42 protein-coding genes and 1 pseudogene (2 of these 43 only partly in view) are annotated in these 57671 nt (G+C 72.9%); 22 read left to right on the top strand and 21 right to left on the bottom strand.

Translation table 11 applies throughout. From position 1 onward, the window contains the following. From OG798_RS11120 to OG798_RS11105, 4 genes are all read left to right on the top strand, one after another. Positions 1-341 carry the 3' portion of an FAD binding domain-containing protein gene (locus OG798_RS11120; protein WP_328756888.1) on the top strand. It extends 652 nt beyond the left edge of the window, so only the last 341 of its 993 coding nucleotides appear in the window; its start codon lies beyond the left edge, outside the window; its stop codon occupies positions 339-341. After that, positions 338-2488 carry a xanthine dehydrogenase family protein molybdopterin-binding subunit gene (locus OG798_RS11115; protein WP_328756887.1) on the top strand — a complete coding sequence of 717 codons (2151 nt, stop codon included), beginning with the start codon at positions 338-340 and terminating at the stop codon, positions 2486-2488. The genes OG798_RS11120 and OG798_RS11115 overlap by 4 nt, the downstream gene beginning before the upstream one ends. Further along, the gene (locus tag OG798_RS11110) at positions 2481-3725 is read left to right on the top strand and encodes an XdhC family protein (protein ID WP_267061080.1); all 1245 of its coding nucleotides are present in this window, start codon (positions 2481-2483) and stop codon (positions 3723-3725) included. Before OG798_RS11115 ends, OG798_RS11110 begins: the two co-directional genes overlap by 8 nt. Before the next feature lie 99 nt (positions 3726-3824). Further along, positions 3825-4235: a hypothetical protein gene (locus OG798_RS11105; protein WP_328756886.1), complete on the top strand. Its 411-nt coding sequence runs from the start codon at positions 3825-3827 to the stop codon at positions 4233-4235. Here the strand turns inward: OG798_RS11105 and OG798_RS11100 are convergent. Further along, complete coding sequence (locus tag OG798_RS11100; protein WP_121416917.1) at positions 4210-4905, bottom strand: HAD family hydrolase; 696 nt, start codon at positions 4903-4905, stop codon at positions 4210-4212. The two genes, OG798_RS11105 and OG798_RS11100, sit on opposite strands and share 26 nt — an antisense overlap. Positions 4906-4961: 56 nt before the next feature. After that, complete coding sequence (locus tag OG798_RS11095) at positions 4962-5438, bottom strand: Lrp/AsnC family transcriptional regulator (protein ID WP_121416918.1); 477 nt, start codon at positions 5436-5438, stop codon at positions 4962-4964. Positions 5439-5628: 190 nt separating this feature from the next. On the opposite strand from OG798_RS11095, the gene OG798_RS11090 reads away from it, so the two are divergent. The 4 genes from OG798_RS11090 to OG798_RS11075 all read left to right on the top strand — a co-directional run bounded on the left by OG798_RS11090 (position 5629) and on the right by OG798_RS11075 (position 11099). Further along, positions 5629-6780: a baeRF10 domain-containing protein gene (locus OG798_RS11090; protein WP_121416919.1), complete on the top strand. Its 1152-nt coding sequence runs from the start codon at positions 5629-5631 to the stop codon at positions 6778-6780. A 184-nt stretch (positions 6781-6964) separates the two neighbouring features. Continuing rightward, positions 6965-8461, top strand: coding sequence for an FUSC family protein (locus OG798_RS11085; RefSeq protein WP_121416920.1), 1497 nt, complete (start codon positions 6965-6967; stop codon positions 8459-8461). A gap of 137 nt (positions 8462-8598) precedes the next feature. After that, positions 8599-9990 (top strand): nitric oxide synthase oxygenase, encoded by a 1392-nt coding sequence (locus OG798_RS11080; protein ID WP_328756885.1) that lies wholly within the window; start codon positions 8599-8601, stop codon positions 9988-9990. A gap of 62 nt (positions 9991-10052) precedes the next feature. Continuing rightward, entirely contained in the window at positions 10053-11099 is a 1047-nt protein-coding gene (locus tag OG798_RS11075) for a lactonase family protein (protein ID WP_121416922.1), read from the top strand. 124 nt (positions 11100-11223) lie between these two features. Here OG798_RS11075 and OG798_RS11070 read toward each other — a convergent pair whose 3' ends face one another. After that, positions 11224-12147 carry a sirohydrochlorin chelatase gene (locus OG798_RS11070; protein ID WP_095856132.1) on the bottom strand — a complete coding sequence of 308 codons (924 nt, stop codon included), beginning with the start codon at positions 12145-12147 and terminating at the stop codon, positions 11224-11226. Between the two features lie 167 nt (positions 12148-12314). Further along, positions 12315-13361 carry an N-acetylglucosamine kinase gene (locus tag OG798_RS11065; protein WP_328756884.1) on the bottom strand — a complete coding sequence of 349 codons (1047 nt, stop codon included), beginning with the start codon at positions 13359-13361 and terminating at the stop codon, positions 12315-12317. Positions 13362-13540: 179 nt separating this feature from the next. Here OG798_RS11065 and OG798_RS11060 point away from each other — a divergent pair, with 179 nt between their 5' ends. From OG798_RS11060 to OG798_RS11045, 4 genes are all read left to right on the top strand, one after another. Further along, a complete protein-coding gene (locus tag OG798_RS11060; protein ID WP_067372796.1) occupies positions 13541-14218 on the top strand; it encodes a uracil-DNA glycosylase in 678 nt (225 codons plus the stop codon). Positions 14219-14575: 357 nt separating this feature from the next. Further along, on the top strand, positions 14576-14872 hold the full coding sequence (locus tag OG798_RS11055) for a zinc-ribbon domain-containing protein (RefSeq protein WP_095858264.1): 297 nt from the start codon (positions 14576-14578) through the stop codon (positions 14870-14872). 190 nt (positions 14873-15062) lie between these two features. Beyond that, entirely contained in the window at positions 15063-15968 is a 906-nt protein-coding gene (locus OG798_RS11050; protein WP_095856133.1) for an NAD(+)/NADH kinase, read from the top strand. A gap of 95 nt (positions 15969-16063) precedes the next feature. Continuing rightward, positions 16064-16939, top strand: coding sequence for a PIG-L family deacetylase (locus OG798_RS11045; RefSeq protein ID WP_095856134.1), 876 nt, complete (start codon positions 16064-16066; stop codon positions 16937-16939). Positions 16940-16966: 27 nt separating this feature from the next. On the opposite strand, the gene nhaA is transcribed toward OG798_RS11045, so the two are convergent. Together nhaA and OG798_RS11035 are read right to left on the bottom strand one after the other, a co-directional pair. After that, positions 16967-18865 carry a Na+/H+ antiporter NhaA gene (nhaA, locus tag OG798_RS11040; protein ID WP_121418594.1) on the bottom strand — a complete coding sequence of 633 codons (1899 nt, stop codon included), beginning with the start codon at positions 18863-18865 and terminating at the stop codon, positions 16967-16969. A 95-nt stretch (positions 18866-18960) separates the two neighbouring features. Then, positions 18961-19848 (bottom strand): alpha/beta fold hydrolase, encoded by an 888-nt coding sequence (locus OG798_RS11035; protein WP_121416925.1) that lies wholly within the window; start codon positions 19846-19848, stop codon positions 18961-18963. A 151-nt stretch (positions 19849-19999) separates the two neighbouring features. Between OG798_RS11035 and OG798_RS11030 the strand changes: the two genes are divergently transcribed. Next, positions 20000-22009, top strand: coding sequence for a BTAD domain-containing putative transcriptional regulator (locus OG798_RS11030; protein WP_267063774.1), 2010 nt, complete (start codon positions 20000-20002; stop codon positions 22007-22009). Here OG798_RS11030 and OG798_RS11025 read toward each other — a convergent pair. Both OG798_RS11025 and OG798_RS11020 read right to left on the bottom strand, forming a co-directional pair. Further along, entirely contained in the window at positions 21963-24443 is a 2481-nt protein-coding gene (locus OG798_RS11025) for a SpoIIE family protein phosphatase (protein WP_095856137.1), read from the bottom strand. The genes OG798_RS11030 and OG798_RS11025 overlap by 47 nt on opposite strands. A 161-nt stretch (positions 24444-24604) precedes the next feature. Then, complete coding sequence (locus tag OG798_RS11020) at positions 24605-25690, bottom strand: WD40/YVTN/BNR-like repeat-containing protein (RefSeq protein WP_121416927.1); 1086 nt, start codon at positions 25688-25690, stop codon at positions 24605-24607. 271 nt (positions 25691-25961) lie between these two features. Here OG798_RS11020 and OG798_RS11015 point away from each other — a divergent pair, with 271 nt between their 5' ends. Beyond that, positions 25962-26549 (top strand): Rv1733c family protein, encoded by a 588-nt coding sequence (locus OG798_RS11015; protein ID WP_097226596.1) that lies wholly within the window; start codon positions 25962-25964, stop codon positions 26547-26549. A gap of 57 nt (positions 26550-26606) precedes the next feature. Here OG798_RS11015 and OG798_RS11010 read toward each other — a convergent pair whose 3' ends face one another. The 8 genes from OG798_RS11010 to OG798_RS10975 all read right to left on the bottom strand — a co-directional run bounded on the left by OG798_RS11010 (position 26607) and on the right by OG798_RS10975 (position 42473). Then, on the bottom strand, positions 26607-28355 hold the full coding sequence (locus tag OG798_RS11010; RefSeq protein ID WP_121416928.1) for a hypothetical protein: 1749 nt from the start codon (positions 28353-28355) through the stop codon (positions 26607-26609). Beyond that, entirely contained in the window at positions 28352-32029 is a 3678-nt protein-coding gene (locus tag OG798_RS11005; RefSeq protein WP_328756882.1) for a vWA domain-containing protein, read from the bottom strand. The genes OG798_RS11010 and OG798_RS11005 overlap by 4 nt, the downstream gene beginning before the upstream one ends. After that, a complete protein-coding gene (locus tag OG798_RS11000; RefSeq protein ID WP_267063773.1) occupies positions 32016-33188 on the bottom strand; it encodes an ATP-binding protein in 1173 nt (390 codons plus the stop codon). Before OG798_RS11000 ends, OG798_RS11005 begins: the two co-directional genes overlap by 14 nt. Before the next feature lie 71 nt (positions 33189-33259). Continuing rightward, positions 33260-38152: a hypothetical protein gene (locus OG798_RS10995; protein ID WP_328756881.1), complete on the bottom strand. Its 4893-nt coding sequence runs from the start codon at positions 38150-38152 to the stop codon at positions 33260-33262. Beyond that, positions 38149-39030: a DUF4132 domain-containing protein gene (locus OG798_RS10990; RefSeq protein ID WP_267061073.1), complete on the bottom strand. Its 882-nt coding sequence runs from the start codon at positions 39028-39030 to the stop codon at positions 38149-38151. Before OG798_RS10990 ends, OG798_RS10995 begins: the two co-directional genes overlap by 4 nt. A 106-nt stretch (positions 39031-39136) precedes the next feature. Next, positions 39137-41164 (bottom strand): HEAT repeat domain-containing protein, encoded by a 2028-nt coding sequence (locus OG798_RS10985; protein ID WP_328756880.1) that lies wholly within the window; start codon positions 41162-41164, stop codon positions 39137-39139. A gap of 167 nt (positions 41165-41331) precedes the next feature. Then, a complete protein-coding gene (locus tag OG798_RS10980; RefSeq protein WP_075025505.1) occupies positions 41332-41907 on the bottom strand; it encodes a TerD family protein in 576 nt (191 codons plus the stop codon). A gap of 122 nt (positions 41908-42029) precedes the next feature. Further along, a complete protein-coding gene (locus OG798_RS10975) occupies positions 42030-42473 on the bottom strand; it encodes a response regulator (RefSeq protein ID WP_443053740.1) in 444 nt (147 codons plus the stop codon). Between OG798_RS10975 and OG798_RS10970 the strand changes: the two genes are divergently transcribed. After that, a complete protein-coding gene (locus OG798_RS10970) occupies positions 42357-42731 on the top strand; it encodes an FtsX-like permease family protein (RefSeq protein WP_267061071.1) in 375 nt (124 codons plus the stop codon). The genes OG798_RS10975 and OG798_RS10970 overlap by 117 nt on opposite strands. A 239-nt stretch (positions 42732-42970) precedes the next feature. Next, on the top strand, positions 42971-43249 hold the full coding sequence (gene tatA, locus OG798_RS10965; protein WP_267061070.1) for a Sec-independent protein translocase subunit TatA: 279 nt from the start codon (positions 42971-42973) through the stop codon (positions 43247-43249). Between the two features lie 63 nt (positions 43250-43312). On the opposite strand, the gene OG798_RS10960 is transcribed toward tatA, so the two are convergent. From OG798_RS10960 to OG798_RS10950, 3 genes and pseudogenes are all read right to left on the bottom strand, one after another. Continuing rightward, on the bottom strand, positions 43313-44380 hold the full coding sequence (locus OG798_RS10960) for a sporulation protein (protein WP_328756879.1): 1068 nt from the start codon (positions 44378-44380) through the stop codon (positions 43313-43315). Positions 44381-44507: 127 nt separating this feature from the next. Then, positions 44508-45866 (bottom strand): annotated as a pseudogene (locus tag OG798_RS10955) (histidine-type phosphatase). Positions 45867-46004: 138 nt separating this feature from the next. After that, complete coding sequence (locus tag OG798_RS10950; RefSeq protein ID WP_435864084.1) at positions 46005-47888, bottom strand: phosphatidylglycerol lysyltransferase domain-containing protein; 1884 nt, start codon at positions 47886-47888, stop codon at positions 46005-46007. A 566-nt stretch (positions 47889-48454) separates the two neighbouring features. Between OG798_RS10950 and efeU the strand changes: the two genes are divergently transcribed. Both efeU and efeB read left to right on the top strand, forming a co-directional pair. Continuing rightward, a complete protein-coding gene (efeU, locus tag OG798_RS10945) occupies positions 48455-51013 on the top strand; it encodes an iron uptake transporter permease EfeU (RefSeq protein WP_328760011.1) in 2559 nt (852 codons plus the stop codon). Positions 51014-51174: 161 nt separating this feature from the next. Next, positions 51175-52458, top strand: a complete 1284-nt coding sequence (gene efeB / locus OG798_RS10940; RefSeq protein WP_267061066.1) for an iron uptake transporter deferrochelatase/peroxidase subunit — start codon at positions 51175-51177, stop codon at positions 52456-52458. On the opposite strand, the gene OG798_RS10935 is transcribed toward efeB, so the two are convergent. Both OG798_RS10935 and OG798_RS10930 read right to left on the bottom strand, forming a co-directional pair. Beyond that, the gene (locus OG798_RS10935; protein ID WP_328756877.1) at positions 52389-53096 is read right to left on the bottom strand and encodes a hypothetical protein; all 708 of its coding nucleotides are present in this window, start codon (positions 53094-53096) and stop codon (positions 52389-52391) included. The two genes, efeB and OG798_RS10935, sit on opposite strands and share 70 nt — an antisense overlap. 154 nt (positions 53097-53250) lie before the next feature. Then, positions 53251-53817: a class I SAM-dependent methyltransferase gene (locus OG798_RS10930; protein ID WP_097227707.1), complete on the bottom strand. Its 567-nt coding sequence runs from the start codon at positions 53815-53817 to the stop codon at positions 53251-53253. Positions 53818-53949: 132 nt separating this feature from the next. On the opposite strand from OG798_RS10930, the gene OG798_RS10925 reads away from it, so the two are divergent. From OG798_RS10925 to OG798_RS10910, 4 genes are all read left to right on the top strand, one after another. Continuing rightward, complete coding sequence (locus OG798_RS10925; RefSeq protein WP_328756876.1) at positions 53950-55245, top strand: sensor histidine kinase; 1296 nt, start codon at positions 53950-53952, stop codon at positions 55243-55245. Beyond that, entirely contained in the window at positions 55242-55952 is a 711-nt protein-coding gene (locus tag OG798_RS10920; protein ID WP_097226606.1) for a response regulator, read from the top strand. The genes OG798_RS10925 and OG798_RS10920 overlap by 4 nt, the downstream gene beginning before the upstream one ends. A 160-nt stretch (positions 55953-56112) precedes the next feature. Next, a complete protein-coding gene (locus OG798_RS10915) occupies positions 56113-57117 on the top strand; it encodes an alpha/beta hydrolase (RefSeq protein ID WP_267061065.1) in 1005 nt (334 codons plus the stop codon). A 106-nt stretch (positions 57118-57223) separates the two neighbouring features. After that, on the top strand, positions 57224-57671 hold the 5' portion of the coding sequence (locus OG798_RS10910) for a helix-turn-helix domain-containing protein (RefSeq protein ID WP_267061064.1). 572 nt of this gene lie beyond the right edge of the window; 448 of the gene's 1020 nt are visible here — the first part of the coding sequence; its start codon is at positions 57224-57226; its stop codon lies off the right edge, out of view.

The following is a 57671-nucleotide window of genomic DNA, read 5'->3' as shown; positions in this document are numbered from 1 at the left end:
CGGCCGCCCCGGTCGCCGCCCGCTCCCGCTACCGCAAGGTGCGCGAGCGCGCCTCGTACGCGTTCGCGATCGGTTCGATCGCCGCCGCCCTCGACATCCATGACGGTGTCGTACGCGAAGTGCGCCTCGCCTTCGGGGCGGTGGCCTCCCGGCCGTGGCGGGCCCGTGCGGCCGAACGGGCGCTGACCGGGGGACCGGCGAGCGCCGAGGCCTTCGCCGCCGCCGCGGACGCCGAGCTCGCGGCCGCCCGGACGCTGCCCCACAACGGATACAAGGTGCCCCTGATGCGCAATCTCGTCGTGGCGATGCTGACCGAACTCACCGAGGAGGCGGCCCGATGACCGGTACGACCGCGACCACGACCGCGACGACGGCGGCGACCGCGACGTTCGGGGCCGTCGGCGCCGCCCACACCCGCGTCGAGGGCGTGGCCAAGGTCACCGGGGCGGCGCGCTACGCGGGCGAGGTCCCGTATCCCGAACTCGCCCACGGCTGGCTGGTGTTGTCCACCGTGGCTCGTGGCCGGATCCGTGCGGTGGAGTCCGCGCCCGTCCTCGCCATGCCGGGCGTCGTCGCCGTCCTGCACCACGAGAACGCCCCGCGTCTCAACGGCGACTACACGAACGCCTTCGGGGCGCCCGACCCGATCGCCCAGATCTTCCAGCACGACCGGGTCCCGTTCGTCGGCTGGCCGGTGGCGCTGGTCGTCGCCGAGACGCCCGAGCAGGCCAGGGAGGCCGCCGAGGCCCTCGTCGTCGTGTACGACGAGGAGCCGCCCGACGTCGCGTTCGCCGCGGGCCTCCCCGGGGTGTACGCGCCGGAGAGCGCCCCCGCCGCGCAAAAGGGCGACCTGGAGGCCGAACTCGCCGCGTCCGCCGTCGTCGTGGACGCCGAGTACAGCACTCCGGAGGAGCACCACAACCCCATGGAGCCGCACGCGGCGATCGCACGTTGGGACGGCGGCCGGCTCGAGGTCGTCGACTCCAACCAGGGCAGCAGGTTCGTGGCGGACGAGCTCGCGAAGCTGTTCTCGCTCGACCCCCAGTCGGTGCGGGTGCGCTCGGAACACGTCGGCGGCGGCTTCGGCTCCAAGGGCACCCGCCCGCACTCGGTCGCCGCCGCGATGGCCGCGACCGTCCTGCAGCGCCCCGTGCGCGTCGTGCTGACCCGCCGCCAGATGTTCTCGCTCGTCGGCTACCGCAGCCCCACGGCCCAGCGGGTCAGGCTCGGCGCCGACGCGGACGGCCGACTGCGCGCGTTCGACCACCGGGCCGAGTGCCTCACCTCGACGGTGTACGAGTTCGTCGAGCGGGCCGCCGAGTACGGGCGCGCGATGTACGACTCCGACGCGCACTACTCGCAGACCCGTGTCGTACCGCTCGACGTGCCGACCCCGAGCTGGATGCGGGCGCCCGGCGAGGCCCCGGGCTCGTTCGCGCTGGAGTCCGCGCTCGACGAACTCGCCGAGAAGTGCGGACTCGACCCGATCGCGCTGCGCGCCCGCAACGAACCGGCCGTCGGCCCCGTCTCCGGGCTGCCGTTCAGCGGCCGCAACCTGCTCGCGTGCTTCGAGGAGGGGGCCCGCCGATTCCGCTGGGCGGACCGTGACCCGCGTCCCGGTGTCCGCCGCGAGGGCCGCTGGCTGCTCGGGACCGGCACGGCCGCGTCCACGTTCCCCGTGCTGTCCGCCCCGTCCACGGCGGCCGTGACGGCCGAGCCCGACGGCAGCTTCACCGTACGGATCACCGCGTCCGACATCGGGACCGGGGCCCGGACCGCGCTCACCCTGATCGCCGCGGACGCGCTGGAGGTGGCGCCGGAGCGCATCCGGATGCGCATCGCGGACAGCGACTTCGGCTTCGCGATGATCGCCGGCGGCTCGATGGGCACCCGCTCGTGGGCCTGGGCGATCAGGGTCGCGGCGGACGAGCTGCGCGAGCGGCTGGCCCTGGGCGGCGGCATTCCGCCGGAGGGGATCACGGCACGCTCGGACACCTCCCAGGCGGTCGGCGCGCTGGAGCAGAAGGAACGGCACTCCTTCGGGGCCCAGTTCGCCGAGGTCGCCGTCGATGTCACCAGCGGGGAGGTGCGGGTGCGGCGGATGCTCGGCATCTTCGCGGCCGGCCGGATCGTCAACCCGCTGACCGCGCGCGGGCAGTTCGTCGGAGGCATGGTCTGGGGCCTGTCCATGGCCCTGCACGAGGAGGCTCACCGGGACCGGGCCAGCGGCGGCCATGTCGGCGCCGACCTCGCCGGCTACCACTTCTCCGCGCACGCCGACGTACCCGACATCGAGGCGGACTGGGTGGACGACCCCGACCCCGGGGACCCGGTCGGCATCAAGGGCATCGGCGAGATCGGGGTCGTCGGAGCTGCGGCGGCGATCGCCAACGCGGTCTGGCACGCGACGGGTGTACGTCACCGGAATCTGCCGATCCGCCCGGACCGGGTGCTGCTGGCGGGCACGGGAGGGGACCGGGATGCTTGACATCGCCGACGAGCTGAACCGGTGGGCCGAGGAGGGCCGGGACTTCGCCGTCGCCACCGTCGTGAGCGTCGGCGGCAGCGCCCCGCGCGGCCCCGGCGCCGCCCTCGCGGTCGACAGCGGCGGCACGGCCATCGGCTCGGTCTCCGGCGGCTGTGTCGAAGGCGCCGTGTACGACCTGTGCGTCCAGGCCCTCCAGGACGGCCGCACGGTGCGGGAACGGTTCGGCTACAGCGACGAGGACGCCTTCGCGGTGGGGCTGACCTGCGGCGGGGTCATCGAGGTCCTGGTCACCCCGGTGCGCGCGGACGCGGCTGAGCGGCCGGTGTACGCGGCGGCGCTGGCGGCCGCGTCCCGGGGCGAGGCGGCGGCCGTCGCCCGGGTGGCCCGGGGACCGGCGGAACTGCTGGGGAGGGTGCTGTTCGTCCGCCCCGACGGCTCGTCCGACTCCTCCGGCTCGTCCGACTCCTCCGGCTCGTTCGACTCCTCCGGGACGTCCACGTCGTACGCGGGCGGCCCGGGCGTCTCCCACGAGGGGAGCCTCGGCGGTCGGCCGGAGCTGGACCGCACGGCGGTGGCCGAGGCTCGTGCCCTGCTGGCGGCGGGCCGCACCGGCACCCTCGAACTGTCGGAGGACGGCGCGCGCTGCCCGGGTGGCGTGACCCTGCTCGTCGAGTCGAGCGTGCCACCGCCCCGAATGATCGTCTTCGGCGCCGTGGACTTCGCGACGGCGCTGGTACGGGTGGGCAGGTTCCTCGGCTATCACGTGACCGTGTGCGACGCCCGCCCGGTCTTCGCCACCCGGGTCCGCTTCCCCGACGCCGACGAGATCGTGGTCGACTGGCCGCACCGCTACCTCCGACGCACCGTGACCGACGACCGCACGGTCCTGTGCGTGCTCACCCACGACGCCAAGTTCGACGTACCACTGCTGGAGGCGGCCCTGCGGTTGCCGGTGGCGTTCGTCGGCGCCATGGGGTCACGCCGCACGCACGAGGACCGTGAGCGGCGGCTGCGCGAAGTCGGCCTCGGTGAGCGGGAGTTGGCCCGCCTGAGATCTCCGATCGGGCTCGACCTCGGGGCCCGTACGCCGGAGGAGACCGCGCTGTCCATCGCGGCGGAGATCGTCGCGGCCCGGGAGGGCGGGACAGGCGCTCCACTGACCGGCTCCAGAACACCGATCCACCGTGACGGGGGCGGGCGGGGGACCGGTGCGGCGCGGGCGCGGGAGGCAGCCTGAGAAAGGCGCGTGCGGTCGAAGGACTCAAGCGCGAGGTGCGCGGGTCGACCACCCTGGAGGTACCGCCGGTGCCCGGCCGGCGCGACCTGGGAGGTTGGAATGGACACCATGCACGCGGTGCGCGGCCACCGACGGGGCGGCCCCGAGCAGCTGACGTACGAGATCGCCCCGCGTCCGGTGCCGGGCCGGGGAGAGGTCCTGGTCGGGGTGCGGTCCGCGTCCATCACGCCGGACGAACTGGACTGGGACGCGACCTGGACCGACAGCCTCGACGGCAGCGGCAGCGAGCGGGTGCCCATCGTCGCGTGGTCGTGGTCGAGCCGGGCCGGCTTGGCGGTGAACGGGATCAGCCCGTACACCTCGTCGCCGACGTCCCAGTCCGACACCTCGGGGCCGAGCTCGGCGACGACACCTGACACCTCCTTCGACGGACGTCTCCTGAGCCGACACCGGACACGGCAAGCAGTCGAGCCGTGGCCGCGGCTCAGGAAGCCGAGGCCGGGCGAGTGAGCCAGTCGCACGCGGTCTGTGCGGTGAACTCGCGCTGACCGCCGCGCAGGAGCAGCCCTGCCGTGGCGAACTCCGGGTCGTCGGCCTGTGCGGCGACGTACGGGACGGCGATGCAGCGCATCCCGGCCGCGTGTGCGGCGGCGGCGCCCGGAGCGGCGTCCTCCAGGACCACGCAGTCCGCCGGGTCGGCCTCCAGACGGCGCGCCGCCTCGAGGAAGACGTCCGGGGCGGGCTTGCCGTGCGCGACCTCGTCGGCCGAGACGACGGTCGTCAGATGGGCGGCCAGGCCGGTGCCCGTCAGGATCGCCTCGATGGCGGCGGGCGAGGAGCCCGAGGCCACGGCCATCGAGGCGCCCTCGGCGGCCAGCAGTTCCACGAACTTCCGCATCTCCGGGTACACGTGCGTGGCGGCGCGTGCCAGCTCCAGATAGCGGCGGTTCATGTCGGCGAGCAGGGCGTCCAGCGGGGGCCGCAAGCCGTAGCGCTCCTGCCAGAGCGCCACCGTCTCCCGGGTGCTGATACCGACGTAGCGCTCGTGCTCGGCCCAGGTGAAGTCGGTGATGCCCTGCTCGGCGAGCGTCTGGCGGCCGGCCTCGAAATAGTTCGGCTCGCTGTCCACGAGTGTGCCGTCGAGATCGAAGATGACCGAGGTGCGGCCGAGAGTGCTCATGGGGTCCAGGATGCCAAGCGAGGGCCGAGCGCGGCCGATCACCCCTGTGCCACCCGTCAGCTTCTGGCTGCACGCCCGATCGACTCCACCAGCGGCAGCACCCGGTGCGGAACCCGCTCGCGCAGGGCCACCTCGGTGCGGGTGCGGACGACACCGGGCATGCTGATGAGCGCCTGGATCACGTCCTCCAGGTGGGCGTTGTCGCGCGCCACGACCCGGGTGAGCAGATCGCCGCCGCCCGTGATCGAGAACGCCTCGATGATCTCCGGTACGGCGGCCAGCGCCTCGCCGACCTCGTCGAGGTGGCCCTGCGTGACCTCGATGTGCACGAAGGCGAGGACGGGGTGGCCGAGCGCCGCGGGGGACAGCGAGGGGCCCGTACCGGTGATCACCCCGTCCCGCTCCAGCCGGTCGAGGCGGGCCTGGAGCGTGCCGCGGGCGACACCGAGCGTGCGGGCGTACTCGCGCACGCTGGTACGCGGCTGCTCCAGCAGCAGCCGCAGGATGCGGGTGTCGAGTTCGTCCACGGCCATGATCCACCGGCCTCCCTGCCGCCTGGGCTGATCTTCTTCGACCGTACCAATGGCTCAGCCCGCCGTGAGCCCGGTGTGCCGGGTCACCCCCTCCTGCTCACCTTGTCCCCTGCGCCGCGTTTGCCGGTGTGCCGCCCACCGCGTTACCTGGAGGGGTGGCGCAAGGCCCGAGGAGCGGCGAGGAGCGGCGATGATCACGCAGGAGCAGGTCGACCGAATTCTCCGGCTCGGCGGGAACGGGCTCCCGTTCGTCTCCCTCTACCTTCCCGTGGAACCGGACCGGCCCGGCCGCCGTACGTACCGGGCCCGGCTGGCCAGTCTGCTGGAAGGGATCAGGCCGCTCGCGGAGGACCGCTCGCTGGAGCACGCCGTACGGATCTCGCTGCGCGACGACATCGCGAAGATCGAGCGGAGGCTCGGCGAGGAACCCCAGCGGCCCGGGACCGTCGTCGTCTTCTCCTGCAGTGGCCACGGCGTCTACGAGGAGGTGTGGCTGCCGCGCGCCACCCACGAACGCGTCGTGGTGGACGCGGACCCCTACGTCCGTCCGATGCTGGCGGTGCTCGACGAGTACGACCGCACCTGCGCGGTCGTCGTGGACGAGGTCACCGCACAGGTCTGGGAGTACCACCTCGACGAGGTCCGGGAGCTGGAGGCGATCCGCGACCGGACGCTGCGGGGGCCCGAGCACGCCGCGGGGCTCGACGAGGTCCGGGTCCGCCACAGGGCCGACGAACTGAGCAAAAGGCACTACCGGCGCCTCATCGGCGAGCTCAAGCGCCTGTTCAAGGAGGGGGGCTTCGATCTGCTGGCCATCGGCGGGCACCCCTATCAGGTACCGGCCTTCATCGAGTTCCTCCCCCGTGACCTGCACGACCGGCTCGTCGGCCGCTTCACCGTCGACCGCGACACCGCGACCGCCGCCGACATCCGGGACAAGGTACGCGTCCTTGTCACCGACCGCGCCTACCAGGAGCAGGAGCGACTGGTCGGCGAGATCCTCGAGGCCGTCGCGACCAAGCATCACGCGACGGTCGGGCTCGACGACACCCTGTGGGCGGCCTCGCTGGCCGCGATCCGGACGCTGGCCGTGGACGCGGAGGCCGTCGCCCCGGGAGTCGTCTGCGACCGCGACGGGCTGCTCGCCCGCACGGGGGAGCAGTGCCCGCTCTGCCAAGACGCCCTGCGCGAGGTCCCCGACGTCATCGAGGAACTGGTGAAGACCGTGATCGAGGACGGCGGCGAGGTCCGCCACATCGAGACGGAGACGGACCTGCACACGCACCTGACCGGAGCCCTGCTGCGCTTCGAGCTCCCCCCGCACCCGGTCGACACGGAGTGATGCCAATGGCATCCACGTGCCGCCCCTCCCCACTCGATGACTGTGCCAATGGCTCAGTGCTCCGGAGTCCACTTGAGCCAACAGCCCCGATGATGCTGTGATGGGCAGGTCGATGGCGCTGCGGGACCCCCGCGGCGCCTTTTGCATGCCTGAAGGACAGGCTGAGCTCAAGGGGCGGGGAACAGTGCTGAAGAGGGTGTTCGTGGCACCGGACCCGGGCCGGCTGCGGCTGCGCGGCGCCCTCCGGGCCGTCCTCGGCATCGGCCTGGCGGTGGCCCTGTGCGGCGTCACCGGTTCCTCCCTCGCGGGTGCGGTCGCGGGAGGACTCGCGGCGCTGCTCGCCCTCTTCACGGTCACCGACGCCACGGTGCGCGGACAACTGGTGACGACGGCGCTGCTGCCCGCGGTGGGCCTTCCTGTCCTGGCTCTCGCGGCCACCCTGCACGACCACCCGGCGGCGCGGGGCGCGGCCTTCCTCGCCGTCGTCGGCGCCGGTGTGTACGCCCGGCGCTGGGGCGCGCGCGGCCATGCCCTCGGTGTCTTCGGGTTCATGGCCTTCTTCATGGCGCAGTTCCTGCGCACCGTGCCGGCGCGACTGCCCGAGCTGTACGGCGCCGTACTGCTCGCCCTCCTCGCGTCCTCGGCGGTCCGATTCGGACTGTGGTGCTACGAGCGCCGGATGCCGCCCGCCGGGGCGCCCGTCCCCTCGGCCGGCCGGGGCCTCGCCCGTCCCACTACCCGCCAGGCGGTCCAGGCCGTCGTGGCCGCCGCCTTCGCCCTGGGCGTCGGAAGCCTGCTGTCCCAGGAGCGCTGGTACTGGGCCGTCGGCGCCGCCTGGTGGATCTTCGTCAACACCACCTCGCGCGGCGAGACCCTGATCCGCGGCTACCGCCGGGTCCTCGGAACGGTGATCGGCATCGCCCTCGGGGCCTCGGTCGTCGTCCCCCTGCACGGGGCGCCCGTACCGACCGTGGTCCTGCTCGCCGTGTGTGTGTTCGTCATCTTCTACAGTGCCGCGGTCTCGTACACCTGGATGATGCTCGCGGTGACGGTGATGGCCGAGCTGCTGTACGGGATGTTCGGCGTGCTGGACCAGCACCTGGTCGTGCTGCGGCTGGCGGAGACCGGCATCGGGGCGATCGGCGCCGCGCTGGCGGTGCTGCTCGTGCTGCCGATCACCACGCACGCCACGACGGACGCCTGGATCGTACGGGCGATCCAGTGCGTCCACGCCTGCACGACCGAGGCCGCGGCCCGTCTGAACGGCTCCGCCGCCGCCGACCCCGCGGCACGCGTCGCGGAACTGGAGACGGTGCTGAACAAGGTGCGGCTCTCGCTCACGCCCCTTCTGCACCCCCTCAATCCCCTGCGCGCCCGCGGCCGCAGGGCGCGCCAGGTACTCGCGGCGCTGAACACCTGCGCGCGGGAAGTACGGGGCCTCGCCGCCATCGCGTCGGACCCCGTGGCCTCCTGCGACAACCGCCTCGCCGTGGCGTGCGAACGCGTCGAGAGGGCCGTCGAGGCACTCACCTCACCCGAACCGCGGCGGATCACGGTCCAGGCCGGAACACCTCCCCTGGAAGAGCCGGTACTCGCACACCTGCACGGGCTGGAGCGGGCACTCGCCGAACTCGCCGCGCCCCTCCTGCACCCTCGTGCTTCGAACCCCGTTCGCGTCTGACACGCGCGAGGCACGTGCACGGACCACGTAGAGGGTGGATCACCGCCCGGGCGGGGTAACCCCGCGGCTATCGGACGCACGGAACCCGCGGACCGTGCGGGAGCGGCTCGCGGGATAAGCCTCTTGGGGGTGGCACCATGCGGGACTTCCCGCGAGGAACCGGACAGGGAGAGCGTTGCGGCGACGACGGGAGCGCGCGGCGCCCGACGCCGTGGGCCGAGGGGCCGGGCGGCTGGCTGGACCGTGTTCCGGCAGGTCGCAGGGACCGCGGCGCGACCCCGACCGCACCGCCGTACGCCGGCGGATCCCGGCGGACGCAGCCGTCCGTCCCGGGTCTCGGCGGGCGCCTGACCCCCGTGCCGGGCCGGTCCGACGCCCCTACGCCGCACGACGACTCCCCGCCGTACGCACTGCTGCGCGCCGCCGCCGAGTTCCTCACCCTCCGCCACACCGAGGAGCGCCTCGGCGACCCGGCCCGGCGCATCGCCGCCGCGCGGGCCGAGATCGCGGAGACCGGCACGTACCGCCACACCACCGAGGAGCTCGCCTTCGGTGCCCGCGTCGCCTGGCGCAACGCCAACCGCTGCATCGGGCGCCTGTACTGGCGCTCCCTGTGCGTCCGTGACCGCAGGGACGTGCGGACGGCCGAGGACGTCGCCGAGGCCTCGGCGGACCATCTGCGGGAGGCCGCAGGCGAGGGCCGGATCAGGGCCCTCATCACCGTCTTCGCGCCCGACCGGCCGGGGAGCCCAGGGCCACGGATCTGGAACGAACAGCTCATCCGGTACGCCGGTTACGCCCGCCCGGACGGCGGCGTGACCGGCGATCCGCGCAACGCGGGTCTCACCGCACTGGCCCGGCGGCTCGGCTGGCCCGGCGGCCCCGGCACCCCGTTCGACGTCCTGCCGCTGGTGATCCAGGGCGCCGACGGCAAGCCCGACGAACAACCCCGCTGGTTCACGCTGCCCAAGGACGCGGTGCTCGAAGTGGAGCTCGCCCACCCCGAGTACACCTGGTGGCGCTCGCTCGGACTGCGCTGGCACGCCGTGCCCGCGCTCGCCAACATGTGCCTGGAGATCGGCGGCATCTGCTACCCGGCGGCCCCGTTCAACGGCTGGTACATGGGCACCGAGATAGGCGCCCGCAACCTCGCCGACACCGACCGCTACAACCTCCTGCCGTACCTCGCCGACCGCCTCGGCCTCGACACCCGCACCGACCGCTCGCTGTGGAAGGACCGCGTGCTCGTCGAACTCAACCGCTCCGTCCTGCACTCCTTCGACCGCGCGGGCGTCACCGTCGCCGACCACCACACCGAGTCCCGGCGCTTCCTCACCCACCTCGGCCGCGAGGAGCGCAAGGGCCGCCGGGTCGGCGCGGACTGGTCGTGGATCGTGCCGCCCATCTCCGGCAGCGCCACACCCGTCTTCCACCGCACCTACGAGACCGTGGAACAGCATCCCGCGTACGTCCACCACCCGGAGGCGCGCGCACGGGCGCTCGGGGAGGCGGGCGGGACCTTGGTCTAGACCGTTGGTCGCCGACTGCTACCGTCGGCCCCGGACAGCGCGGGACCGAGAGGGGAACGGCAGTGGCAGACGGCGGCACGCGGGAACAGCGGGCGTTCATCGGCTCGTTCACGGCGGCGGGAGGCCCCGGCGTCCTCACCGCGGCCGTGGACCGCGGCAGCGGCGCGCTGACCCTCCTGAGCGCGGTGGACGGCGTGCCCGATCCCTCGTACCTCGCCCTGTCGCCCGCCCGCGACATGCTCTACGCGGTCAGCGAGACGGCCGACGGCGCGGTGGCCGCGTACCGCGTGGACGGCGACGAGCCGAAGCCCGCCGGGCCGTTGGTCTCCGTCGGAGGCAGCGGCCCCACGCACCTCAGCGTGTTCGCGGGACACGTCCTGACCGCCAACTACGGCTCCGGCAGCGTCACCGCCCTGCCCGTGCGCGACGACGGCGCGCTCGTCGGCGCCGCCTCCAGCGTGCTCCAGCACCAGGGCCGCGGCCCGCACATCCCGCGCCAGCAGAGCCCGCACGCCCACCAGGTACAGCCCGACCCGAGCGGGCGCTGGGCCGTCAGCGTCGACCTCGGCACGGACTCCGTGCGGGTGTGCGCGCTGGACGCCGGCCGGCTCACGCTGCACCGCGAGATCGCGCTGCGCCCCGGCTCCGGGCCCCGCCACCTGGTCTTCCACCCACGCGGCGAACACGCGTACGTGCTCAACGAACTCGCCCCCACGGTCACCGTCTGCCGCTGGAGCGCCCAGGAAGGCTCTCTGCGTCCCGTCGGGGAGACACCGGTGCTCTCGGGGGTCCCGGACGGTGACGCGTACCCCTCGGGCATCGTGGTGTCGCCCGACGGACGCTTCGTGTGGACCGCCACCCGCGGCCAGGACGTCGTCTCCGTGCTCACGCCCGACGCGGTGGGCGAAGGGCTGCGGCTGGTCGCCACGGTGCCCTGCGGCGGCACCTGGCCGCGCGCGCTGGCCCTCGACCCCTCGGGACGCTTCCTGTACGCCGCCAACGAGCGCTCGGGGGACGTGACCTGGTTCGCGGTCGACCCGGACACGGGGGTGCCGCGACGGGGCGGCTCGGTGGAGGTTCCGGCGGCGTCCTGCGTGGTCTTCGGCTGACCCGCCCGGCGGTGGCCCGCCGCCGACGTAGGAGCCGGCGACATACGAGAGAGCCGACGACAGAAGGGCCCGCTCCCGTGCGAGGAGCGGGCCCTTCGACGTGCGAGGGGTGGTGCCTGGGCGGTCAGCGGACCGGCGCGCCCTGCGGCTGCTGTGGGGCGATGCCCAGCGCCGTCGTGTACTTGGCCAGCGCGAGCTTGCCGATCGCCGGGTACGGGCCGAGCGCCTCGGCGGCGGAGCAACCCGCCTCCTTGGCGGCTGCGTCCAGCAGACCGGCGTCGATCTCCGGTCCGATCAGGTACGGAGCCAGGGCGAGCTGCTGGGAACCCGAGCCGCGCAGCTGCTCGGCGGTGGCCGCGATCGCGCCCTCCTCGTCCAGCGCCGCCGCCATCACCGGCACGGCGAGCCGCGCGGCGAGCAGCATGCCGGTGATCCCGGCCGCCTGTACGGCCTCCTCGCCGCCCACGGAGGCGAGGATGATGCCGTCGGCGGCCGTGGCCACGGTGAACAGCCGGGCACGGTCGGCGCGCGCCAGACCCGCCTCGGACAGACGCACGTGCAGCGCCTCCGCGAGCAGCGGGTGGGGGCCGAGAACGTCGGTCAGGTCGGCCGCGATCCGGCTCTCCATGACGGCCTGGCGGACCCGGCGCAGCAGCGCGTTGTCCGGGCCGGCGAGCAGGGGCACCACGACGGCGACGGGGCCGTCGGGCTCGGTCACGTCCGCACCGGCGGCACGTGCCTGCTCATAGCGGGCGGTGCGCTCCTCGGCGGCACGCGTGAGCACGGACTGCAGCGTGGGGAACTCGGCGTCGTCCCCGTCGAGGTACCCGATGCGGGCGTCGAGGCCGGGCAGCTCGGAGCGCGCGATGCTCACGACCTCCTCGGCGAGGCTGCGCGTGGCCGCGCTGGAGGTGCCCGGCACCGCGAGGACGAGCGCAGGCGCGCCCTCGGGAGCCGCCAGCGGCTCGGGTCGGCGGTGCCGCCCGGGCTGGCGAGGTCGCGGCATTCGTACTGGCAGGCCGGACGCGGGTCCAGTGGGGGAGCTCATGGCGACGCATGTTACTGGTTTCTTGGGCTCCCCTGTTCGGGGAGGGTGCAGGTGAGCGGTATCCGTCCCCTTTTGTCTGATGAGTTACGCGTGGATCAGAAATGATCGGTGTGGCTGGACTTGCCGGTGCCGTGGTGCTCCTGTGACGACCGGTGCGGGAGTCAACTTCACTTGTCCGACAGGGTGGATGAATCCCCCTTTCGGGGGACGGATGGCGAGGTTGTGCCCTTTTCGGCTATCACGTAAAGCATGTGTTCGTCGCGGGGGAGCGTGAGCCGGTCGCTCGCCAGGTCGACGGCGATACGTACGGCGCCGTCCAGCGGGGTGCCCGCGGCCGGTACCTGCCGGGCGTGCGGCAGCCGCTGCGTCAACTCCGCGCGCAGCGGTACGAGGAGGGGGTCGCCCATCTGGAACAGGCCCCCGGTGAGGGCGACCCGGTCCTCCCCGGTGTCCGGGCAGACGGCGGCCGCGGAGTCGGCCAGGTGCCGGGCGGCGGCGCGCAGCACGTCGCGTGCGACGGGGTCGCCGACGGCGGACGCGGCGCACGCGGCCACTTCGGGCGCGAAGGAGGCGAGTACGGCGGGCCGGTCGGTGCGTGGATACAGCTTGCCCGGCAACCCGGCCACCGGCCCGAACATCTCCTCGGCCCGCGCCAGCAGCTCCGCCGACCCGCCGGGGCGCCCGTCGAAGGCCCGCAGGGCCGCCTCGAGCCCGGCGCGACCGATCCACGCCCCACCGCCGCAGTCGCCGAGCAGATGGCCCCAGCCGTCCGCCCTGCGCCAGCTCCCCAGATCGGTGCCGACCGCGATCATGCCGGTGCCCGCGGCGATCACCGCGCCCGGCCGGGGGCCGAGCGCGCCCACGTACGCGGTCACCGCGTCGGCGGCCAACGCGAGCCGCCGCACGCCGAGTTCGCGCTCCAGCGCGGAGGGCAGCTCGGCGCGCAGTGCGTCGCCGAGGGTGGCGAGGCCCGCCGCTCCGACGGCGACGGCCTCGAGCTCCTCCGTCCCGGTGGTGGCCATCAACTCCCGGGCCATCGGGAGCAGTTGCTCCAGCAGATGTCCGGCGTCGATGCCGCGCGGGCCGGTGCGGACCGGTTCCTTGGAGGTCAGTGGAACGCCGACGACATGCCCGCGCACGGCCAGCGCCGCCCGCAGCCCCGAGCCACCCGAGTCCACCGCCAGCACACCCGCCGACGCGTGGGAGGGACGCAACAGGCTCCCCTCCTCTCTGCTGACCGGCCGGCTGGGCGGTCGGTTGGGTGATCGGCTGGACCAGCTCGATGATCTCGGCGCGGAGGAAGACTAGCGCCGAGGGGCGGGTCCGTGCGCGGCGCTCGTCCGTATGAATCCGTAGGAATGCGTCACGGCGTGTGCCAGTAGAGTGGCACGTCGTGGCACCACGACCCTTGCATGAACTCATCGAAGCAGGCTGGGCGAAGGCTCTGGAACCTGCGGCCGAACGAATCGCCGCCATGGGGGACTTCCTCCGGGCCGAGATAGCGGCGGGCCGGACCTATCTCCCGGCCGGGGCGAATGTCCTACGGGCTTTCCAGCAGCCGTTCGACGACGTCCGCGTGTTGATCGTCGGCCAGGATCCCTACCCCACGCCGGGGATGGCCATCGGGCTGAGTTTCGCCGTGTCGCCGGAGGTGCGTTCGCTGCCGGGCAGCCTGGAGAACATCTTCCGGGAACTGCACACGGACCTGGGGCTGCCCAGGCCGTCCAACGGCGATCTGACGCCCTGGACCGAGCAGGGGGTGCTGCTGCTCAACAGGGCGCTGACGACGGCGCCCCGCCAGCCCGCGGCGCACCGGGGCAAGGGCTGGGAAGAGGTCACGGAGCAGGCGATCCGGGCGCTGGTCGCGCGGGAGAAGCCGCTGGTGTCGATCCTGTGGGGTCGTGACGCCCGCAACCTGCGGCCGCTGCTCGGGGATCTCCCGGCGATCGAGTCCGCGCACCCCTCACCGATGTCGGCCGATCGCGGCTTCTTCGGCTCGCGTCCGTTCAGCCGGGCCAACGAGCTGCTGGAGAGGCAGGGCGTCCAGCCGGTGGACTGGCGCCTGCCGTAGAGCGGTCACCGGATCTCGTGCCACCCGCGCGGGTTCCGGGGCGCGTACGGGTTCTGTGGGCAGGGGCGGGGCGGGCACCGGTGCGCGGCGGTGCCCGCCGGAGTGCGCGGGACTCGCCACTGTCGTGGACGACGAACCCGATCTGACCGTCGTCGGTGAGGCCGTGACGGAGCGTCAGCCGCCCCGCTGGCCGTCACCGCGACCTTGCCCCAGGACCGGCGGCCCCCCGAGCTCCCGTCGGATTTTCGGGCGGCATCGTGCAACCCCGCCATCGCCGAGCGCGTCGACGTGCACGAGACTGTGCTCCGCGACTGCACTCCGCAGCTCGTCCGCACCGACCCGGGAGGGACCAACAGTATGATCATTTTTGGCACCAGGGGATACCTGTACCAGCTCGCGATACTGACGCTGGTGTGTGGCCGCTGCGGCAATCCCTCGGCGCACACGCTCCGCAAGCGTGTCACGAAGTTCACGCTGTTCTTCGTGCCGCTGTTCCCGATCTCGTCGAAGTACGCGACGCAGTGCACTTTCTGCGGCGCGGAGCAGAAGGCGACCAAGGAGCAGGCGGAGCAGCTGCAGGCGCAGGCCGCGAGCGCGCACGCCGCCCAGCAGTACGGCCAGCCGCAGCAGCCCCAGCAGCCGTACCAGGCCTGAGCCGGGGGCGGGGACCGGCGCGGCGGTACGTCGACGGCGCCGCGCTCCCCGCGGTCGGCGCCGGTCCGCCGCCGACCCCTTCCGTATGAGTCGTCCAGACTGTATTCCGTGCCGCATCGGTCGGAAATATCCCTCGTCGGGCAATGATGGACTACTTGGACATGGCGTCTCGACGGAAGGGAACCCTCTCATGGGTCTGATCGGATCGATCGGCCTGATCCTGCATCCCCGGCGCAATCCGGGACCGGTCATCGAGTCGGTCGTGCAGTGGGCCCGCAAGAACGACGCCGAGGTGCTGGGGCTGCCGGACGAGGTCGGCCGTATCGCCTGCAGCGCCGTGGCCGTACCGGATCAGGACCTCGTCGCCCGGGCCGATCTGATCGTCAGTCTCGGCGGGGACGGGACCATGCTCCGTTCCATGAGGCTGCTGTCCGGAAGCGACACTCCGGTGCTCGGCGTCAACCTGGGCCGGCTGGGCTTCCTCGCGGAGATCGATGTCGACGAACTCCAGCCGGCGCTGGACCGGATCGACAGCGGCCAGTTCACCACCGAGGCCCGGATGGCCGTACGGACGCGCCTCCCGGACGGGCGCGAGGTCCGTGCGTTCAACGACATCGCCCTCGTACGGGTACCCGGCAGCGGCATGGCCGCCATCGCGATCCGGCTCCAGGGCGAGGAGTTCATCCGCTACGCCGCCGACGCCGTCGTGGTCTCCACCTCGACCGGATCCACGGCCTACAGCTTCGCCGCGGGCGGCCCGATCCTCTCGCCCCGGGTGGAAGCCATCCTGGTCGTCCCCGCCAGCGCGCACTCGTCGTTCGACCGGGCGCTCGCCCTGCCCGCGGACGAGGACGTCACCCTCGAACTGCTCCCCACGACCGGGCGACTGGCGGTCGAGGTCGACGGCGAGGTACTCGGCTACCTCGACGCGGGCGACCGGGTCACCGTGTCGGCATGCCCCGCGGCGGCTCATGTCGTGCGCCTGGGCGGGACGACGTTCTACCAGCGGGCACGCAGAAAACTCGGCATCAAAGGAAGTATCGAAGCGGGCGTGCGAACCTCCCAAGACCCCGCCGACTCCTCGACGGGGCCCTGAAGAGCGGGTCGGGGAACGCGTCTTGAGCGGCACAGCGGCCGACCCGAGGGAGGCGGCCTTGGGTAAGGTGGGCCGCCGACGGAAGGGTCCATGTCATGACCGCACCGCAGACCCGGCGGCCGACACTGATGGTCGTCCACGCGCATCCGGACGACGAGGCCAGCCAGACGGGCGGCACGCTCGCCCGATACGCGGCTGCCGGGGTTCGTACGGTTCTTGTCACCTGCACCGACGGTGCGCAGGGCGACGGAGCCGGCAGCAGCAAGCCCGGGCACCGCGACCACGAGCCGGCGCAGGTCGCCGCACGGCGCTCCCGCGAGCTCGCCGCGTCGGGAGCCGCGCTCGGCATCAGTGACCTGGTCCCGTTGGACTACCCCGACTCCGGCGTGCCCGACTCGGCCGACGACATCGATCCGCGCGCGTTCAGCAGGATGGAGGGCGAACCGGTCGTCCGGCGGCTCGAGGCGCTCATGCGGGAGTACCGGCCGGATGTGATCGTGACGTATCCGCCCAACGGGTTCTCGTACCATCCCGATCATGTCCGTACGCACGAGCTGACCGTCGCCGCCTTCGAGCGGATCAAGCGGTCCGGCGGACTTCCCGGCGAGGAGGACGGCCGGCACCCGCGGAGCCTGCCGAAGCTGTACTACATCGCCGTGTCGCTCTCGAGTCTGAAAGCGGTGCGGGCCCTGGCGGAGGCCGCCCTCGGACCCGACGCCTGGATCCCCCCGCTCGACGTCGCCGTCGACGACGACACCGTGACCGCGGCCGTGGACGTCTCCGACTTCTGGCCGCACAAGCTGCGGGCCCTGGCGGCCCACGCCAGCCAGGCGGACGCCGCTGCCCTGCTGAGGCTCTTCAGCCTGTCCGGGGACGTGGGCCGGGTCGAGGAATACGTACGGGCCCACCCGCCGTGGACCGGCGGCACACGCGAGAGCGACCTGTTCGAGGGCGTCCGCGAGACGCCCTGAAGCGTACGGCCTCGCCCTGATCGGGGCTCAGTCCTGTCGGCCGACCCCTTGAAGCGCCGCCCGTTGCCGCGCGGCGCGCACCGCCGCCGACAGCGAGGCGATGTCGTAGGCGCCGTGGTGGCGGCGCCCGTTGACGAAGAACGTCGGGGTGCCCGAAACACCGCTGAGGTCGGCGGACTCCACGTCCGCCGCGACCCGGGCCGTCCCCGTGCCTTCGCGGAGATCCTTGCGGAACCGTTCGGAGTCCAGGCCGATCTCCTCGGCGTAGCGGAGCAGGTCCTTCGGCCGCAGGTCACCCTGGTGCTGCATCAGCAGATCGTGCATCTCCCAGTACCCGTCCTGGTGGGCCGCGGCCTCGGCGGCCTCCGCGGCGAACTGGGCGTTCGGATGGACGTCGGTCAGTGGCAGATGCCGCCACACGTAGCGCACGTCGCCGAAGTCGGCGAGCAGCTCGCGCACCACGGGCTCGGCCAGGCCGCAGTACGAGCACTCGAAGTCCCCGTACTCGACGAGCGTCACGGGCGCCTCCAGCGGGCCGCGTACGTGGTCGCGGTCCACGTCCACGGGGTCGCTGAGGTCGACGATGGTGGTGCCCGTACCGAGGAGGGCCCGGACACGGGAACGCTTGGGAAGGGCGCCGATCACCGAGGTGACCAGCCAGGTGAGGAGGAACGCACCCACCACGGCGGCCAGGATGCCGATCTTCGCCTCCGCCAGCCGGGCCCCGTCGAAGGCGAGGGTCGCGATCAGCAGGGACACCGTGAACCCCACTCCCGCCAGGGTGCCGCCCGCGGTGATGGCGCCCCAGCCGACCGGCGGGTGCAGTCGCCCGCGGCTGGCGCGTGTCGTGAGCCAGGTGGCGCCGATGATGCCGATCGGCTTGCCGAGCACATAGCCGAGGAGGATGCCGAGGGCGATCGGTGAGGTGAAGGCATGGGCCAACTGGCCGGCGCTGATGGTGATGCCGGCGTTGGCGAGGGCGAACAGCGGCACGATCACATAGCTCGTCCAGGGGTGGAACATCCGCGTGAGCCGGTCGTTGGGCGAGAGCGTCGAGGCGATCCCGCGCCGTACGGAGCGCTCCAGTTCCGGCGTCGGCTGCTCGCGGAAGCGCCGGAAGAGGCGGCTGGCTCGTTCCAGGTCGACGCGCTCGGCCGGGTAGGCGTAGGTGAGCAGGCCCATCGCGAGGCCGGTCACGACCGGGTCCACCCCCGACTTGAGCAGCGCGACCCACAGCGCCGCGCCCAGCACCGCGTACAGGGCGGGAATGCGTACCCCGAGGGTGCGTCGCACCAGCACGACGGCCGCGAAGAGGCCGAGCGCCGTCAGCAGCGCGGGCAGGGCCAGGGCGCCGCTGTAGGCGACGGCGATCACGGCCAGGGCCAGGAAGTCGTCCACGACGGAGATGGTGAGGATGAAGACCCGAAGACTGTCGGGCAGCCGTGCCCCGAAGAGGGCGAGCATGCCCAGGGCGAAGGCCGTGTCCGTCGACATGGCGGCGCCCCAGCCGTGCACGGAGTCGTGGCCCGCGTTGAGAGCCAGGTAGATCGCGATCGGCACGACCATGCCGCTGAGCCCGGCGAGCAGCGGCAGCGTGACCCTTCTGCGCTCCCGCAACTCGCCCAGGTCGAACTCCCGACGCGCCTCGAGTCCCACGACGAAGAAGAACAGCGTCATCAGCCCGCTGTTCACCCACTCCCGCAGGTCCAGGGAGACTTCGCCCGCCCCGAGGCGGACCGACAGCTCGGTGCTCCAGAGTGCCTCGTACGTGCCCGGCCCCATGTTGGCCCAGGCGAGGGCCGCGAGCGTGGCGGCCAGCAGAACCGCGGCACTGCCGGTCTCGGTCTGCAGGAAGGAGCGCAGCGGACCGCGCCCGTCCTTGCCGCACACGGTCTGCCCCGACAAGGGCGAGGTCTCAGCTGGCACAGTCACCCCCTGATTCTCGCCCCGCGCGTGGTCCGGCACGCGGCGAAACGGTGTCCGGGAGGAGATCCGCCCAGGTGCTCGGTGAGGAGGTCCGCTCAGCGGTCGGCGACGAGGTCCCTGATGGCCTTGACGACGTCGGCGGGGGCCTCCTCGGCCATGAAGTGACCGCAGGAGACGGTCGTGTGCCGCAGGTCGGGCGCCCAGGCGCGCCAACGCGCGGCGGCGTCGAAGCCGAGAGCCGCGCCCCAGTCCTGCTGGAGAACGGCCACGGGCATCCGCAGCCGGTTCCCGGCGGCACGGTCGGCCCGGTCGTGCTCGACGTCGATGCCGGCCGAGGCGCGGTAGTCGGCGACGATGGAGGGGACGGCCGCGCGGGAAGCCGCCAGGTAGGCGGCGCGGATCTCGTTCGGGATCGCCCTCGGGTCCCGCGTCCAGATGTCGAGGAAATGACCGAAGAAGACGTCCGCGGCGGCGTGGATCATCCGCTCGGGCAGACCCGGCGGCTGGGCCATCAGGTAGAGGTGGAAGCCGACGGCCGCGCCGGTGCCGTGCATCACGTCCCACATGTCCAGCGTGGGCAGCACGTCGAGCGAGGCGAGATGGGTGATCGCCTCGGGGTGGTCGAGGCCGGCGCGGATGGCGACCAGCGCGCCCCGGTCGTGTCCCGCCAGGGCGAAACGCTCGTGGCCCAGAGCGCGGGCGAGCGAGACGACGTCGGCGGCCATGGTGCGCTTGGCGTACGCGTTCCCGTCGGCGCCGGTGTCGAGGGGCTTGTCGCTGGCGCCGTAGCCCCGCAGGTCGGGACAGATGACGGTGTGATCGTCCGCGAGGTCGGCGGCCACGTGCCGCCACATCAGGTGCGTCTGCGGGAAACCGTGCAGCAGCACGATCGGGCTGCCGGATCCGGCGACGGCGACGTGGAGCGCGACATCGTCGGCGACGGGGACGCGCCGGTAGTCGAAGCCGGGGATGGTCGGTTCCATGGTTCGCCCTTTCTGGAAGGCGGAAGCGGAAGGTGACGGACACGACGAGCCTGCCGGGCGCGAATCAGCAGCTGATCAGCACGCGATCAGTACGGGATCAGCACGTCGTCGGCGCAGTACCGTGGCGAGGGTGTCGGGAGAGGCGAGAAGGGTGCGGGTCGCGTTCGGTGTGCTCGGACCGACCGTGGCCGAGAGCGACGGCCGCGCGCTCGCGCTGAAGGGACCGAGGCACCGGGCCGTGCTGGCGCGGCTGGTGGTGGCCCGCCGCCGGGTCGTCCCCGTCACCCACCTGGTCGGCGACCTGTGGACGGATCCCCCGCCCGGCGCCGTGGGCGCCGTACAGACCTTCGTCGCCGCGCTGCGACGCGTCCTGGAGCCGGACCGTCCGTCCCGGGCCCCCGCCCGGCTGCTGGTCACGGACGGCCCCGGGTACGCGCTGCGCCCGGAGCCGGACGCCGTGGACGCCTGGTGCTTCGAGACGGCCGTCGGCGCCGCCGCGCGGCTGCCGGCCACGCAAGCGCTGCCGCGACTGGAAGAGGCGCTGGCCCTGTGGCGCGGGCCCGCCTACGCCGAGTTCGAGGAGGAGGACTGGGCCCGGGGTGAGCGCTCCCGCCTCGCCGAGCTGCGGCTCCAGGCGGTGGAGCAGCGGGCCCGGACGCAGCTGGACCTCGGCCTGGCCGCCGAGGCGGTGCCCGACCTGGACGTACACCTCGCCGCTCACCCCTGGCGCGAGGACGCCTGGCGGCTGCTGGCGCTGGCGCTGTACCGGCAGGACCGTCAGGGGGACGCGCTGGGCGTGCTGCGCAGAGCCCGGGCGGTCCTGGCCGACCAGCTGGGGGTGGACCCCGGGCCCCGGCTGCGCCGCCTGGAGACGGACATCCTCGCCCAGGATCCCGGCCTCGATCCGCCGGCCGGGCCGACGGCGACCGCGGCCCGGCTGTGGACACGGACGGCGGCGGCCTACGACCGCACGGTCGCCGCCGGCGCCCGGGCCCGGTTGGAGACGACGGTGAGCCTGATCCGCAACCTCGCGGTCACCGGGGGCGGTGGGCTCGCGGCCGCCAGGCAGCACCGTATGGAGGCCATCGCGGCGGCGGAGGAGTTCGGCGACCCGGACCTGACCGCCCGGGTGATCGGCGCCTACGACGTCCCCGCGATCTGGACCCGCAGCGACGATCCGGAGCTGGCCCGAAGGATCGTCGAGGCCGCCGAGCGCGCCCTCACCGCTTCGCCGGGCGACGCGCACGAGGCCTCGCGGTGCCGCCTGCTGGCCACGATCGCCCTGGAGACGCGCGGCAGCCGAGCACCACGCGGCCCCCAGGCCGCCCGCGAGGCGGAGGAGATCGCCCGGCGTCTCGACGATCCCGCGCTGCTGGCGTTCGCGCTGAACGGGGCGTTCATGCAGTCCTTCACCCGCGCGGGCCTGGCCCCACGGCGTGACGAGATCGGCGCGGAGCTGGTCGAACTGGCCGCCCGGCACGACCTGGTGACCTATGAGGTACTCGGTCACCTCATCCGGCTCCAGGCACGCGGCGCGCTGGCCGACTTCGCCGCGGCCGACCGCCATGCCGCCGCCGTGGACCGGCTGGCCGAGCGCCACGAGCTGCCGCTCGCGAGCGTCTTCACCCAGTGGTACCGGGCGTTGCGGCTGGCCGCGTCCGGGCAGCCGGCGGGGGCCGAGACCGCCTACCGGGATGCCGCCGCACGGCTGGACGGCGCAGGGATGCCGGGCCTGGAGCGTGGGCTTCTCCCGCTCGCCCTGCTGTGCCTACGGGTGCAGCGCAGGAGGACGTGGTCCGACACCGATCCAGGGCCGGTCGAGATCGACCTGGGGGCGGACTGGGGCCCGTACCGGCCTTGGGCCGCGCCCTTCGCCTTGCTGGCATCCGGACGCCGGGCCGAGGCACGGGCGGTGCTGCGCGCGCTCCCGGAACCGCCGCGCGACCTGATGTACGAGGCGTGCTGCTGCCTGGAGGCCGTGGTCGCGCTGGAGGTCGGTGTCCGGGACGTGCTGGAGCGGGCCCGCACCCGCCTGCTGCCGGCCGCCGGGGAACTCGCCGGCGCGGGCAGTGGCCTGATCACCCTCGGCCCCGTCGAGGACCACCTCGCCGACATCACCACCGCGCTGCGGGCGCCGACGAGTCCAGTTCCGCCCAGATGATCTTTCCCTCGTGTGTGTACCGGGTGCCCCAGCGGTGTGCGAGCTGGGCGACGAGGAAGAGGCCGCGTCCCCCTTCGTCGGTGGTCCGGGCGTGCCGCAGCCGCGGGGAGCTGTTGCTGGTGTCGGTGACCTCGCAGATCAGACGGGATGCGCGCAACAGCCGCAGTCGCACGGGGCCCGGGGCGTAGCGCACCGCGTTGGTGACCAACTCGCTGACGACGAGTTCGGTCGCCATGGCCAGCTCTTCCAGTCCCCATGCACGGAGTTGCCGGGTGGCGAGGGCGCGGGCCCCGGCCACGGCGGCGGGATCGGAGGCCACGTCCCACGAGGCGACGTGGTCGGCGCTGAGCGCGTGCGTGCGCGCCACGAGGAACGCGACGTCGTCGGACTGCGGCGTGGAGGTCAGGCCCCGCACGTTGGCGCAGAGCGTCTCGAGCGGGATATCGCAAGGGCACAGGGCGTCCCCGAGGTGGGCCATTCCGACGTCGACATCCCGCTCGTCGCCTTCGATGAGGCCGTCGGTGTAGAGGCCGATCAGGCTGTTCTCGGCGAGTTCGATGTCGACTGCCTCGAACGGGAGTCCACCCAGCCCCAGTGGCGGACCGGCCGGCAGTTCCGGGAAGCTGACCCGGCCCTGCGGCGTCACGAGGACCGGCGGCGGATGGCCGGCCCGGGCGAGCGTGCAGTTCCGAGTGACCGGGTCGTAGATGGCGTACAGGCAGGTGGCACCCATCACCGTGGTCCGGATCAGGTCGGCCGACGCGTCATGGGACTCCTCCTCGCTGAGGCGGAGCACCAGGTCGTCGAGGTGGGCCAGGAGCTCGTCGGGCGGCAGATCCATGTCGGCGAGCGTCTGCACCGCGGTACGCAGTCGGCCCATGGTGGCGGCCGCACTCAGACCGTGGCCGACCACATCGCCCACGACGAGGCCGACTCGGGCTCCGGACAACGGGATGACGTCGAACCAGTCCCCGCCCACACCGTCCTTGGCGTCCGCGGGCAGATACATGGAGGCCACGTCCACGGCCATGCCGCCCTCCAGCGTATGGGGCAGAAGGCTGTGCTGGAGCGTCAGCGTGGCGTGGTGCTCCCGGGTGTAGCGGCGGGCGTTGTCGACACAGACGGCCGCTCGTGCGACCAGTTCCCGGGCGAGCAGTACGTCGTCCGAGGTGAAGGGAGCCGGGTTCCGCGAGCGGACGAAGGTGGTGAGGCCGAGGACGGTGTCCCGGGCCCGCATCGGCACGGAGATGAGTGAGTGAAGTCCGAACTCGCGCATGCTCGAGGTCCTGGACGGCTGTTCGACGGCCCATTGAGGGTTGTCGGGGTTCAGCACCGGTATGAGGACGGGCTCGCCGTTCACGAGGAGGTCGAGATCGTGCGGGGGAGGGATGAAGTCCACCGGATCGCCGACCTGGGCGACCGCCTCCGGGCACCCCTCCCGGACGGAACTCATGCCCGCCCGCCGCATCACCGGCCCCGTCACCGCCGGACCCGCGTCGGACAGCCAGGTTCCGTGCCCCTCGGTGCTGAGGACCGGCTCCAGCAGATCCACGATGGCGAAGTCGGCGAACCGGGGCACGGCGAAGTCGGCCAGCTCCTGGGCCGTCTCCATGACGTCCAGGGTGCTGCCCACACAGGCGCCGGCTTCGTTGACCATGGAAATCAGTTGGCGGGCGTTCCACCGGTCGGTGACGTCGAGCACCATGTAGCAGATGTCGGTGACGGCGCCGTCGACGTCCACCAGGGGGAAGAACGACGTGGAGTAGGCGTGCTGCCGATGCGGGTCGGCCCAGCTCCAGCCCAGGTACTCGAAGTCGCTGACCGGCTCGCCGGTCCGCAGTACCTTGCGCATCACGTCCTCGAGGGTCTCCGCGTGGAGGCCCGGGAAGAGGTCGGTCAGGCGCCGGCCCAGACGCTGCTCACGCGGTATGCCGCCGATGCTCTCCAGGGTGTTGTTGACCCAGGCGCAACGCAGGTCCATGTCCACGATGGCCATTCCCACGGGCGAACGGGTCAGGAACCCGTCCAGCACGGACTGCCCCATGGCCCAGCGCGTGATGCGCTCCCGTGCCGAGAGGAGAAAGCACTCGTCGTCGCGGACCTGGAACGACGCGGAAACCCGCAGATTCACTTCGACACGACGACCGTCGCGATGCGACAGCGTGACCACTCCGCTCCAGGCCCGGCCCGCACGGCAGCGCTCCATGATCGCCGCTACGCGGCAGGGGTCTTCGGGCGCGGCGAGCAGACGGCCGACGGAGCCTCCGACGACCTCGCGGGCCGAACGGCCGAGGAGTTCTTCCGCGCTTCTGGTCCAGCCGATCACCGTGCCGGCCAGGGTGACGATCGCCGCCGCGTCCGAGGCTGCTTCTTCCGCACCGATATTGGGCTCTGTGCCGGGACCTTCGCCCGATTCCGGAATCGCAGGTGTCACGTCTTCACCGCCATCCCCATACCTCCATGCTCGCGCCTCCTGCAGCGGCGCGCCAGCGGCGCAAGGGACCGTTCGACGCGGTGAATTCGCCACTGGTCGCGTCGGCACCACCACGGCGGGTGACCGACGCCGGATGTCGTCCCAGGGGCGGCTCCCGGGCCTCAGCCGACGACCGCGGCGCGTACGCACAGCACGTCCGGCAGATGCGAGGCCAGTTGCCGCCAGCTGTCCCCGTCGTCCGCCGACGCGTACACCTCGCCGTTGCGATTGCCGAAGTACACACCCGCCGGGTCCGCGCCGTCCGTGCAGAGCGCGTCGCGCAGCACCGTGCCGTAGTGGTCCTCCGTGGGCAGCCCCGCGGTCAGTGGATCCCAGGTGTTGCCGGCGTCCTGCGTGCGGAAGACACGGCAGCGCCGGTCGGCCGGGACGCGGTCCGCGTCCGCGTTGATCGGGAAGACGTACGCCGTGTCGCCGCGGTGCGGATGCGCGGCCACCGCGAACCCGAAGGTGGACGGCAGGTCCGCGCCGATGTCGGTCCACTCGCCGCCCGCGTCGTCGCTGCGGTACACACCCCAGTGGTTCTGGAGGTAGAGCCGGTCCGGGGTCGACGCGTCCTGTGCGATCTTGTGCACGCACTGACCGAACTCCGGGTTCGGATCCGGCAGGAACACCGCGGAGACACCGGAGTTGGACGGCTCCCAGCTCGCCCCGCCGTCGTGTGTACGGAACACCCCCGCCGTGGAGACGGCGACCGTGACGGCCCTTGGGTCGCGCTGGTCGGTGAGGACGGTGTGCAGCCCCTCGCCACCGCCGCCCGGCACCCACTGCGACCGGGTGGGGTGCTCCCACAGGGCCCGTACCAGCTCGAAGGACTCGCCTCTGTCCTGGGAGCGGTACAGCGCGGCCGGCTCCGTGCCCGCGTACACCACGTCAGGCTCGGCCGCCGCCGGGTGCAACTGCCACACCCGCTCCAGCGAAGCCCCGGTGTCCTTGGGGAACTTGACGGCCGGCTGCGCCGGTTCGGTCCATGTCCGCCCCAGGTCGTCGGAGTGGAAGACGGACGGACCCCAGTGCGCGCTGTCCCCTCCGGCCAGCAGCCGTGGTGTCTCGCCGCGGGTGTCGATCGCGACCGAGTACACGGCCTGCGCGTTGAAGTACGGACTCTCGTCGAACTCCCAGGCGGCGCCGCGCCGCCGTCCGATGAACAGCCCTTTTCGTGTACCGACGGTGAGCAGTACTTCGGCCATGCCGACCACCTCCGTGACGACGTCGTCTCAGACATCGGCCAGTCTGCACCCCGGCACTGACAGTCTCCCCTGTACACCGAATTGCCGCAGGTCAGCAGGGTGGCGTCGGTCCATCGCTGACGTCTCGTCCCGGCCGACGCGCCTACGGGTGAGGGATGGCCGGATTCCTGGAACGCGCGGGTCGTGGGACTCGTTGTGAGCATCGGAGGGACCGATCCCGTATGGGAGGGCGATGTGGCATGTCCGTGCGGTCGTGAGGAGGATGCCATCGATGGCGGCATTCCGTGGTCCGAAGGCTCCGAAGGTGTGGCTGTGGCGATGGCGGCGCAATCCGCTGCGGCGTCGCAGTGACGCGCTGGAGGCCTGGATCGTGCTCGTCGCCTGGGCGCTCACCGCGCTCGGCGGGGTGCTCACCGGTCTGCTGGCGACGCAGTCCGTGGAGAACGGCCTTGCCAGGCAGCGGGCCGAGTGGCACTCCGTTCTGGCGTTGCTCAACGCCGACGTGCCGAAGTCGACCGCGTCGGCCAACGACGCCGACATGGTCTGGGCGAAGGTCCACTGGACCGCCGCGGACGGCTCTCCGCACGCCGGTCAGGCCCGGGTGCCCGTCGGCAGCCCCGGGGGCACCCCGGTGACCGTATGGACGGACGCCGACGGCCGCCTCGTCACCAAGCCCCCCACGCCCTCCCAGGCCCAACTGCGTGCCGTGCTGGTGGGCGTCCTGATGGGGGTGAGTGTCGCGAGTGTGCCGTTCGTCGGCGGACGGCTGGTACGCGGACGAATGGAGCGGCGGCGCATGGCGCAGTGGGACGAGGACTGGCAACGGGTCGGTCCCCTGTGGGGGCGGAAGACGGGCTGAGGGGAGCCTCCGCCGCCCCACCCCGCCCCCCCGCGCCGCTCCACAGGACCCCCGCGGTCAGGCCGGATCGTGGTCCTCCTCCGGTGCCCACGCGGCCGTGAGGAGGGATGCCGTGGCGGCCGAGGCGTATGTGGACGACGCGAGCCAGGCGTGGGCGTACGCCTCCGGGTCGGCCGGCCGCAGCCGGCCCAGCGCGTCATGGCGCCGGTCCGACGCGGTGTCCACCAGGGCCCGCGCGCACGCGGCCCCCGTGGTCAGACCCACCGCGGCGAGCCGACGGGGGAGTTCGCCGTCGGCCACGGCGGCGGTGACGGCGCGTCCCCCCGCGACCGCGCGGTCCACGGCCCGCCGCAGGAGGTCGAGTTCCGTGGGAAGCGCGGGCGCTGGGACGGACGGGGTGACGGCCCTCCCCGTCCTGGGCAGGTGGGTGCGGTTGAGGCGGCGCAGGCCGAGGTCCGCGCGGATCGGGTCGCCGTCGGTGCCCTGCCAGGCCGCGGCGAGGGCGCGTACACCGCTCGGCCGGTCCGGCGCGAGCCGCGCGACGAGGCGCAGGGACAGACCGTGGGCCCCCGCCAGAAGCCGGAGGTTCTCGACGTAGGGGAGTTCGGGACGCTCGTCCGGCGCCAAGAGACGCACAGGGGGACCACCGTCCACGGCGAACCCTCCACCGGTGATCGTCCCGGTGAGGAAGAGCAGGTCACCCCCCGCGTCCCGGTCGTCGGCGGGCTCGGCCGACCACCGCAGCGCGGCGGCCACCTGGTCGGCCGGGGAACGCCGCCAGAGCGTGTCGAGCGGCTCCTCGTGCCAACGGGCCCCCGACGCCCGTACGGAACGGACCGCGCCGCCACCGCCGATCCGCCCGTCCGGCGAGACCGTCGGGTCGGTGAGGATCGCCCCGCCGTGGTCGCCCAGTTCCCGCAGGGTGAGGGCGCTGCCGCCGGGGACCGCGGAGCCCGCGGCCTGCCGAGCACGGTCGGCGTCGCCCGGCGCCACGTCGGACAGCGAGCGGAGTCGGCCGTCCTGAGCGAGGGCGTACGTGACCGCCCCGGCGTACCCGGAAGCGGTCACCACCGGCTCGGTGAACAGACCGTGCAGCCGCAGCGAACCGTTCGCCGTATAGGCCCGACGTGCGGTGCCGATCAGAGCCGGGTCCGGCGCACGGCGCAGGCCGTCGGCGACGGTCAGCAACTCCGCCAGTTCCGACGCCAGTTCGGGCAGCCGGAACGCGGGGTCCCCGGTGCCCGCCTCGGAGAGCCGCCGCGCCACCCGGACGGCCGCGGCCGCGGCGCGGTGGAGTCCGGCGACGCGCGCCGAGTGGGCGGCATGGAGGAGCGTGGCGCGATGCACGGCACCGGAGCCGGTCACTCCGGCTGCCAGTACGGCGGTCGCGGCCGCCCGGAGGGCGTGCGCCGCCGCGGACTGCGGGGGAGTGAGGTCGAGGGCCCCGGTCTCCGGAGGGACAGGGGTGGTGTCGTCGGCGTCCGACGGCACGACAGCCGTCGCCGGCGGTCCGTCCGTCTCCTCCGCCAGCGGTGCGAGCGTCAGGACCGCCGCACGATGCAGACACGCGGGCGCGAGCAGACAACTGCACACGGCATCCTCGGGGGACGTCACCACCCCGGCCGTGGTGGTGAGAGTGACCGTCGTCGCGTCGTCGACCCGCACCACGACCGTCGCGTCCGTGACGGTGACGGGCCAGTCGGCGGCCTTGGCCGCGGCCGAGTCGGCACGTTTGCGCAGACGGGTCGGGAGCGACTCCAGCGCGGCAGCCGCCACTTCCGCCGTCACCGGGGGAAGCGTGGTCATCGGTGTGTACCTCCCATGCGTTCGCCCACCCAGCGGGCCAGTTCCAGCGGGCTGAGGGCCGCCACCGGCATGCCCGCGGCCACCAACTGCCCCGCCACGCCGGCCGAGTAGCGCGGTCGGCCCGCGTCGTCCAGCGAGGCGCAGCCGAGGACATGGCAGCCCGAGTCGACGAGTGCCCGCACCTCGGACAGCAGGGGGCCCACCGGACCCCCCTCCTCGAAGTCGCTGATCAGGACGACCAGCGTGCGGGAGGGAACCGTCACCAGTGAGCGCGCGTGCCGCAGGCCCCGGGCGATGCTCGTCCCGCCGCCGACCCGCACCTCGAGGAGCAGCCCGAGGGGATCGTCCACCTGGTCGGTGAGGTCCACGATCTCCGTCGAGAACGCCACGAAGTGCGTGCTCAGTGCCGGGACCCCGGCGACCACGGACGCGGTGAGCGCCGCCCAGATCGTCGACGCCTCCATGGACCCGGACACGTCGACGACCAGCACGAGCCGCCAGTCCGCCGCCTTGCGGGCCCGGGTACGGAACACCGGCCGCTCGGGCAGCACCGTCACCGCTCCCGTCGCCGGATCGCGGCGCGCCGTCGCGAGGTTCGCGCGCACGGTGCGGGCGAGATCCAGGGGGCCGCCCGGTCTGCGGGTGGGCCGCGGATGCGCGAGACCGGCGAGGGCGGGCCGCAGTCTGTGGGCGAGAGCGTCCGTGAGCTCCTTGACCAGCCGGGCCACCAGGGGCCGAAGCCGAGCGAGTTGCTGCTCGGGCATCCCTCCCGCGTACGAGAGGACCGTCCGCAGGAGCTCGACCGAGGGGCGGGCCGAGGCGGGGTCGAGTTCCTGCAGCGCGTCGACGCGTCCGGCGTCGGCCGCCGCGGCCAGCACCTCTTCCCGTACCCCGGGGCCGAAGAGCGCCGTGAGCTCCTCGGACCAGCTCCGCACATCCGGGAACGACGCCTCGCTTCCGCCGCCGGCACCGTCATCGCCGGGCTCTCCGACCCCCTCGCCGCGCCCGCTCCCGTACAACTCGTCGAGTGCGCGCGCGATCCGGCCGGCCCGCCCCGTCAACTGCCGCGCCCTGCCCAGCAGGAGCCGCCAGCGATCTCCCGGGCCGAGACTGTTGGGTACGGGGGGATTGTCGGTTACGGCGCGACTGTCGGTTACGGCGGGGCTGTTGGGCTCGGCAGACTTGTGGGGCACGCCGGGGCTGTCATGAGGGGTCTGATGCGAGGTCGGCGTCGCGTCCGTGCCCAAGGGGTCCAACCCCGCCGTCGCCAACGCCGTCCGCCCCGCCAGATCCGCCGCCGCCATCCGGGCCAGGAACCCCGGCTCCGCAACCGCGTCCGGCAACTCGCCCACCGCGCGGCCGGTGCGGTCGTGCACCGCGGCGAGCATCCGGGACCGGGCCGCCGGCGCCAGGACGTCGAAGCCGGCGCGCAGGGCCGGCAGGCGGTCGAGGAAAGCCCGGTCGGTGAGGGACTCGACGCGCTCCAGGAGCGGGTCCACTGCCTCGCCGGTCTCGAGCAGCGGACCGGCGGCGAGCAGTGTGCCGCGCAGGAACGCGGCGAGGTCGGAACGGAGTTCGGGAGTCACGGCACTGTCGACGCGGGAGGCCAGCCGGGTGCCGAACTCCGTCGCCTCCCGCAGCCCCAGCAGCACCCGGGCGGCTCCCGCGGCGCCGCGGATCAGCGGCGTACCGTCCCCGTCCAGGCGGCCGAGGGCGTCCGCGAGCCGGAGCCCGCCGCCCGCGCCGTCCACCCGGGTGGCGAGGTCCACCAGAGCGCGGGCGTCGGCGGTGTCGGTGGAGCCGGTCAGCCCGTCGAGCGCGCGGACACCGGCGGCGCCCAGCTCGTCGTACGCGGCCTCGATCCGCTCCTTCTCCCAAGGGGCGGGCAGCCCCGGCACATGCCCCGCGCCGATCCGGCTCAACAGGTCGAGCCCGCCGAGGAGTTCGGGCAGGGTGCCGGACGCGGGCAGCAGTTCGGCGACTTCCGTGAGGCGCTCCGAGGCGAGCCCCGGGAGGGCGCAGCGGGCCGCGTCCTCGAGCCCGGCGAGCACCTGGGCCGCGGTCGGACCGCCGTCGCGCCGCTCCGCCGCCCGTCGCCGTGCCAGTACGCCGCCGGCCGCCTGTTCCAATGTCACTCCGTGAACGCCGGTCACATCCAGCATCGCCGCCGTCGAGGGCGTCCAGGTCACCGTCCATCGTGTGGTGAGCGCGGCGCCGTCGCCGACCCCCGCGACGCCGGCCTCCTCGCCGTAGGGAACTCGGCAGATCGCCATCCTGCGCAGACAGATCTCGCGCCGGCGGTCGAGTTCGGACCGCAGCGCGTCGAGTCGCAGCTCACGACGGGCGGGAGCGGTGGGGGAGGGCATGGAGAGTTCCGCGAGGAGGCCCTCGACCGCCGGGCCAAGGCCGGAGCGTGGCGTGCCGGGAGCGAGTCGCCCCTGCCGGTCACCGACGAGTACCTGTTCCATGGCCGCGGCCACCACCCGCCCCCGGCCCAGCAACTGGCCCTGCGTGAGCACCGTCTGCACCGCCTCGACCAGCTCTCCGCGGCCCGCGGCGGGCAGCCCGCGCAGCGTGGCCAAATCCCGCGCCACCCGCACCACCTCGCGGGCGTCGGCGGGGCCACTGGGGTGGCCCGCGTCGCGGACGGCGGCGCAGATCCGCACGGCCGTCGCCGTCAGCAACTCGTCCAGCCGCCCCGGCTCCCCGGCCGCCCGGAACACCCCCCGCTGCCACTCCGGATCACGGATGCCGGCCGGATACCCGGACCGCTCGTCGAGCAGCGGGTACGAGTAGGGCACGAGGGAGGTGATGACCGAGGGGACGTCCTCCGCGAGCCCGGCACCCGAACGCACCGCCCCGGCACCTGAACCCACCGGCCCGGCACCCGAACCCACCGCCCCGGCACTCGAACGCACCAGCCCAGCACCCGAACCCACCGAGCCGGAACCGGCCCGCAGCAGCGCGGGCGCGTGAAACGCCCCGATCACCGCCGCCGTACGCCGCCCCGAGTACTCGGCCAGTCGTCCCCGCATATTGGCCTCGCGCCGCAGGTCGTACGGGTCCACGGCGTCCTCTCCGGTGTCCGCCCGCAACGCCCAGCCCACGAGCAGCGCGGCGCGCCGCAACTCCTCCGCCGCGGCGCCCGGCGCGCCCGACTCCACGAGCCGCGCCCACAGGTCGTCCTCCGTCCGGCCCCCGGCGCGCGCTCGCAGGGCGGCCGCCAGTCGCCCACGCCCGCCACCCGCCTGGCCCGCACCCGGCTCCTCCGCCACCTCCCGAGCCCGCTCCTTTGCGTCCCGCGCGGCCAGGGGCAGGTCGAACGGCACGACCGGCACGCCTGCCTCCCTCGCCCAGCGAATCGCCGCGAGCTCCGGGGAGAACTCGGCGAAGGGCAGAAAGACCACCCCGCCGTGCTCCCGGCTTCCCGCCAGTGCCACCGGTGGCACCGTCGCCGGATCCCCCAGGTGCTCCAGCCATGGCGCGAACTCCTCCGGAAGCTCGATGAGGAGCACCTCCGGCGCCGCCGCCGACAGCATCCCCGGCACGGCCGCCGCGAGCGCCGGCGAATGGTGCCGCACGCCGATCAGGAACGGCTCCCGGCACTCGGCCAGCGCCTCCAGAGCCGCCTTGGGCGACACCGACGAGCCGGCCGCTTCCTCAGACGAGGTCATCGCGCAGCTCCCACAGCGTCCGCCACAGCGCGGCGCCCTGCTCCGCGCGCCGCCGCACCGGACCGTCCCAGTAGCCCAGCAGCCGTGCGTGATCGGCCGGGTCGTCCTTGCGCACCGTGCCGAGCAGATGGCCGGGCAGGGTGCGCACGACATCCCTGCCGTCCCCGAGATACGCGGCGCCCAGGCCCATGGACGTGGCGACCTGCACCGCCTCCGCCGTCGACATCACCGTGGTGGGCCGCTCGACCTCCCAGCCCTCCGCGCTGCGGCCCGAGCGCAGATCCCGGAAAGCCGTGACCAGCGCCTCCAGCACCGCGTCGTCGACGGAGAAACGGGCACCCGAGCGGGCGAGCGCCGCCGTGGCCTGGCCTCGGACCAGCTCCGTCTCCGCGTCGAGGTCGTCGATCGGTCCGACGGTCTCGAAGTTGAAGCGGCGCTTGAGGGCGGCGGACATCTCGGAGACGCCGCGGTCACGGAGGTTGGCCGTCGCGATCAGCGTGAACCCCGGCACGGCGTGCACCGTGCCGTCCCCGTCCGGGCCGCCGGCCAACTCCGGTACGGCGATGCGCCGTTCGGACAGCAGAGACACCAGAGCGTCCTGCACCTCCGGCAGACAGCGCGTGACCTCCTCGATCCGGACGACGGCTCCCCGGGTCATCGCCGTGAGCACGGGTGAGGGCACCATGGCCGCGCGGCTCGGCCCCGTGGCGAGCAGCATCGCGTAGTTCCAGCCGTATCTGAGCTGGTCCTCCGTGGTGCCCGCGGTGCCCTGCACGGTGAGCGCGCTGGTGCCGCACACGGCGGCGGCCAGCAGCTCGGAGAGCATCGACTTGGCGGTGCCGGGCTCGCCGACCAGCAGGAGACCCCGCTCGCCCGCGAGCGTCACCACACACCGCTCGACGAGTCCCCGGTCGCCCACGAACTTCCGTGACACGACGAGCCGTCGCCCGTCCGCCCCGCTCAGCGACTCGCCGTCCGAACCGCACACGAACGTCACCACGGCGCGCGGGGTCAGGTGCCAGCCCGGCGGTCGCGGCCCCTCGTCGTACGCCGCGAGAAACGCCAGCTCATCGGCGTGACGGTCCTCGGGCAGCTCGATCTGCCGCGCGCCCGTCACGCTCGATCCACCCGATCCACCCGCCACACCCGCTGCGCCCATCGCCTCCGTCACGGCCGTCACGTCCGTCGTACGCGCTGCCGTCATCCCGCTCGCCGTGCTCTGTCCGCCGCTCATGCCCTGCCTCCGCTCCGGCCGCCCCGGCCACCTCTGCCACCGCGCCCGGCGAACTCCTCGAACCCGGGCGCGTCACCCTCGACGACCCGCCGCCAGGCCCGCGCGAACAACTCCGGCACCGGCCGGTCCGGCACCACGAAACCGTGGGTCGTCTCCGGCAGCAGCGGGGTCTTCCAGCTCTCGACGGGCAGCCGCGGCGCCTTGTGCTCCAGCCAGCCGCCGGGCAGGAACTGCGCGCGTCCGGCCCGGGACCGCTTCGCCTCCACCACCAGCCCGGCGGCGGCCAGTTCGGCCCTGGCCCGTTTCAGCCGCGCGGGCTTCCAGCCGGTCCAGGCGGCCTGGTTACGGTCCGTGGGGTCCGGGAGCGCGAGCAGCATCAGATAGAGCCCGGCCGCGTCCTCGGAGAGCCCGCACCGCTGCGCCGCCTCGGCCACCAGCTCCGGCACGCTGTGGGCCGGGTGCTGTGCGGCTCCGGGAGGGCCGTCCGCCGTGATCAGGGCGGTGAACTCCTCGCTCAACAGCGTGCGCAGCGACTGCAGTTGCCCGCTGTCCCGGCTCAGAGCCGCGAGCAGCTTCAGCGCCGGATGATCGGGTCCGCCCTCCTCGCCCGCCTGCGGCAGCACGGCCGACGGCCGCAGCCATACGGTGTCCCACTCCGAGCGGTGCCGCATCGGCGCCAGCACGATCGCCTGGCCCGCGCGCAGCAGGCCCTCCGTGTCCCCGCCTCCCTGGGCGGGCAGTCCGAACGTCTCCCGTACCCGGGTCGACACCGTGTTGCCGTCATGCCCCCAGGTCACTCCGAGGTCGAGCAGCAGCCCGGGGTCGGTGAGGCGCTCGCGGAGCATGCGCAGGGTCTCGGGAAGCGTCGCGCGCAGCGGATCGCCGTACGGAAGTCGATAGGCGAGCCAGCGCAGCATGCTGACGTACGCGGCGAGGGTGGAGCCGGTCAACAGGGTCTGGGCGTCCAGCGGTTCGAGTCCGTTGCCCCGCATCCGCTGCTCGGTGCGACCGGTCAGCTCAGGGCGCGCCTGGGGGTTGAGGACGGCGTCCAGCATCCGGCCCGGCCCCATCTCGCTCACCATCCGCGCGATCAGCTCGGGCGGCGCCGCCCGCCGCCGCCCCCGCCGCTCGACCCAGATCCGTACGACGGGCTCCAGGTCGAAACCGTCGGTCCACAGCCGCTCCAGGTGTCCGGGATCCGCGGGGATCAGCGCGGCGGTGAACAACTGTCGTTCCACAATGGAGAGTTCACCGAGGGCGTTCCGGGCGGCCTGTGCCTCCGCGCTCTTCGCGCCCAGCGGCTGGAGGTGCTCCGCGGACAGGAGCCCGTCCTTGCCGTAGGAGTTGAGCCCGGGCAGTCCGAGGAGCAGCAGCGCTCCGGCCACCGCGTTCACCCCCACCCGCTCGGCGAACTCCCGCGCCTGCTCCGGCCGGTAGGGCAGCGGTCCCCGCTCCCTCAGGAGCGCCACCAACCGCCGTACGGCGGGTGCCAGGACCTCGTCCCCGGACGTGCCCCGGATCTCGGACTCGACCAGTGCGAATCCCTCCCAGGGACCGAACTCGCCCGCCGGGTCGTGCTCGACGGCGTTCCAGTACGCGTCGCCCGCGTCGACCTTCTGGCAGGACAGGATCAGCAGCCGCCGGTCGCCCGAGGCCAGCACCTCCCCGACGCGCTCCGGCCGCTCTGACCGGGAGGCCTTGAGCTGCACGACCCGCAGGCGTCCGCGGGGATCGACGAGCACACCGTCGCCGACCGACAGGACGACGTCGAGGAATTCCAGCAGCCCGGCGCGCTGGTCATCCGGCGTGGTGGGCGCGGCGGCGCGCAGGGCGGCCGCCACCGTGCCGGGACCGGTCAGCGAGAGCCAGGCGACTCCGGTGCCGACGAACGGGAACTTCGCGGGCGGCGTGCCCGGGACCAACAGCGCGCGCAACGCCCTGAGCTGGTCGATGGCGGTGGTGGCGTGCTGTTCGTTGCCGTAGTAACCGTAGAAGTGTCCGGGAGCGGTGAGCTCCCGCAGCGCCTCGCGCAGGACGTGGTCGTACGCGTGCCGGACTTCCTCCTCCTCGTCCCGCGGCGCGGCGACCGGCCGCTCGGCCCGCTCGGCGAGAGTGGTGATCCGCTTGGCGCAGCGGGCCGTCTCCTCGACCAACCCGGCCACCCCGAGGGCGAGCCGCTCGTCGGTGACGGCGGGCAGCAGCCGGGCCACGGCCTCCCGGGGGCTCTCGCCGTCCCGGACGGCGGCCAGCAGCGCGGTGGCGTCCGCGTCGGTCACGGCCCGCAGCGCGGCCGAGCCGTGCTCGTCGCGGGGGCGCAGGGCGTGCCAGTACCACAGCGGGGGCAGGAAGCGGGTGCCCGCCGCATGTGCGCTGCCGCGGTTGCCCAGCTGGATGCGGGCCAGCGACAGGCCGTCCTTGTCGCACAGCTCGACGATCGTGCGGTTCCAGCCCTCCTGCACGGGGTGCAGGACGGCGCCGCCCGGCAGGCGCAGGGGCGGGGCCGGAACGCCCTTGGTGGTCGCCGGACTACGGCTCCCGTCGACCGAACAGGCCGTCCAGGCGCCGGAGTTCTGGTCGTGCGTCACCCACCAGCCGAGCAGTCCGTCCTTGCTGCCGAACGGCGAGCTCTCCAGACCCGGCTGGACCGGCAGCAGCCGGCAGTCCGTCTGTGTGAGGACGATGCCCGGGCGGGCGTCGGCGAGCGCCGAGTCGAAGAACGCAGGCACCGACATCCGGCCGCGCTTGGCGGAGGCGGGGTCGTACTCGTGCCAGCGGTTCTCGTGCAGCACCCAGTACGAGATGCCGTCCGAGGCGATCTCACGGTGCTGCTCGGCGAACGTGGTGTCCCCGGCGTGCACGGGCCGCCCGCCGAAACAGCGGCCGCCGTCGGGCAGCGCGAGCGACACCGGGTGACCGCCGTACCAGCCGCCCGGCAGACCCGTCGGCTTGAACACGTCGGCGGGGCGCCCGGACCAGACCGCCCGCTGCTCGTTCCCGTACCCAGACGCGATGAGCCACTGACCGTCCACGTGACGCACCGTCGGCTCGCCGTACTGGCGTCCCTGGGACGGCAGGGTGAGCGTGCGCGCGTCGAGCAGCGCGTCGGGGCCGGCCAGCGCGACCTGGGTCTCGACCCGGACGATCAGCGCGGGCCAGGCGTCCGCGTACTGGTACGACCGGCCGGGCTGGTGCGGCCACGGGTGTTGTCCGCTCGTCGGCGGGGCGACCTTGCCGAGGGTTTCCAGGGCCTCTTCGAGGGCGGGCCAGCCCAGTTCGTCGAGGATGCCCGCGCGCAGGGTGCGACCCAGGACCGGCGCGGGATCGAAGCCGACGATCCGCCGGACGGCCTCCGGTGCCGTCGCCAGTACGGCGGGTGCCGAGAAGCGGGAGACCTTGCTCAGCAGCTCGTCGAGCCCCGGCAGGCCGACCGGCTCGGCCAGTTCGTCGGCACGGTCCCCAAGCCAGCCCGCCACGGCCGTGCACAGCGCCGGATGGTCCGCGAGCCGCCGCACGCGGGCCGAAGGACCGGACCCGGGTCCGTCCACGAGCGAGAGGCTCTCCACCGCCCTGCGCAACAGAGGGGCGAAGCGCGGGTCGGTGGTGACCGCGAGCAGGTCCCGACGGCCCGGGCGCTCGTCGTCCGTCCAGTAGCGCAGTTCCAGCCCCTCGGTCCCCGGGGACGGGTCGGCGACCGGCACACCCGCCGCCAGGGCGGTGTCCAGCAGGTCGAGATCCACGTAGGAGTTCCAGCCCCGCTCGCGCAGCAGCCGCACCGGCTTGCCGTCGGCGATCAGCCGGGGCGCCAGCCGCTCCACCAGGGCGAGTTCCTCGACGAGCCGCTTGCGCTGCCGCCAGCCACGCTGACGGTGCCGGTCCCAGGAGCTCAGCCAGTCGGCGGCGTCGACCGTGCCGTCGACCAGCAGACCGATCGCCCCGCAGGCGTCGAGCAGCGCCAGCCACGCCGCGTCGAACTCCTCGCGCTGATCACCGCCCGTGGACGGCATCAGCGTCAACAACCGCTCCCGTACCGCCGGATCCTCGTGCGCCAGCTCCGCCAGAGCGGGCAGCGCGGACTTCCAGAAGCTTCCGGCCGCGCGGTTCATGGCGCCCGAGGGGAGGATCTCGGCGAGCAGCGCACACTCCTCGGCACGCGGATCGAGCCCCGCGCCCTTCGCCAGCCGCCGCAGATCCTCCAGCATGCCCGCGTAAGGAGCGATCCCGGCCGCGCAGCGCTGCGACGACAGCGTCCTGAACTGCTCGTACGCGGCTGTGCCGGACAGTCGTGCCGCCAGCCCCTTGGCGTGGTCGCGCAGCGCCTTCCCGCTCAGCGCGCCCGCCCCGGCGAACTCCAGGAACACCTCACGCAGCCGGTCCTCGTCCACGTCGAGGGCGTGCCGCTGCTCGGCTGCCCGGGCCTTGCCGAAGAACGACGCGGCGTGCTGGCGCGACTCCGCCGCCAGGAACAACCGGGCCACCTGCTCGTAGTACGTCGGCAGGAAGTGCGGCACCGAGCGGTCCAGTCGGGCGCCGATCTCGTCGAAGCCGTCCTTGGCGTGGCCCGGCTTGCTCGACACCATCCGGGTGAGCCGCTCCATCTCCTTGACCACGGCGAGCGCATGGTGCCCGTTCACCGGGTCGTTGACCAGCGCCCAGGCGGGGAAGCCCAGCGACTGGCGCCTCACCCGGCCCACCGGCGCCGAGTCGGCGGTGCCGAAGCCCAGGTACTCCAGGGCGAGGTCCTCGGCGGGCCCGATCGCCTCGGGCACCAGCCGCACCACCGTGCGCCCCTCCAGTACGGGATGCCCGTACGTCCGCGCCGTCAGCACATCGCCGGCACCCTCGCCCAGCGGCAGTACCGCTCCCGACTCCAGCAGCTGATCCCCGTTCACAGCTCCCCCTCCTCGTCCTCGCCGTTCACCACACGCCCCGCGTACACCAATGCCGCCATCCGGACCCCCTCCGACCAGGCGACCGGCCCCACCTCCCGCAACGGCAGCCGGCGCCCGCCCGCGGCCCGCCACTCCAGGCCGCCGGTGCGGGTCTCGGCCTCCGGGTAGTCGGCGCCGATCCAGTAGGCCGCCTCCACCGCGACCCCGTTCTCGACCAGCGGGCACACCGCGTATCCGCCGCGCACCCGATAGCCGTACGAACCCGCCCGCGCGGTCGCGTGCCGCAGTTCCTCGAACTTCCCGCCCGCGTAGGCGCTCCACTCGAAGGCGGCGCCGTCCCTCTCGTCCGGCCGCGGCCAGACCTCCCGGAACAACTGGCCTGCGCCCTGCTCGACACCGAGCTCCGCAGCGAACTCCCGCAGATCCTGCAGGTCTTCGAGGAGCACCGGATGCGGTATCACCACCGTGCGCGCGGCGAGCCGGACCGAGTCGCCGTCCAGGTCGACCACGCCGAGGCCCTGCTCCGGATCCGCGTCCCGCAGGAATCCGGCGCGCTCCAGCGCGACCGTGCCGTCCGTGTCCACCGGCGCCACCACCAGGTCCCGCAGCGCCGCCTGCCAGGCCGCGTCGGGCCACACCCGGGCCAGCAGGTCCGTCGGCACGGGCAGGGAGCGGACGATCCAGGTGTCCACCTGGGAGCGGCACTCCCGCTCATGCCGCTCCAGCCACTCGGCCAACTGCCGCAGCCGGACGACCTCCACGTCGTCCCGCAGCTTCGCGGGCACCTGCTTCAGCGTGCGTCCCGCCGCGTTTCGGCACCGCACCTGTGCGCCGTCCAACGTGACGGCGTACCCACTGGATGTCTCGATCCAACCCATGACAGGACCCCTCCCGAACCCACCTGTCGGCGATGGTGATCACAGTAGGGGAGGGGTCTGACAATGCCTCGACGGGCTGTGCTCAATTGGCTCTGAGCTGCGGTTTCTACGCGGTGTCCAGGGCGGCGCGGCAGGCACGCAGCAGCTGTTCGTCCTCGCCGATGTTGTCGCTCCCGTAGGTGTCGGCCCGCGCCTGGTGCCGCCGTGGCGTGGCGAGTTCCGTACGGAGCAGATCGTGGGCGGGCGCGCCCGCCGGCCCCATCCGGGTCAGACAGCCGGCGAGGAGGGGGCGGGTGTGCACGTTCTGCTCCCAGGAGGAGCGGAGCGCCGGGAGGACCGGTTCCGGATCCCCGGCGATGTCCCACAGGGCGCCCGCGGCGCTCGCACGCAGCCACACCTTCCCGGAGTCGGCCATGGCGCGCAGTGCCGGCAGGGCGGGTCGGGCCGCGGGCCCCAGTCGGCCCAGGGCCTCGGCCGCGTTGCGTGCGCGGAACTGCCCCGCCACCAATTCCCTTCGCAACGTCGGCAGTACGGCCTCGGCGTCGCCCTCCAGCGACCAGAGCGCACCGGCCGCCGCCACCGCGCACTCCCCGTCCAGCAGTTCACGCAGGGCCGGTATCGCCTCCCGCGCGTCCGGGCCGCACTCGCTGAGCGCGTCGGCGATCGCCCGCACGAACCATTCCCGGCTCCGCAGCCCCTCCGGCGTCCCGTGCAGCAGCCGCAGCATTTCCGGTACCGCCGGCGCGTGTCCCAGCCTGCCGAGCGCGAACAGCAGCGGCACCGCACGGTCGTAGGTGTCGAGTGCGTCGAGGGGGAGCTCGCCGAGCCGCTCCCGCAGCAGCGGAGCGAGCGGGGCTGCCGCCGGGCCCAAGTGCTTTACTTCGTAACCGGTTTCGGGGGGTACGACCGGCCCGTCCAGCACCTCGGCGAGCGCGGCCACCGCGCGCGGATCGCCGGCTCTGGCCAGCGCCTTGAGCGGGGCGCCGAGGGCCGGTTTCCCGTGCTCCCACTGGCGTATTCGGTGCTCGGAGCCGACCGCCACCAGGGCGGCGAGGTGGTCGGCGGCCGGGGCGGCCAGACCGAAGAGTGTCTCCAGGACGGAGGCCGCGGCATCGCGCAGCCGCTGCTCCTCGGTGACGACCTGTTCGCCGATCAACGCGACCAGCTCTTCGTACGAGCCCCGCCATTCGCGCAGCAGCCCCGCCGCCATCCACACGCCGTTGCACCGGTCGGCCGACTCGTCGCTGCTCAACTGCCCCTTGAGCAGGGCGATACGGTCGGCGGTCCGGTCACCGAGCGCGGTGTGCAGCGTCCGTAGGAGATGGCCCCCCTCCTCGTCGGCGGGGCGCAGGCGTCGCAGGTGGCCGATGAGGGTGTCGGTGTCGGGCCGTTCGGGCTGGTCCGGCACCCGGGGGCGTCGTGATCTGGCCCGGATCAGCGCGGTGACGGTGGGAACGAGATCGGTTGGAAGGCGATCGGGTGCGCAGCCGGCGAGTTGGCCGAGGGCGGCGAGCCGCAGCCCGGGGTCGTGCGGAGCGGCACCGAGTTCGACCAGGTGCTCCACCGCGGGAGCGGCGGACGCGGGGTGCAGGCGCGCGAACAGCCCCAGGCCCTCGGCCAGGGCCGGCCGGACCTGTTCGTCCTCTTCCTCCTCGAGTCGTCCCGTCAACAGCCCGAGGACGTGCTCCGGTTGGCCGAGGAATCGCACGAGTGCCGTCGGTGCCGCCCGGCGCACCTCAGGGTCGCGGTCCGCGAGCAGGCCGATGAAGGCCGCGGCGCCCGACCGTACCGCCGTGCGGGCCATGGCGTAGTTGCCCTCGCCGCCGTCCCCGTCCTCGAGCGGGCCGTCGTCGAAGGCGTCCCCACCGCCGATGCTGACGAGCAGCTCCACGACGCCGCCCCGGTCGCGGAGTTCCGCGTGCCCGACGACTTCGAACAGGAACGGGATGCACGCGAGCGTCGAGTCGTAGACGTCGCCCTGGTGGTGCACGGCTCCGTACATCCCGTCGAGTGCTCTCTCACGCTCCTGCGGGCAGGCGGAGGCCAGTCCCCGGAGCAACTCCGGGACGTCCTCGGCGCTTCCATAGGCATGTTTCATCGAGGCCCAGCCGACCTCGTCCATCCCCGTGAACACGGCATCCTCCCCAGGTGTACGACAACTCATCGTGAGTGTGCACCAAGGCACTGACAGTCACGTGTGCCTTTTGGGGCGTGTTCCGGCGACAGGGCCGGCAAGGGCCCGCCGCCCGCGCCCAGGGGATTCGCATCGAGGCGGGGACGGCGGGGGACCGGTGGGACGCGTCAGACTCCGACACCGAAGTCGGAGGCGATCCCGGACAGACCCGAGGCGTACCCCTGGCCCACCGCGCGGAACTTCCACTCCGCGCCGTTGCGGTACAACTCGCCGAAGATCATCGCGGTTTCGGACGCGGCGTCCTCCGACAGGTCGTAGCGCGCGAGTTCGGTGCCGCCGGCCTGGTTGACGACACGGATGAACGCGTTGCGGACCTGGCCGAAGCTCTGTCCGCGCGCGTCGGCGTCGTGGATCGAGACCGGGAACACGATCTTGGCGACCTCGGCCGGTACGCCGGCCAGGTTCACCTTGATCGACTCGTCGTCGCCCTCACCCTCGCCGGTCAGGTTGTCGCCGGTGTGCTCGACCGAACCGTCCGGGCTCTTCAGGTTGTTGTAGAAGACGAAGTGCTGGTCCGAGAGGACCTTGCCCGACTCGTCGACCAGCAGCGCGGACGCGTCGAGGTCGTAGTCGGTGCCCGTCGTGGTCCGCACGTCCCAGCCCAGACCGACCAGGACCGCGGTCAGGCCCGGCGCCTCCTTGCTGAGCGAGACATTGCCGCCTTTGGACAGGGAAACTCCCACGCTGCTCTCCTCCGTGCTGCCGTCGGCCGGGCGAGTGGATGCCCGGCACTGGATGGATCGACACCAAAAAACTACATCACTGTAGAAATAAAGCGGCAGTTGTCGGCCGGAACTCGTCGGTCCTACGTGCTTCTCGCCACGGTGCCGGGCGTGACCAGGCCCGTTTCGTACGCCATGACGACCGCCTGGACGCGGTCGCGGAGGCCGAGTTTGGCGAGGATGCGGGCGACATGGGTCTTGACCGTCGCCTCGGCCAGGAGCGCGTCGCCGGAGCGGACCAGGCGGACGGCGGAGACCAGGTGTTCGGGGGTGACGTCCTTGAGGAGGAACCCGCTGGCCCCGGCGGACAGCGCCGCGTACACCAGGTCGTCGAGGTCGGAGGTGGTCAGGATGATCACGCGGGGCGGGTCGGACGCGCCGGTCAGGATGCGGCGGGTCGCCTCCAGGCCGTGCTGAACTCCCTGACCGGGGTGCTCACCCTGATGCTCGTCGCGGTCGCCGGACTCGGCGTGCTCAGCGGAGTCGTCCTCGACACCCGGGAACGGGTCCGCGACCTGGGCATCCACAAGGCCCTCGGAATGACGCCGCGGCAGACCGTCGTCATGGTCGTCACCTCGGTCGTCATGACCGGACTCGTCGGCGGCGCCGTCGGAGTGCCGCTCGGCGTCGCCCTGCACGGCTGGATCATGCCTGCCATGGGACACAGCGCCGGGCCGAACCTGCCCGAGTCCGTCATCGCCGTCTACCGCACGCCCGAACTGGTCCTGCTCGCCCTCGGTGGACTGCTGATCGCCGTCCTGGGCGCGCTGCTGCCCGCGGGCTGAGCCGCCTGGACCCGTAGTGCCGTCGCCGTGCGCACGGAATAGCGGCGGAACAGGAGCGGAACGGGAGCGGAAGGGGGACGGAAAGGGGACGGAAGGGGGACGGAAAGGGGACGGAAGGGGGAGCCGGGAGCCGTGCGAGCCGAGCCCATGGTTGTACAGTTGCGCAAAGCGGCAATCTTCAAGTGGGTGGCGGCCAGTGGGGCGTGCCCTCGACCGAGGCGAGGAAAGGCGAGCGCGCGATGCTCCGCAACGGACTGGAACCCTGGCACCTGCTGATCGTGGCGATCGTGCTCATCGTGCTGTTCGGCTCGAAGAAGCTGCCGGACACCGCCCGCGCGCTGGGCAAGTCGATGCGCATCCTCAAGAGCGAGACCAAGGCGATGAAGGACGAGAGCCCCGCGTCCGCCGCCACCGCCGAACAGGGCGCGGCTCCGGTGACCCCCACGGCGGTCATCAGGAACTCCGCCGAGCAGGCCGCCCCGCGCGCGACGACCGAGGCCCCGAGCGCCGCGCACTGAGCCCATGTGGTCCGTGTCCGGGGACGGCGCACACCGCCCCCGGACACGGACACGTCTGAGGACTCAGTCCTCTTCGCCGCCTTCGTCGTCGCCCTCGAAGAAGTCGCCCACCTCGTCGACGACTTCGGCCGCGACCAGCCCGCCGACCACCCCCACCGCGAGTCCCGCCGCGCCGGCCGCGACCGCGGTACCGAGGCCGGGCCCGGAGCGGTGGCCCTCGTGACCGGACCCATGACCGGACTCATAGCCGGACCCGTAGCCGGACTCGTGGCCGGACCCATGGGCCGAGTGATGCCCGTACCCGCTTCCGGCGGCATACGGATCGGCGTGGCCGTATGTGGCGTGGGAGCCGTACGACGCCCGGTGCTCCACCAACTGCCTGATCCAGCCGTCGACCTCGCTGTTCCAGTCGCGGGCCCCGACATCGTGATGGCTCACCGTGAAGCGGGTGAGGGTGTCCTGCCCGGACTCGAAGAGGCCGCCGCGCTTGTCGGCCTCCAGGACGATCTCCATGCCGGCCGGGGTGGCGAGGAAGGTCAGCTCGATCTCGTTCACCACGTGCGCGTACTGCGGCGCGGGCGTCAGCTCGATCTCCTGGTAGAAGGGCAACTGCTGCCCCGTACCCCCGATGTGGCCGTGTTCGAGGTCGGCGGACTTGAAGCCGAAGCCCAGCTGCCCCAGCGCCTCCAGGACCGCTTCCTGGACCGGCAGCGGACGCACCGCGAGCGGATCCAGGTCGCCCTTGTCCCTCGCACCGGCCACCGCGAGCTCGGTGCGCACACCGAGGACGATGCCCAGCGGCTGCCCGTACAGCTCGCTGACCGGTGTCTCCCACGGCAGGGACACGCTGAACGGAACGCTGTGCCGCTCCTGCTCGGCGAGGCGGAATCCGCCGCCGACCGTGAACCGCTCGAAGACGACGGCGCCCTCGCTCTCCCCGTCCTCGTGCTCGGCCTCCACCCGGGCGATCAGCTCGAGCCCGATGTGCTCGATCTCCACGTCCGCGCTGCCACCTTGGAGATGGACCTGCCCGGACAGGATCCCGCCGGGCGTCACCGCGCCGCCGTCGAGAACCGTGTCCACCGAGGGGCCGCCTGCGCCCATCGCCCCGAGCAGCCGTTTGAACACCATGTCGGTGTGGCTCCTTCACTGATCGCACTCATCGTTCCGAACCGGCTCGGAGCGTGCCCCGAGCCGTGTGATCAGAACTGACGGCATCAGTAAAGAAGTTCCCAAGTCACCTGGACGGAGGCATCTTTCACGACTCGGTGCGCCCGAAGCAGCGCTCCAGCTCGTCCAGGTCGTAGAACGCGCTGCCCTTCGCCATGGGGGCGCAGCCCGCCTTGAACGCGGTCTCCTTCTCGTTGTAGAGCATCCGCGCCAGATAGGTGTCTCCCTTGCGGAACACGTCCCACTGGATGTTCGCGGCCATCGGAGCCACCGAGCCGCCCCGCCAGGGGTTGTCCGTATAGGTTTACGGCCGAGTCGTCGTCACCGGCTTCGTGCTGCCCGGCAGCCGCATGAGAGCGGCGAGCGGGATGATCTCTTCGGCGTGGGTGAAACGCAGCTCCGCGCCGAGGTCGCTGGTGCCGTCACGCTTGGCCTCGGCCTTCTTGAAGAAGTCGTCGAGCAGGACGTCCGCCATCTTGTACGTGATGTCGCTGTCCGCGAAGCCCGGTCCCTTCTCGTAGAAGTCCTCGGCGTCGCCGAGATAGGCGAACCAGGCGGCGTCGCGCGGGGCGAGGTAGCGCTCCAGGTGCCAGCTGCCCTCGTCGGTCATGGCCGGGGCGATGCTGTAGAGGTTGTAGACCGCCTGGGCCGCGTCCACCTCGCTGCCGATGGAGGCGAATTCCCCGGCCGAGATCCGCCGCACGAAGGCCGGGGCGAAGATCCTCTTCAGGATGTCGCGGGCCGCGCGGTGGGTGGCCGGCTGCTCGGTGACGCTCTTGAGGGTGGTGGCCAGCCGCTGGTCGTGAGCGATGTAGTCGCGGTAGGCGGCACCGCCCGCGGACTTGTGGAAGTAGAGCAGGTCGGGGTCGGTGCGCGCCGGGCCGATGAGGGGCGTGAGCGCCGGGTCGGCGTCGGCGAGGGCCGAGGCGAAGAGGGCGCCGCTGTCGACGGCGCGGCCCTGGCCCGAGCTGACCACGTCGATCGGCTCGGAGTCCTTGGCGATCCGCGCGAACAGTCCGGGCAGCCGCTGCGCCATGCGGGCCGCCGTGCCCTGGATCTCCCGCTTGCCCCGGCCGCTGAGGTTGCCGTATCCGACCTTCTCCATCCCCGTCAGCAGCGAGCGCACCTGCGGGCCGAACTCCGCACCGGCACGGGTGAGTCCGCCCTCGCTCTCGGCCTTGTCCCACAGCTGGAGGATCAACTCTCCGTCCTCGCCGCTCGTCGCCGCGCGTGCACCGTGCCGGGACACGTTCTCGGTGAACACCGGGACGAACCCCTTCGGTGCCCGCTGGTACGTACGGGCGTTCTGCTGCGGCGCGTACGGCGTCTTCGTCCCGTAACCGCCCGACGCGCCGCCCGCCGCCTGCACCGGGAGCGGGGACATGAGGAGGACGGAGAGCGCGGAGAGGGTGAGGGCCAGGGCGGGGGCGGCCGCGATGCGTTTCATGAGGGCGTCGATTCGTCCGGGGGCGGGCTCGGTGATCGGCCGCATCGTTTCCGGACGACGTGAACGTCGGGTGACTGTGACATGGCGGGCGCCGGGTGCGCGTGCCCCGGCGCCCGCACCTCGAACAGGCCCCAGGAGTTACCTGGTTGACGAGGTGTTGGTCGAGGAACCGCTCTGCTGTCGGGGGACCTGCCCGCTCCCGTGCGGCGGTCGTGACCGTCCTCCCGGCCTCCGCCGGAGTGGGCGGCGGCCGAGCGCCGGCAGCGCGGGCGGGGTGAGGAAGCCCTCCGCGCGGGCGGCGGCGATCCCGATGCGGGGGAGGTCGCTGCTCTTCTCGAACAGGAGGTAACGGGGCTCCCAGACGGGCCGGTACTTGGCGTTGGCCCGGTAGAGGGACTCGAGTTGCCACCAGCGGGAGAGGAACGTCAGCACCGCGCACCACAGACGCAGCACGGGTCCGGCGCCCAGCCGGGAGCCGCGCTCGAAGACGGAACGGAACATGGCGAAGTTCAGCGAGACCCGCTGCACCCCGATCTCCTCGGCGCGCAGCAGGAGTTCGATGACCATGAACTCCATGAGGCCGTTCTCGGAGTCACGGTCCCGGCGCATCAGGTCGAGCGACAGCCCCTTCTCGCCCCACGGCACGAAGCTCAGCACGGCCCGCGGTTCGTCCTGGCTGTCGCGGCACTCCAGCATCACGCACCGGCCGTCGCCCGGGTCGCCGAGCCGGCCGAGCGCCATGGAGAACCCGCGCTCGGTCTCGCCGTCCCGCCAGTGGTCCGCCTTGTCGATGAGGGTGGCCATGTCGGCCTCGGGGATGTCCTCGTGGCGGCGGATGCCGACGGTGTACCCGGCCCGGCGGATGCGGTTGTGCGCCTGGCGCACTCCGCGCATCGCGCGCCCTTCGAGGGTGAAGTCGGCGCGGTCCACGATGGCTTCGTCGCCGAGTTCGAGGGCGTCGAGGCCGTGCCGGGCGTAGATCGTGCCGGCCTCCTCGCCTGCGCCCATCACGGCCGGCGTCCAGGCGTGCCGCCGCGCCTCGTGCAGCCATGCCTCGATCGCACCGGGCCAGGCCTCGGGGTCCCCGATCGGGTCGCCGGAGGCCAGGGTCACTCCGCCGACCACCCGGTAGGCGATCGCCGCCTTGCCGCTCGGGGACCACATGACGGCCTTGTCGCGGCGCAGCGCGAAGTAGCCCAGCGAGTCCCGCTCACCGTGCTTGGCGAGAAGGCCGCGCAGACGTCGCTCGTCGTCCTCGCCGAGGAGTTCCCGCCCGCGCGGCGCGCGGAAGCAGGCGTAGAGCACGAGCAGGAAGGACGCCGCGATCAGGATGTTGACGATCACGTCCACCCAGCGGGGCGCGACCACCGAGTCGAGGCGGTCGGCGAGCGGGCCGACGCTGACCCCGCGCAGCAGCGTGTACGCGATCCGGTCGCTCAGCGGCGCCCCGGACACCTTGTTGGTGACGCTCACCAGCAGCGTTCCGAGGGTGCCGCTGACCAGGAAGCCACCGGCGCCGACGGCCAGCGCCAGCCGGGGGTTGGAGCGGTCCCCGACGGCCTGGAACTCCCTGCGCCCCACCAGCAGCGCAACGACGAAGAGCCCGGTGAACACGGTCGAGAACCAGTTGAAGCCGTGCCGTCGGTACTGCTCCTGCGTGAGGGCCAGGACGTACAGCCCGAAGAGCGGTCCCGCCAGCAGCATGTTGAAGATCCACGCGGCCCGTTTGCGGCGCCGCATCACCAGAGCCAGGAACAGCGCCAGCGCGGCCGAGACCAGCCCGGCCGTGGCCAGGTACGGGGTGAAGAACTGACCTCCGTTGTGCTCGTGCACCTCTTCCCGGAACGGCAGCGACGTGACCGCCACCACGTTGAGCAGCGCGAGCAGGCGCAGGTACCAGACCGTGGCCGCGGCCGCCCGTGGTCGCAACCGGTCACCGATGGCCGGCCGTCCCTTCGGGTCCGACCGGCGCGACTTCGAGTTCCTCTGTTCCGGGACGAGTACTGGCTGTTGTGCAGACACCGTGGAGCATCACCTTGGGGAGAGGGCGGTGGGGGAGAGCTGCGGGAGCGGGGGCGGCTAACTCTGTGTGTTCCCTGAGAGGGGCAGAGCGGGGAAACCCTACATGCTGTAAGGAAAAGGTGAGTTGTGGTCACGGTGAGGATTGCCGCCGAGGGTCTTAACGAGTGGCGGTCAGCGGTGTTGCGGGGCCAGACTGCCTGGTCCCGGCGGTGCCGCGGGGTAAGCGGCTGGTAAGAATCGAAGCGCGGACGGAATCTCCCTGGTGGGGGCGCGACCGCGCCGCCGGGCTGTCTCCGTGCGCCGCGCGCATCGACGCGGACGCCGGGGCTCTTGTCCACGGCTCTCGTGTTACCGCAGCTCAGGGGCGTGATGCCCGCCTTGCGTGGCCCCCGCGCCGACTCGTCGGCCGATCTGCCCTCGTTACGGCCGACCCGGGTCCGGCGTGCGATCCGCGTCCACTGTGTCGTGATTTGCGCGCTCTCTTGACCCATAGTTAGGCATGCCTACACTAAGCCCCGCTCTTGGCCGTCCGGCCTGGTATCTGCTGCATCGGAGAGAGGCCCGAGGTGTGGGACGACGCGTTTCCCAGCTTTCTGATCGGTCTGCGTGAGGGGTTGGAAGCGGGACTGATCGTCTCGGTTCTGGTGGCCACGCTCGTACGGTCCGACCAGCGCGCCCGCCTTCCCCATGTATGGACGGGAGTTGCCGCCGCCATCGGGTTGTCGATGAGCTTCGGTGCGGTCCTCACGTTCACGGCGGCGAACCTGCCCGGGAAGTCGCAGGAGGCGTTCGGGGGCACGCTCAGTCTGGTCGCGGTCGTGTTCGTCACCGCCATGGTGTTCTGGATGCGGCGCTCGGCCCGTACGTTCTCCGGCGAGATCAAGCAGAAGGTCGCCGCCGCGCTGGGCATGGGCGCGGGCGTACTGATCGCCACGTCGTTCCTCGCAGTCGGCCGCGAGGGCCTGGAGACCGCGCTGTTCCTGTGGACCACCGCGCAGGCCGCGGGGAGTTCGTCGGGTCCGCTGGCCGGAGCGGCGGTCGGGCTGCTGATGGCCGCGGCGCTGTGCTGGGGCCTGTACCGGCGCGTCCTGCACATCAACCTCACGCGGTTCTTCAGCATCACCGGCGCCGTGCTCATAGTCATCGCCGCGGGCGTCCTCGGCTACGGCATGCGCGACCTCCAGGAAGCCACGGTGATCCCGGGCGGCACGTCGTACGCCTTCGATCTGTCGGCGCATCTCGACCCGGCCTCCTGGTACGTCACCGTCGTCCAGGGCACGCTCAACCTCACCCCGCAGATGACCTGGCTTCAGGTCGGTGTCTACGGCGCGTACCTGGCGATCGTGATGACGCTGTTCGTGCGCGGCGTCCGCGGGGCGGCCCCGGCGAAGCCGGTGCCTGTGGTGTCCGCCGCCGCGGTGGCCGAGACCTCGGACGGTTCCGTGCCCGTGGGGCTCGCTGCCGCGGTGGCCGCCGAGCCGACGGCGGGGGCGTCCGCGCCCGCCGAGGGCACGAAGGCCGTGGTGCTCGCCGCGACGGACGTCGCGGGGGCGGCCAAGCGCGTGTCCGTGCCGCTCGACCCCGCCGAGGCGGAGCAGACCGCGACGCCCGCCGCCATGCGGGCCAAGAGTCCCGCCGACCCCGACCCCGACGCCGGGAGTGCCGCGGCGTCGACCGCCGTCGAGGCCGAGCGGTCCGCCGCGCCCGCTCCGGCCGGGGGCGAGGCCGGGTCCGTTTCCGTCGACGCCGACAAGGCCGCCACGTGTGCCGCGATCGAGGCCGAGGCCGGCCCGTCCGCCACGTCCGCCGCGGAAGGCGACCCCACCGCTGACGGCGAGCACGCCTCCGAAGGAGAGCCCACCGCCGAAGGCGAGAAGTCCGCCGAGCCTGCCGCCTCCGGCCCCGAGAAGCCGTCCGCTCCCGCCGAGGGCGCCGTGGCCACGCCGTCCACCCCCCGTCGCTTCCCCCGCTGGACGGTCCCCGCCGCTCTCGTCGCCGTGCCCGCGCTCATCGCGGGGATCACCATCGCCGCCGGCGGCGGAAAGCCCGCGTCCGGGACGCCCGTCGTCGAGGTGTCCGCGGCCGACTGCGGCAAGGGCTTCACCGCGCCCAAGCCGGGCCGGCAGACCTTCCAGGTGCGCAACACCGGCTCCCGTACCTCCGAGATCTATCTGATCGACCCGGTCAGCAACGCCGTCTACGGCGAGGTCGAGGGCATCGCCCCCGGCACCACCCGCGCCCTGATCGCCACCGTCGGGACGGGCTCGTACGCCTGGCGCTGTGTGCCCAACGGCGGGAAGGCCGTCACCTCGGCGGCCGTACGCGTCAGCGCGCGCGGCGGCTCCGTCCAGGCCGTGCTGCCGGTCTCCGAGAAGGACCTCGCCGCACCGCTGGCCGCCTACCGGACGTACGTCGACCAGGGTCTGGCCGACCTGCAGACGAAGACGCGCACCCTCCAGAGCGACCTCGACGCCGACAAGCTCGACCAGGCCCGCAAGGACTGGCTGCCCGCGCACACGCAGTACGCCTCGCTCGGCGCCGCCTACGGGACGTTCGCCGACTTCGACGCGAAGATCAACGGCCGTACGGCCGGACTCGCGGGCGGGGTCGACGACCCCGCCTTCACCGGCTTCCATCGCATCGAGTACGGCCTGTGGCACGGCCAGTCCGCCGCCACCCTCGCGCCGTACGCCAAGCAACTCGCCGCCGATGTGGACGCCCTGCGCAAGGACTTCCCGAAGCAGGACTTCGACCCGGCCGACCTCCCGCTGCGCTCCCACGAGATCCTCGAGAACACTCTGCACCGCGAACTGAGCGACAACGCCGACTACGGCAGCGGCACCGAGCTGGCCACCACCGAGGCCAACCTCGACGGCACCCGTGAACTGCTCACCCTGCTCCGCCCGTTGATCGACAAGCGCAACGCCAAGGTGATCCCGGCCGTCGACACGTGGATGCGGCGCACCGAGCAACTGGTGCTCGCCCAGCGGGCCGAGGACGGCACCTGGACGCCGCTGGACAAGCTGTCCGACACCGACCGGCAGCGCCTCGACGGCTCGGTCGGCCAGTTGTTGGAAGAGCTCGCCCCGATCCCGGACCTCCTGGAGATCCGCAAGGCCGCGTGAGCAGCCCAACGCCTGCTTGAGCAACCCCACGGCCGCGTGAGCAGCCCCAAGGCCGCCTCAGTAGCCCGGTGGCGCCGAGCCCGAGACCGTCGGCCCACCCGCACCGAACCACCGCCCCCGCAGTACCGGGACCATGTGCCCACAGGAGAGGACCTCCCCCGATGACGACCCCGAGCCAGGACGACCAGGCCGCGCCGGGCGGCTGCCCCTTCGGCCGCCGTACGTTCACCAGGACCGCCCTCGGCGTCGGCGCGGCCGGAGCCGCCCTGGCGGGCGCCGGGCTCGTCGGGGCCCAGATGGCCGCGGGCAGCACTCCCGCCGCGGCGGCCGACTCGGGCAGCGGCAAGGTGTCCTTCCACGGCGCCCACCAGGCCGGCATCACCACCCCCGCGCCCACGGCCGCCGTCTTCGTCTCCTTCGACGTCATCGCCGAGGACCGCACCCAACTGGTCGCCCTGCTGCGCACGATCACCGAACGGGCCCGCTTCCTGACCACCGGTGGCACCCCGGTCGACCTCGGCGTGGGGGCACCGCCCTCCGACAGCGGTCTGCTGGGACCGGACCTGCCCGCGGACGACCTCACCGTCACCGTGGGCGTCGGCGCCTCGCTCTTCGACGACCGCTACGGCCTCGCCGACCGCATACCGCGCCACCTCAAGCCGATGCGCACCTTCCCCAACGACAACCTCGACGCCGCCGAGTGCCACGGCGACCTGTCGTTGCAGCTGTGCGCCGCCACCTCCGACACGGTGCTGCACGCCCTGCGCGACATCACCCGGCACACCCGCGGCGCGATGCAGATCAAGTGGCGCATCGACGGCTTCCAGAACCCGTCCCGTCCGACCGGCGCGCAGCGCAACTTCCTCGGGTTCAAGGACGGCATCGCCAACCCCGACACGACCTCGTCCCGCGAGATGGACAAGCTGGTCTGGGTCACCGCGGCCGACGGCGAACCGTCCTGGGCGGTCGGCGGCAGCTACCAGGTCATCCGGATCATCCGCATGCTGGTCGAGTTCTGGGACCGGGTCTCGCTCACCGAGCAGGAGAAGATGATCGGCCGCCGCCGTGACACCGGCGCACCGCTGGACGGCGCCCAGGAGACCGACCTCCCGCGCTACACCAAGGACCCCAAGGGCGAGGCGATCCCGCTGGACGCCCACATCCGGCTCGCCAACCCCCGTACGGCGAAGACCGACACCGCTCGGATCCTGCGCCGCGGCTACAACTACGACCGGGGCGTCGACAAGGCGGGCAACCTCGACATGGGCCTGGCCTTCTGCTCCTACCAGCAGGACGTCGTCCGTCAGTTCGAGGCGACCCAGACGCGTCTGATCGACGAACCGCTCGTGGACTACATCAGCCCCACCGGGGGCGGCTACTTCTTCGTGCTGCCCGGGGTGAAGGACAAGTCCGACTGGCTGGGCCGCTCCCTCGTGGAGGGCTGAAGCGAAGGGGGAAGAGGGGGGTGGGCCGGGGCCGGCAGCGGGGGCAGGCACGAGGCCGTCCCGTCCAGCGCGCCGAGCAGGAACGGCAACACTCCCCGCTCCATCAGGGCCAGTTGCCACTCCTCATGGGCACGCCTCACCTCGGGATCGCGGTCCTCCGAGGTGGGGCGCTCGCGCGTCGCCAGTGACCAGAGAAGGTCGCCCAGCGCCGCGCCCGCGGTCACCGCGGCCAGGATCACCACCACCATGATCAGCCCGTCGTTCAGATGCGGACGTACGTCGAGGGCGTGCAGGTCGAACCCGCTCAGGACGTACACGCCCGCGGCGACGACACCGAGGCTCGGCACGAGCAGCGCCGAGACGGACACGGAGCCATCTCCCACACGTACGACGGCCTTTGAGAGGCCGCCATGTCGTCGGGACGCCCGCACTCGGAGGTACTGGTCGTACTCGACAGCGGCGGTCCGGGAGAGCGAGGGGCGCGCCTGAAGGGCTTCGGCGCGCAGGCGCTCGCGCGTGTCCGCCACGCCGACGCGTTCCACGGCTGCCATGATCTCGGGGGAGTGGAGGGCCCGGTCCAGGATCCGCTCGAAGGTGCCGTCGCTCGGCGCCGACGGACCGTCGTCACGTTCCTTCATTTGGGGGTCCCCCGAGACGTAAGAGGCTCACGATGAGGCAAACCCTACAGTATGTAGGGTTTCCGCTCGCCAACCGCTTCGGTGTCGGGTCTCCATCGGGTCGATGGATCTTCGTGGGATCATCGGTACGGGATGCGTCGCCGTGCGTCGAGCGTCACGGCTTCCCGGTGGCCCGGTGCACGAAGGCGGGCGGGAGATTCGGCCACACCACGGGCGAGCGTTCCAACCGGTCGAAGCGGCCTGCCAGTTCGGCGGTGAAGTCACGGGCGGGCGGAGTCCAGGCCGCGTGCAGATACGCGAAGGTGGTGAACCGGCCGTCGGGCGCCAGGACTTCGTTCACGGCGTCCAGGATGCTCACGCGCCGCTCCCGCGACATGACCGTCCACGGCAGCCCGGAGACCACCGCGTCGACCGGTCCGCTCACCGCGGCGGGCAGCTCGGCGGCCGAACCCCGCACCACGGTCAGCCGTTCGTCGTGTCGCGCGGCCGACAGTCGTGCCGCGAGCACCGGATTGATCTCGACCGCGACGAGCCGCGCGTCGGGCGCGAGCCGGGCGAGGATCGCGTCGGTGAACACCCCGGTCCCCGGGCCCAGTTCGACGACGAGCCGGGCTCGCTCCAGACCGATGCCCTCGGTCATCGCGTGGGCCAGCCGACGTGAACTGGCCGCCACGGCACCGGTCATGAGGGGCCGTCTGAGGAACTCGGTGGTGATCGACATGCCCACCATGCTCGAAGCACGTCCCGTGGCCGCACGTCGTATCCCCGGCCGGTGCGCGTACGACCTCGGGAGGACCCCGTGACGCCCCGCAGGACGATGCGGCGGAGCGGGCCCCGGTCATAGCGTGAGGCGGTGCAACGGCTGATCGAGACCCTGCTCGGCCTGCGGCGCGGCCACCCGTGGCTGACGGACGTCCTGTTGGTCGTGCTGGTGGCCGTGCCCCCGGTCATCCGCCCGGAGCCGGGCTGGCGGCCGGTCTGGGTACAGGCGGGTGTGTATGTCGCCCTGGTGCTGCCGCTGCTGTGGCGCCGCCGTCGGCCGGTGCTCGTCGCGGCCCTGGTGACGGCGGCCTTCTGGGCTCAGTACCTCGGACACGTGTGGGGACAGGAACCGGGGCGCGGCGCCGTCGCCCTGGCCGCGGTCCTGGCCACCCTCACCGTGCGCGGTCTGCGCCGCGCCGCCGCGCTGACGGTGGTCGGTGCCGCCGCCTGCGTACTGCTGTGGATTCCCGCGTGGCAGCGGGAGTACGTGGGTCCGGGCGCCCGAGGTGCATGGCTCACCCCGCTCGCGGTGGGGCTGCTGCTGGCCGGGTCCTGGGTGTTCGGCGAGTACGTCCGTGCCCGGCGCGCCTACCTCGCCGAGTTCGAGCGGCGGGTCGTACTCGTCGAGTCGGAGCGCCTCGCCCTGGCCCGGGTCGCCGTCGCCGAGGAACGGGCGCGCATCGCCCGCGAGATCCACGACGTCCTCGCGCACAGCGTGAGCGTGATGGTGGTCAACGCCGAGGGCGGCAGGCTGATGCGGCATGTCGACCCCGCCGTCGTCGACCGCACCCTCGGCGTCATCAGCGCGACCGGCCGCGAGGCGCTCGGTGAACTGCGCCGGCTGCTGGAGGTGCTGCGTACGCCCGACGCGGACGCCTCAGCGGATCCCGACCCCGACCCCGACTCCGACCACAACCCCGACTCCGCTCCCGAGCACCTCTCGGCCGATCTGCGTCGGCTGATCGGACGCCTCAACACGAGCGGCACGCGCGCCCGGCTGGACCTGCGCGGCGAGCAGGGCGGCCTGCCGGCGGACCTCACCGTGCAGACGTACCGCATCGTGCAGGAGGCGCTCACCAACATCGTCAAGCACGCGCCGGCGGACGCCACGATCCACGTACGGGTCGACACGGGTGCTCAGGGGCCCGGGCGGCTGGTCCGCGTGCGGGTGGAGAACTCGGCCGGAGCCGCAGCCGCAGCCGCAGGGGGCGCCGTCACCGAGCACCCCGCCCCGCTGCCCTCGTCCGGTCGCGGCCTCACCGGCATGCGCGAACGCACCGCCCTGTACGGCGGGAGTGTCGACGCGGGGCCCACACCCGACGGCGGCTACCAGGTCGCCGCCACCCTGCGCGTCGCCGGGCCCGAGCCCACCGGGACGGCCCCATGACCGGGCCGACCCCGACCTCGACCCCGTCCCCGACGTCGTCCCCGTCCCGCGTGCTGATCTGCGACGACCAGGAGCTGATCCGGATGGGGCTGCGCATGGTCGTCGACAGCCAGCCCGACCTCACCGTGGTGGGCGAGGCCGCCGACGGCGACGCGGCGATCGCGGGCGCCGCCGCCCTGGAGCCGGACCTCGTCCTGATGGACGTACGCATGCCCGGTCTGGACGGACTGGCCGCCACCGAGCACCTCTGCGCGCAGCCCCACGGGCCCCGGATCCTCGTCGTCACCACCTTCGACCTCGACGAGTACGCCTACGCGGCCCTGCGTGCCGGCGCGAACGGCTTCCTCGTCAAGGACGCCCCGGCCGAGGAGATCCTGGTGACCGTCCGGGCGGTGTTGCGGGGCGAGGTCATGGTGGCGCCCTCGCTCACCCGGCGCCTGGTCGAACGCTTCGTCCTGCACGGGCCCGCGTCCGCGTCCACGCCCGCCCAGCGCCGCCGCCTCGCCGCCCTCACCGAGCGGGAACGGGAAGTCCTCGCCCTGGTCGCCCGGGGACTGGCCAACGGTGAGATCGCGGCCCGCCTCTTCGTCGGGGAGACGACCGTCAAGACCCACCTCGGCCGCATCCTGACCAAGCTCGGCCTCCGGGACCGTATCCACGCGGTGATCTTCGCCTACGAGAGCGGGCTGGTACGGGTCGGGGACTGAGCGGCGGCGGGGGTACGCGGTGACGGGGACGCGTGCGGCGACGGGCATCCCGCCGTCCGGCGGGACTTCTCCGCCGTCTGGCGCTGCCGCGGGACCGCGGGCGCGCGGCACGATGACAGCCAGTGGTCACAGGGACGTGGCCCGGACGCAGGGAGAGCCGATGACCACCAATCCGTCCGCCGAGGCGCAGGGCTCCCGGGTCGGGCCGCCCCCGCCGTTCGACCCGGAGCTCGCCGCCGCCCTGGAGATCATCCGCGAACAGCTGCCGTCCTCGTTCAGCGTCGAGATGATCCCGGCGCTGCGCGAGGGCATGGCGCTGTCGGAAGGGGCGGACCTGGACCTGACCCGGGACGGCGCCTTCGCGGTGGAGGAGCGCACGGTGCCCGGGCCGCAGGGCGCACCGGACATCCCCCTGCTCATCTGCCGACCGACCCGGGCCGCCGCGGCCGTGCCCGTCGTCTACAACGTGCACGGCGGCGGCATGGTGATCGGCGACAACCGCACCGGCGTCGGGGAAATGCTCGACTGGGCCGAGGAGCTGGGCACGGCCGTGGTGTCGGTGGAGTACCGCCTCGCGCCCGAAAACCCGCATCCGGCCCTCGTCGAGGACTGCTACGCCGGACTGAAGTGGACGGCCGAGCATGCCGGGGAACTGGGGTTCGACCCCGAGCGGATCATCGTCGCGGGCGCGAGCGCCGGGGGCGGTCTGACCGCGGCGGTCGCCCTGCTCGCCCGGGACCGCGGCACACCGGCGCTCCTGGGACAGGTGCTGCTGTGCCCGATGCTCGACGACCGCAACGACACCCCCTCCAGCCATCAGATGGCCGGTCTCGGCGTGTGGGACCGCGCGGCGAACCACATGGGGTGGACGGCCCTGCTCGGTGACGCCCGCGGCGGCCCGGACGTCTCTCCCTACGCCGCCCCGGCCCGCGCAGAGGACCTCTCCGGGCTGCCCCCGGCCTTCATCGACGTCGGCTCGGCCGAGACCTTCCGGGACGAGGCCGTCGCCTACGCGAGCGGCCTGTGGCAGGCGGGCGGCCGGGCCGAACTCCACGTGTGGCCCGGTGGCTTCCACGGATACGACCTGATGGCGCCGCAGGCCGCCCTGTCCCAGGACACCAAGGCCGCACGTCTGCGCTGGCTGCGCCGGCTCCTGGAGAACTGACCCCGTCCACCGCGTTCCTGCCGGTGACGGCTTGGCACCGGGCGCCGGAAGCCGGAGCATGAGGGAGCGACGCTTTCCGGTGGCCCGTGCGAGGTGAGTGAGTTCGGTGAAGGAGCTGGCGGGCAGGCTCGCGGCGCTCGACCCCGACGCGGGTGCCGCACTCCAGGTGATCTCCTACTTCGACCGGCTGATCGAGGGCCGGGCGGGTCTGGAGTCCCTGGTGCGGGGCGCGGCCGTGCTGTCCGGCAGCCCGGCCCGACTCGTCGACGAGGAGCGCGGAGTCCGCGTCCGGGTCGAGGCCGACGGGACGCGCCGGGACGACGGCGGCCCCCTCGACCCGGCCTGGCCCTCGGTCCCCTTGACGCCGGACGGACCGCCTGCCGTCTGGCTGGAGCGCACGGGAGTCTTCGACGGGGTCCACGCGATGGTCCTCGAGCGCGCCGCGGCCGCCGCCCGGGTGGTGCTCGACCGGACGCGCGGGCGGGCTCCGGCGGAGGCCCGCCAGGCCGACCCCGCCTCGGTCGAGGTGCTCCTGGACGCCGCCGCCTCCGAGC

The sequence above is a fragment of the Streptomyces sp. NBC_00271 genome (assembly GCF_036178845.1).
Lineage (GTDB): Bacteria > Actinomycetota > Actinomycetes > Streptomycetales > Streptomycetaceae > Streptomyces.
This window is presented reverse-complemented; position numbering and strand designations above follow the sequence as displayed.

What these genes read in the sequence shown, in the direction of transcription:
- OG798_RS11115 (WP_328756887.1), top strand. Translation starts at nt 338, where the DNA reads ATGACCGGTACGACCGCGACCACGACCGCGACGACGGCGGCGACCGCG.
- OG798_RS11110 (WP_267061080.1), top strand. Translation starts at nt 2,481, where the DNA reads ATGCTTGACATCGCCGACGAGCTGAACCGGTGGGCCGAGGAGGGCCGG.
- OG798_RS11105 (WP_328756886.1), top strand. Translation starts at nt 3,825, where the DNA reads ATGGACACCATGCACGCGGTGCGCGGCCACCGACGGGGCGGCCCCGAG.
- OG798_RS11100 (WP_121416917.1), bottom strand. Translation starts at nt 4,905, where the DNA reads ATGAGCACTCTCGGCCGCACCTCGGTCATCTTCGATCTCGACGGCACA.
- OG798_RS11095 (WP_121416918.1), bottom strand. Translation starts at nt 5,438, where the DNA reads ATGGCCGTGGACGAACTCGACACCCGCATCCTGCGGCTGCTGCTGGAG.
- OG798_RS11090 (WP_121416919.1), top strand. Translation starts at nt 5,629, where the DNA reads ATGATCACGCAGGAGCAGGTCGACCGAATTCTCCGGCTCGGCGGGAAC.
- OG798_RS11080 (WP_328756885.1), top strand. Translation starts at nt 8,599, where the DNA reads ATGCGGGACTTCCCGCGAGGAACCGGACAGGGAGAGCGTTGCGGCGAC.
- OG798_RS11070 (WP_095856132.1), bottom strand. Translation starts at nt 12,147, where the DNA reads ATGAGCTCCCCCACTGGACCCGCGTCCGGCCTGCCAGTACGAATGCCG.
- OG798_RS11055 (WP_095858264.1), top strand. Translation starts at nt 14,576, where the DNA reads ATGATCATTTTTGGCACCAGGGGATACCTGTACCAGCTCGCGATACTG.
- OG798_RS11050 (WP_095856133.1), top strand. Translation starts at nt 15,063, where the DNA reads ATGGGTCTGATCGGATCGATCGGCCTGATCCTGCATCCCCGGCGCAAT.
- OG798_RS11045 (WP_095856134.1), top strand. Translation starts at nt 16,064, where the DNA reads ATGACCGCACCGCAGACCCGGCGGCCGACACTGATGGTCGTCCACGCG.
- OG798_RS11035 (WP_121416925.1), bottom strand. Translation starts at nt 19,848, where the DNA reads ATGGAACCGACCATCCCCGGCTTCGACTACCGGCGCGTCCCCGTCGCC.
- OG798_RS11020 (WP_121416927.1), bottom strand. Translation starts at nt 25,690, where the DNA reads ATGGCCGAAGTACTGCTCACCGTCGGTACACGAAAAGGGCTGTTCATC.
- OG798_RS11015 (WP_097226596.1), top strand. Translation starts at nt 25,962, where the DNA reads ATGGCGGCATTCCGTGGTCCGAAGGCTCCGAAGGTGTGGCTGTGGCGA.
- OG798_RS11010 (WP_121416928.1), bottom strand. Translation starts at nt 28,355, where the DNA reads ATGACCACGCTTCCCCCGGTGACGGCGGAAGTGGCGGCTGCCGCGCTG.
- OG798_RS11005 (WP_328756882.1), bottom strand. Translation starts at nt 32,029, where the DNA reads ATGACCTCGTCTGAGGAAGCGGCCGGCTCGTCGGTGTCGCCCAAGGCG.
- OG798_RS11000 (WP_267063773.1), bottom strand. Translation starts at nt 33,188, where the DNA reads ATGGGCGCAGCGGGTGTGGCGGGTGGATCGGGTGGATCGAGCGTGACG.
- OG798_RS10990 (WP_267061073.1), bottom strand. Translation starts at nt 39,030, where the DNA reads ATGGGTTGGATCGAGACATCCAGTGGGTACGCCGTCACGTTGGACGGC.
- tatA (WP_267061070.1), top strand. Translation starts at nt 42,971, where the DNA reads ATGCTCCGCAACGGACTGGAACCCTGGCACCTGCTGATCGTGGCGATC.
- OG798_RS10960 (WP_328756879.1), bottom strand. Translation starts at nt 44,380, where the DNA reads ATGGTGTTCAAACGGCTGCTCGGGGCGATGGGCGCAGGCGGCCCCTCG.
- efeB (WP_267061066.1), top strand. Translation starts at nt 51,175, where the DNA reads ATGACGACCCCGAGCCAGGACGACCAGGCCGCGCCGGGCGGCTGCCCC.
- OG798_RS10935 (WP_328756877.1), bottom strand. Translation starts at nt 53,096, where the DNA reads ATGAAGGAACGTGACGACGGTCCGTCGGCGCCGAGCGACGGCACCTTC.
- OG798_RS10930 (WP_097227707.1), bottom strand. Translation starts at nt 53,817, where the DNA reads ATGTCGATCACCACCGAGTTCCTCAGACGGCCCCTCATGACCGGTGCC.
- OG798_RS10920 (WP_097226606.1), top strand. Translation starts at nt 55,242, where the DNA reads ATGACCGGGCCGACCCCGACCTCGACCCCGTCCCCGACGTCGTCCCCG.
- OG798_RS10915 (WP_267061065.1), top strand. Translation starts at nt 56,113, where the DNA reads ATGACCACCAATCCGTCCGCCGAGGCGCAGGGCTCCCGGGTCGGGCCG.